This window comes from Pseudomonas syringae pv. tomato str. DC3000, from assembly GCF_000007805.1.
Taxonomy (GTDB): domain Bacteria; phylum Pseudomonadota; class Gammaproteobacteria; order Pseudomonadales; family Pseudomonadaceae; genus Aquipseudomonas; species Aquipseudomonas avellanae.
The window spans coordinates 2,566,022-2,621,226 of the sequence record NC_004578.1 but is presented as its reverse complement, the minus strand read 5'-3'; the positions used below and the strand labels follow the sequence as shown (position 1 = coordinate 2,621,226).

Here is a 55,205-nt window from a genome sequence, read left to right as displayed (position 1 = left end):
GACACGATGAACGAGGGGATGCGCCACGCCACGGTAATGGAGCCGGTGATCGTACCGGCCAGGGTCGCACAGGCGATGCCGAGCAAGGCGGCAGGAAACACGCTCCAGCCCCAACCCAGAATGGCCACGCTCACCGCCGAGGCCGCCAGTGCCAGTACCGACCCCACCGACAGGTCGATCCCCCCGATGATGAGGATCAGCGTCATGCCGACCGACAGCACCATCAGGTCAGGAATCTGGTTGGCCAGCATGCTGAACGTCTGGTAGGACAGAAAGTGATCGCTGAGCAGCGAAAACAGCACAACCATGACCAGCAACGCGCCCGCCAGCCCGATGTAGGTGCCGAGACCAAAATAGTTACCGCCACGACGGGCCGGCACGGTCAGTGTCGGGGAAGGAGTATTTTTCATGAGTCGTTCCTGGGCGCTGCGTCGTTGAGCAGCGCGTTACGTTTCTGATAACCGGCGAAGGCTGCGGCAAGCAATTGGTCCTGAGTCCAGCTGTCACGCTCGAACGTATCGATCAGGCGACCGGCAGACAGCACGCCGATACGGTCACAGATCAGCATCAGTTCGCGCAGATCACTGGACACCACCACCAGCGCCCTGCCCTGACGGGTCAACTCGGCCAGCAGCGTGTAGATATCGAACTTGGCTCCGACGTCAATGCCTCGAGTAGGCTCATCGAATAGCATCACCGGGCAATCACGTTCCAGCCAGCGACCGATCACGACCTTCTGTTGATTGCCGCCGGACAGCTCGGACACCAGTTGGGTGGGACTTGAACTGCGAATGCGCATGGCGGCCACTTGCCGTTGCGCCAGCTTCAACTCCTCGTCGGCATTGACCATGCCAGCGCGGGAGATGGAATGCATGTTGCCCAATGCGATGTTGGCGCTGATGGATTGCGACATCAGCAGACCTTCGCTTTTGCGGTCTTCGGTGATCAGCGCAATGCCATGCGCCACAGCGTCGGCCGGCGAGCGAATGGTGACGGCCTGCAATGGCTGGCCCACTTCGATTGCGCCGCTGTCGGCGATGTCCGCGCCGTAGATCAGGCGCAGCAATTCGGTTCGTCCGGCACCAATCAGCCCGGAGATGCCAAAGATTTCACCCCGTCGCACATCGAACGAAACATCCTGAACCTTGCCGGTACGACTGAGCCCCTTGACCGACAGGGCCACTTCGCCAATCTGCCGAGCGCCCATGTCCATGTGCTCGCCCAGTTCGCGGCCAACCATCAGCGTCACCAGTTGCTCGCTGTTGTAGCGGGCAATCGGCTCGACACAGACCAGCTTGCCATCGCGCAGCACTGCGATGCGCTGGGAAACTCTGGCAAGCTCTTCAAGCCGGTGCGAGATGTAGATGATCGAAACGCCACGCGCCTGCAGGCGCGTGATCTGCTCGAACAGCATTTCTACTTCGCGAGAGGTGAGCATGGCGGTAGGTTCGTCGAGGATCAGCACGTGGCAGTCGCCGACCAGATTGCGGGCTATTTCAACCATCTGCTGATGGCCAATACCCAGCTCGCCCACCAGTGTGTCAGGGTCGATGGCATCCAGCCCGACTTGGGCCATGGCTTTGATTGCGTTTTCACGCAGACGCTTGCGATCGATCCAGCCCGCGCGACGCGGCAGATCGTCAAGAAACAGGTTTTCGGCGACGGTCAGGGTCGGCAGCAGGTTGAGTTCCTGCATGACCATGCGAATCCCGAGCTTTTCAGCCTGGGTGCGGCTCGCAGGTTCATAAGGCTGCCCCTGAAACTCCATGCGCCCGGTAGTCGGCGTGACCAGGCCGCCAATGATTTTCGACAAGGTGCTTTTACCGGCACCGTTTTCCCCGGTCAGGGCCAGCACTTCGCCACGCATCAACGTCAGGTCGACGTCACCGAGCACGGGTTGAGCGTAGGTTTTGCCGATGCCACTGACCGAAAGAACAGCTGTCTGAGCAGACGCTGACATACATTTCTCCCAGTGCCCGTCCTGCAAGGACGGGCACCTTTACGCGGCGTGGATCAAGGTTTGGTAACGAGTTCTACTGGCGTTTCGATGACGCCTTTTTCGTTGGTGTCGACCTTCTCGCCTTTGACCAGCTTCAACGCAGCTTCAATACCAAAGACCGCTTGTTTGGCTGCAAACTGGTCAGCGGTGGCCAGCACCCGGCCATCCTTGAGCATCGGTTTGATCGCGTTGATGTTGTCGTAACCGACCACCATGACCTTGCCTGCCTTGCCTGCTGCACGCACGGCAGACACTGCACCCAGCGCCATGCTGTCGTTGCCGGCCAGCAGCGCTTTCAGGTTCGGGTATTCATTGAGCATCGCCGAGGCCACTGCGTTGCCCTTGTCGATTTCCCAATTGCCGGACTGCGTGGACACCACTTTCATTTGCGCCTTGTCCATAGCGTCTTTGAAACCGGCGCTACGCTGCTGCGCATTGGTGGTGGTGGACACACCTTCTATAATGCCGACTTCGTCACCGCTTTTCAGTTGCCTGGCCAGGTAGTCGCCCACCAGCTCGGCACCTTTGCGGTTGTCCGGGCCCACGAACGGGATCATCAGGCTTTTGCTCTTGAGCACATCAGGGTCAAGCTGGTTGTCGATGTTGACGACCTTGATTCCAGCGTCGGTGGCTTTCTTGAGCACCGGCACCAGGGCCTTGGAGTCGGCAGGCGCGATAACCAGCGCATCGACTCTGGAAACGATCATCTGCTCGACGATGCGGATCTGAGCCGAAGTATCGGACTCGTCCTTTATGCCGTTGGAGATCAGGTCGAAGTCGTTGGCGTGTTCTTTCTGGTAGGCCTTGGCGCCATCTTCCATGGTCAGGAAGAATTCGTTGGCCAGCGATTTCATGACCAGTGCGACCTTGGGCTTTTCAGGCGTCTGGGCGTATGCAGCAGAAAGGGGCATGACTGCCGTGACGGCAGCAAACATGGCGACAGCGAGAAGGCGTCCAGCAAATGGCAGCTTCATGAGTTCATCTCCGATCTTGTGATTATTGTTCGGGCGAACGACGCAGGGTCGATGCAGTGCATCGACACGCAAACGTTTGCGAGGAGCGAACTATGAAAAAAGCCGCAGGATTTGTCAATCCGTCAGAAATGAAATCTGTGGGTGCTGATCGCTTTTTACCGCGCGCAAGCGATCAGCCCTCACTCACTCCTCAGGCTTGACCGTGGCCACTTCGTCGGCCTTGATTCGGATGGTCTTGCCGGACAGGTCTTCGAACTCGTAAAAACCATCACGGCTTTTGGTTTTGGGCATGTCTTTGGTGATGTATTGTGTGCCGTTTTGCAGGGTCACCACCGAGGGCGTGGAACAGCCCGCCAACAGCACAAAGGCCGAGGCCAGTACCGGGAATGCCAGAGACTTGATATTCATGCGCTACTCCAGAAGCAATACGTGTTTTTTCGAGACGACATTGTGCCACTTCCAGGGCTTTGTCTTACATAGGTGTTGCGAAAGATCCGACACTGAAATACTGTATGCCCGTACAGCTCACTCAGGGAACTTTTCCGTGGCAAAACAAACCGCAGCGACCCCCTCCATTCCCGGCCCTTACGAGCGTATGGGCATGCGGGTACAGAAAATCATCAACTCGCCTACCGCACAGAAATCCAGGGCCGCCCTGCTTTTTCGTCTGCCGGACGAGTCGGAGGACGACTGGGCGCAGCTCCTTGAAGAGATAGCCGAAAACGATAATGTCACCCTCGCCTGGCGCGACGACGGTGGCGTACAAATATTCTGGACGTTGCCGAAGGAAGACTGACGGCATGACGTTTCGATTTTTTGCATTGTTTTGCACCACCCTGCTCATCACCGCTTCACTCCCGGCCCAGGCCCAAGCCCCGCGTACATTCAGTGAAGCGAAGAAAGTCGCCTGGGGTTTGTATGCGCCGCAGTCGACCGAGTTTTACTGCGGCTGCAAATACACCGGCAAGCGGGTCGATCTCGCCGGCTGCGGCTATGTACCGCGCAAAAGCGCCAAGCGCGCCAGCCGCATCGAATGGGAACACATCGTCCCGGCCTGGCAGATCGGCCATCTGCGTCAGTGCTGGCAGAACGGCGGTCGCAAGAACTGCACGAAGTCTGACCCCGTTTACAAACGCGCCGAAGCAGACCTGCACAATCTGGTGCCCAGCATCGGTGAGGTGAACGGTGACCGCAGCAACTTCAGTTTTGGCTGGGTTCCCGAGCAAAAAGGCCAGTACGGCTCATGCCTGACTCAAGTGGACTTCAAGGCCAAAAAGGTCATGCCGCGCCCATCGATACGCGGCATGATCGCGCGCACTTATTTCTACATGAGCAAGCAATACAACTTGCGCCTGTCGCGTCAGGATCAACAGCTTTATCAGGCCTGGGACAAGACCTACCCTCCCCAGATCTGGGAGCGCCAGCGTAACCAGCAGGTTGCCTGCGTAATGGGGCGCGGTAATGAGTTTGTCGGCCCGGTGGACTTGAAAGCGTGTAAATAGCCCTCGCCTATGGGCGCAAAAACACTCGTTTGAAGGGTCTTTTCCGAGGGGTTTTATGCATTCGAGTGCCCCGCAAAACCACTCATCGGACAACCGTTAACTCAGGCGTAGAACGAAATAATTTCGCTCTACGCTGTGCAGACAGCGGCTTGATTGAAGGAGGCTTTCCCGTGCGTGCGCTGAATAATAATCACAGGCAGGGATCATGAATCATCAAACGGAATTTGAAATTCATTATGAATTCAATGGCGAGCTTCGCTGTTTTCTGCATCGGACAATGCAGCTGTGTCAACGCGAAGCGCTGCACTGTGCAACGCTGCACGCAGGCGTCGGGACCATCAGTGGCAATATGTCCACGGGGCCGATACGCCTGGCGACCTTGCACGCCGAACGGTGCGGCATAACGCAGGTGCATTGGAAAAGAGCGATGCTGCTGGAAGCGTGAGAGACCGTCCCTTCACCAAAAATAATGGCCTTTAAGCAAGGCCATTATTCATGCGCACGCGAATCTTAAAACCGCCTCAAATGGCCGGGTAGTCGCCCGTACCGTCAGGCCACGGTGTCAGCAGCTCGAACCCGGTCGCGGTCACGGCCACCATGTGCTCCCACTGCGCAGACAGCGAAAGATCGCTGGTCAGAACAGTCCAGCCATCCGGCAGTGTCCGGGTACCGGCCTTGCCTGCGTTGATCATCGGTTCAATGGTAAATACCATGCCCTGCTTCAACTTGAGGCCCTTGCCCTGAGTGCCGTAATGCAGGACCTGCGGCTCTTCGTGGTACTTGCGGCCGATGCCGTGCCCGCAATATTCACGTACCACGCTAAAGCCTTCACGGTGCGCGACACTTTGTATCGCATAACCGATATCACCCAGCGTTGCACCGGGGCGCACCGCGTGAATACCGGCGCGGGTGGCCTCGTACGTTGTCTCGACCAGGCGCCTGGCCAGAGGGCTGACCTCACCGACCAGGTACATACGGCTGGTGTCGCCGTACCAGCCATCCTTGATGACCGCGACGTCGATATTGACGATGTCGCCCTCTTTCAAGATGTCTTTGGACGAGGGTATGCCGTGGCAGACCACCGCATTGGGAGAGATGCAGGTGGTTTTGGTGAAACCGTGATAACCCACGTTCGCGGGGATCACTTTCAGCTCTTTGACGATGTATTCATTGCAGAGATCATCGAGCGCTTCGGTGCTGACGCCTGCTTTAACGTACGGCGTGATCATCGCGAGCACATCGGCAGCCAGCCTGCCGGCTATGCGCAATTGCACCAGGTCCTGTTCGGTCTTGATACCGATGGCGCTGCTCATGAGGCTGCCTTCGACAGGCTGGCCGCAGACAGATCCGACACATTGAAATTCGACGCGGTCAACACGGTGTCACCGGCGTTCTCGAGGCGGATCAGCATCTGGCAGATCTCGCTGTAATCCAGCGCCGGGTGCAACTCGGCAAGCATGCCGATGCGCATCCAGTGCTCGGCCTGGGCATTGATGGAGCGGCTGAGCGCAACACTGGCGGAGCGCAGATTGGCGTGCATGTTTTCGGAAATTTTTACCAGACCCATGTTTCACCTCACATTGAATATACGAAGCATATACGCTTCGTATACTCACAATCAAGATGAGGCATGCAGGCTGACGGCAGGCGAGCTATTCCACCGCGCTGGCCTGGCGATACTCGCCACCGGCACGCGCCGCCGCAATGGCAATGGACACATCTGGCTGGTAAGCGTTGAACTGGCGCAGCGCAGCCGCCAGCCTGAGAAAATCTTCACGCTGCATTTCATGGGTAGCAGAGAGCGTGCGATGTTGTTGAGCAATCGGGCTTTGCGCTGACTTCAGGGACATGACAGACCTCATTCGTTCGTACTGTTCATGCATACAGTATTTATATCCGGTCCCGGACACAAGACTGATCACGACGAATGGTCAGCGAACATGTAAATAGCTCAGTGGCCTGCCAGCTCTTGCAAACGCTCAAGGTCGGCCTGGGCAATGACTATTCCGTGCGCCATCGAGCGTGCCCGCTCCAGGTAACGCCTGTCGCCGGGCAATCGTTCCTGACCGACCCCGTGAAGCTGGCGCACCAGTTCCTCGCTGCGCTGCGCAAAGTGCTGACCGGCACCTTTGTCGGGATCAATGACGATCAGCAACTGGCCGGTCCAGGGCGTCTGTGCGCCGGGATGCTTCGACCAGTCGAACTCGAACGAGAAATTGCCACCGGTCAGCCCTGCCGCCAGCAACTCGACCATCATCGACAAGGCCGAGCCCTTGTGCCCGCCGAACGGCAACAGCGCCCCGCCGTCGAGAATGGCGCGAGGCTCCTGCGTCGGCAGCCCGTCACGATCAACACCCATGCCCGCCGGCAGCAACCGCCCTTCACGCGCAGCAATCTGCACGTCACCGTGGGCAATGGCGCTGGTGGCCAGGTCAAAAACGATGGGCTCGCCACCTGCGCGCGGCGCACCGAAGGCGATCGGGTTGGTGCCGAACAAGGGCTGCCGAGCACCGTGGGGTACAACGCAGGTCATGCTGTTGACCATGCTCAGCGCAACCAGCCCCTGCTCGGCAAACGGTTCGACATCTGGCCACAGCGCGGCGAAATGATGCGAGCCCCGAATGGCCAGAATCGCGACCCCGGCACTGAGCGCCTTGTCGATCAACAGTGACCTGGCCGCCGCCAGTGCCGGCTGGGCAAAGCCGTTGCAAGCATCGACCCTGACAAATGCCGCGCCGACATCCTCGACCACCGGCACCGCCTTGCCATCCACCCAACCGCTGGCCAACGAAGACAGATAGCCGGGAATGCGAAAGATGCCATGACTGTGCGAACCGTCGCGCTGGGCACTGGCGCAGTTTTCAGCGAGTACATCGGCGACCTCCGGTGAGGTGCCGTGGGCCACGAAAATCCGGCGCAGCAGGTCGATCAGTTGCGTGTAAGAAACGGCTTGAGTGGGCTGGTCAGCGTGGCTGGCGGACATTTGAAACTCCTGTGCGTGGCAACGGGGCGGGAGACTTCAGAAGCGAGAATCAGATGCCCAGCGTAGCGCCGCAGGCCCTGCAAGAACAGCCACGGTCACGGCCTTATCAATGAGAGCAGCTTGCATTCACAAGGAAATAAGCAACCCATTGATGGGTAATAGCCAGCGAATGTTCTCTCTGCTTGAAATCAGAGGGTAGAATGCGCCAACGGCATTGACCGGAGCGCCCATGAGCGACCCTCTTTTCAGCAAGGCAGAACACGATGCAATCACCGATGCAGCCGCGCATTGGTGCATGCGGCTGCATGCTGACGACTGCACGACCGCTGAAAAGAAGGCGTTCGATCAATGGCTGAAGGCCCACCCTCTGCATGCGGCTGAATATCAGGCCATGGCAGAAATCTGGGACATCACCGGGCAGATCGAACCGCTCAATCCGCCTCCCCTCCTGCCGAGCGTGGCATTACAGGCCAGTCCGGTATTACCACGCCGCCAGCGCCGCTGGGCACCGCTGGCTGCTGCCGCAGCCATCATCGCATTGGCGGTGCCGGTGGCAGGTGTCGTTGGCTGGAATCAGGGCTGGTTGCCGAACGCCTATGAGTCGTACAGCGCCGACACCGACACACGTCTGGTGGTGCTCTCCGACGGCAGCCGCGCAGAGCTGAACCTGGGCACCGAACTGACGTACGCCAATTACAAGGATCGACGCAGCGTCACGCTGAGCAAGGGCGAGGCGTTCTTTGAGGTCAGCCACGACAGCACTCATCCGTTTGTGGTCGATGCTGGCCAGGGCAGCATCAGGGTCACCGGCACGCGCTTCAATGTGTGGACGTATCAGGATCAGGTGCGCGTACTGCTGGTAGAGGGCTCGGTGCTGGTCAATAGCGACCGCACGCACCCGGAGGGCGGCCATCATCTGGACCCAGGCATGCAGGCCAGCTTCAAGACCGGCGACGACAGCCCGCTGATCAGACAAACCAAAGCGCGCGACACCAGCCTGGCGTGGCGTAACGGCAAGCTGATTTTTGACGACCTGCCGCTCAGTCAGGCACTGCCGCTGATCAATCGCTACCTGCCAACGCCTATTCTACTGGCCGACAGCGCGACCGGTGCCATGCGCCTGGGCGGCAGTTACAACACCCGCGACCTGTCCAGCCTGCTGACCTCCCTGCCCAAGGTACTGCCGGTCTATGTGACGCAGAACCAGAACGGCAACCCGGTGCTCAACCGCAAAGTGCCTGACGCACCGAAAGGCTGACACTGCCCGCGTCGCCTGTAAATCTTCATCTACCCTGAACCCCACAACAGTGCGGCGAACCCATGTGCGTGGGAAATTTCTGTTTTTTTTCATCCATGACTGAGGTTTTGCGGCGCTCGTTCGTCTTAGTACTGAGATTATTTAAAATGCATGGTTATTTAAAAAGCATGATGTGCTTAAAAGCCTGAAAAGGAGTTTGTGGATGTTCAATCGCCAAGGAATCACGACTCGCACCCTGCTGCGGCAGACGGCGCTGGCTGCGCAGGCACAGTCGCCCGCTCTGGAAACCGAGCGGCCCGGCAACGAACACATCCGGTTGCTGCTGAAAAGTTTTGGCCTGCGCACCAGCCTGGTTCGGCTCAAGGTGCTGGACGCGCTGCTGGTATCGAGCGACGAAGGTCAGCCATTGGGCGTGCGCGGTGTGCACAGCCAGCTGTTGAGGCTGGATGTGCCGCTGTCGTTTCTGAGCGTGCGCGAAGTACTCAAGCGCTTGTGCGATGAAGGGGTAATCAACCTCAATGACGACAAGACCTACAGCCTGCACCCTCGTGCCCGTGAGTGGCTCGGCGAAGCGAAACATCACGCGCAGTGAGTTGCGCCTGAGCTTTGTCAGCAAAGCGCCTAGCGCTTGACCTTGCGACGCATGATCCCGTTGAGTATCACGACCAGTACGGCCACGCTGATGGCAATGTACTGAAAGGTCTTTTCAGTGATGACGCCGCTGTTTTGCAGATGCGACAAGCCGAGCATGATCGCCAGAACGCCGAGGGCGATCAGAAGCGAGTAAATCAAACGCTGTTTGTTGGTCATAACGATTTCCTGAAAGCTCATGACGGGCAGTTGGCGCTGCCTGTTTGCGCGCATAGCTTACGCCGATGCGCGGCGATTCGCATCGTCAGGCTGCCCTGCCCCTCTCCTGCCTGCACCCCTCACAGACGCTTTATCAATCGCGTTGATGACTGTCATGCTGCGATGAACGTTGCCGTGTAAAACTCACATGCTTTAATGGCGCCCTGTTTCAACAGTGTGTTCAATGTTTACCAAGGAGTTTTACATGCCCCATGAAGGCAGCCTGTTGCAGGCCGCGGTGGTGTTCTTACTCGCGGCGGTGCTGACCGTGCCGCTGGCCAAGCGCCTGAAGCTGGGCGCTGTCATCGGTTATTTGTTCGCGGGCGTGATCATCGGCCCCTCGGTGCTGGGGTTGATTGGCGATACGGAGAGTGTCAGCCATATTTCCGAACTCGGCGTGGTGCTGCTGTTGTTCATCATTGGCCTGGAGCTGTCACCGAAGCGCTTGTGGGTGATGCGCAAAGCGGTGTTTGGCGTGGGCATGGCGCAAGTGATGCTGACCGGGCTGGTGATCGGCGCAATCGCGCTGTTTGCCTTCGGCCAGTCACTGAACACCGCGGTCATTCTCGGGCTGGGCCTGGCGCTGTCGTCCACCGCTTTCGGCCTGCAAAGCCTGGCAGAGCGCAAGCAGCTGAATAGCCCGCATGGGCGGATGGCGTTCGCGATTCTGCTGTTTCAGGACATTGCCGCGATTCCGCTGATTGCCATGGTGCCGTTTCTGGCCGGCGCTGATCACGCCATGAACACGGGTGAAAGCGTGAATCATGGCCTGCGCGTGCTCGGCAGTATTGCCATCGTGGTGATCGGCGGGCGCTACCTGCTGCGCCCGGTGTTCCGGATTGTCGCCAAGACCAAAATCCAGGAAGTCTCGACTGCCACCGCCTTGCTGGTGGTAATTGGTACGGCGTGGCTAATGGAGCTGGTCGGCGTGTCGATGGCGCTCGGCGCGTTTCTCGCGGGCCTGTTGCTGGCCGATTCCGAATACCGTCACGAGCTGGAAGCCCAGATCGAGCCGTTCAAGGGTCTGCTGCTGGGGCTGTTCTTTATCAGCGTCGGCATGGGCGCCAACGTCGGCCTGTTGCTCAGCTCGCCGCTGGCGGTGCTGGGCCTGACCCTGCTGCTGATCGCCATCAAGCTGCCGATGCTGTTCATCATCGGTCGCACCGCGGGCGGCCTCAATAACCGCAGCGCATTGCAGTTGGGCCTGGTGCTGGCCGCCGGGGGCGAGTTTGCCTTTGTGGTGTTCAAGATCGGCAGCACGCAAGGGCTGTTCGAGGCCGGGCTGTACGACATGCTGGTGTTGACCATTACCTTGTCGATGGCCATTACCCCGTTGCTGTTCATTGCGCTGGCACGCTGGATCAAGCCCAAGGCCAAGGTGGTGAATGTGCCGGACGAGTACCGCGACATTCAAACCGACAAACCCCGAGTAGTGATTGCCGGCATGGGCCGTATGGGGCAGATCGTCGCGCGGATCCTGCGAGCGCAGAAAGTCCCTTTCATCGCCCTGGATACCGCCGTGGAGTCGATTGAATTCTCACGCAGTTTTGGCAACGTGCCAGTGTTCTATGGCGACCCGTTGCGCCCGGAAATACTGCGTGCCGCCAAGGTCGATGAAGCGCAATACTTTGTCATCGCGACGGATGATCCGGACACCAACATCAAGACTGCCGAGTTGATCCGCAAGCTGTATCCGCACATGAAAATCATCGCCCGCGCACGTAACCGCCAGCACGTTCACCGGCTGATGGACATCGGCGCGCATGCTGTGCGCGAGACGTTCTATTCAAGCCTGGAAATGAGCCGTCAGACCTTGATGGGCCTGGGCCTGACCGAGGCGCAGGCCGATGCCCGCATCAGCCGCTTCAAGCGTCACGACGAACAGGTGCTGGCTGCCCAGCACGAAGTGTATGACGACGACGCCAAGGTGCTGCAGACCGCCCGCGAAGCACGCGCCGATCTTGCGCAACTGTTCGAGGCGGACCGTCTGGACGAAGAAGCGGCCAAAGGCTGATTAGCCAGCGCACCGGGCCGCCTGGCCGCCCGGTGCACTGGCCAGCTTCACGCGTAAGGGCTGTCCCAGTAGCGCTTGTACATCCCGAGCTTTTTCTTCAAACCACGGGGCAAGCGTTTCTCCTGTTTGCTCAGCTTGTAGGCCAGCAGTTTCAGCGCATTGCGCACAAACGACATGGGCCACCAGAGGAGGCGCCGCGGGCCGAGGAATTTCAGCTCGGATTTCACGTAGCGCATGCCCTCGCCGCCAATCCCGCCGAACGTCTCGTAGATCCAAGCTTCTCGGGACTGAAACACGCCAATGTCGAAGTAGCGGCAGAACTCTTCGCGCAGGCTGTAGTTGTGAGAATGACGGCACACGGCAGAGCCTTCGTAGGCCACTTTCCAGCCATCGATGAGCATTTTCGCCGTGACGTACATGTCTTCGGAGAGGATCACATGCCGAGGAAAGCCACCGATCGCCCGCAGCGCCTCGCCACGATAGGCCGCGAAGGAATTGGACATGAACGGCGTCTTGATGCCCAGGGTGCCAGCGTCTGCCAGGGTCTTGATCTGCGAAGTCGGCGGGTAGTTGAACAGCCGTGCATGCTGGGCCAGCAGGTTAGCGTTCTTGTGCGGCAATTGACGGCCACACACGGCACCGACTTTCGGGTCAGCGAAGGGCAGCAGAATATTGGCGATGGCGTCGATGTCTTCGACGTAGGCGTCCTGGGTCATGTAGACGTAGACGTCGTAGTCCGGGTGCACATCGACCATCATCTGCCGGGTGCCGCCGTGGTTGAAATCCTTGCTGTCAATGCGCAGCACATTGGCGCAGCGGGCTTGCGCCAGTTCCAGCGTGCCGTCCGAAGAACTGGAATCCACGATCAGCGTGTCGAAGCTCGCCGTCTGCGTGGCCAGTGAATCCAGCAGCCGCTCCAGGTCCTTGCGGCCGTTGTAGGTCGGGATGACACAAGCCACTCTCAATGACGCCATAACAATACTCCAGGGCGAAGTCCGGTTGCCCACTTTGTCAGCGTTGTTGAGGGTAGCTCATGTGCATCGGGCCCACCATTTGAATACATTCAACCGAGCACTTCACTCAGTGGAATGAAGCTCACCCAGTCGCCCTCGGCCACTGTCGTGCCCTCACGCACTTCGATCAGACCGTCAGCCCACGCAGCACTGCGCAGCACGCCAGAACTCTGGTTGCGATAGACAACGGCCCGGCCCTGTTCCAGACGACCGCGCAGGTACTCGCGACGATTGCCGGGACGCGTCCAGACAAACCCCGCCGGCACGGGAAACTGCATCGGCGCGACCTCCATCACCCCCTGACGACGCAGCAGGTAAGCGCGCGCCAGCAAGGCGAACGTGACCAGCGTCGAGGCCGGATTACCGGGCAGGCCAATCACCGGCACACCACGGAAATGCCCGAAGGTCAGCGGCTTGCCAGGTTTTATCGCCAGCTTCCACAGCGTCAGTTCGCCCTCTTCGCGCAAAGCATGGCCGAGAAAATCCGCTTCACCGACCGAGACGCCACCGGTTGAGAGGATCAGATCGACGTCGTGCAGGTTTGCCAGTGCCGCGCGGGTCTGTAGCAGGTCGTCCGGCAGAATGCCCGCGTCCACCACGTCACAGTGCAATCGCTTAAGCCAACTGCACAGCAACACCCGATTGCTGTTGTAGATCTGCCCCGGCCCCAGTGGCTGGCCGGGCTCGATCAATTCATCACCGGTGGACAGCACCGCCACGCGCACGCGACGAATCACCTCCAGCTCGGCAAGGCCCAAAGAAGCGGCCAGGCCCAGTTCGATAGGACCCAGGCGCGTGCCGGCTGCCAGTACGCTGTCGCCGATACGGGTTTCCTGGCCCTGCGGGCGAATGTTCTGCCCGACGCTCAGCGGCTCGCCGAAGCGCACACGCTGGTCTGCCATCACGTCGGCGTTTTCCTGCATCTCGACGCAATCAGCACCCTCGGGCATCGGCGCACCGGTGAAGATCCGTGCGCAGGTGCCGGGGGCCAGTGGCTCGGGTGCCTGGCCGGTAAAAATGCGCTGGCTGACGGTCAGCGGCTCGCCGGTCCAGTCCGTATGGCGCAAGGCATAACCGTCCATGGCGCTGTTCGGCCAGGGCGGCAGGTCCAGCGTGGAAACCAGATCCACCGCCAGCACACGGCCTTCGGCATCGGCCAGCGAGACGCGCTGGCGTTCGGTGATTGGCGTGGCCTCGGCCATTGCCAGCAGTCGGGCAATGGCCTCTTCAACCGGCAACAGGGTTTTTGGCTCGTTGTTCATCAGCACTCAACCGCGGGTCGCGCAGGGCTCGGCCTGCTTGAGGTGCGGCACGAAGTTGCAGGGCCGGAAGCGCGAGTCCAGTTGCTCGGCGAGAATCCCGTCCCATGCGGTGCGCACGGCATTGGTCGAACCCGGCAGGCAGCAAACCAGCGTGCCATTGGACAAACCGGCCAGCGCGCGGGACTGAATGGTCGAGGTGCCGATGTCCGGCACGGATATCTGCCGGAACAGCTCGCCAAACCCGTCGACCTGCTTGTCCAGCAGGCACGCCACGGCTTCGGGGGTGCTGTCACGGCCGGTAAAGCCGGTGCCGCCGGTGATCAGCACGACCTGCACCTGATCGTCGGCAATCCAGGTGGCGACCTGAGCACGGATTTTGTACAAATCATCCTTGAGCAGGACGCGTTCGATCAGGCCATGACCGGCGTCGGTCAGGCGGTCAACGAACATCTGCCCCGAGGTGTCGGTTTCGCGGGTGCGGGTATCGCTGACGGTCAGTACGGCGATATTCAGGGGTACGAAAGGTGTGTCAGCCTTGGCTTTCATGGCCTCATCCAGTTGTGAAGGAAACAGGCCGGTGTTATATCACAGCACTCCTTTTGCCTGCCCGCCGAGTGTTTGATGAATGTCCGTGCCGCACTGCCCCCCTGCTCTATCCTGCTGCTGGCCGGAGGTCGCGGGCAGCGTATGGGCGGGCGCGACAAGGGCCTGATCGAGTGGCAAGGCAAGGCGCTGATCGAGCACTTGCACGCCTTGACCCGGCCCCTGACCGACGACCTGATCATTTCCTGCAACCGCAACATCGAGCGCTATGCGCAATACGCCGATCAGCTGGTCAAGGATGACGACACCGACTTCAACGGCCCCCTGGCCGGGATTCGCGCCGCACTGCCGCGCGCTCGTCATCAGTGGTTGCTGGTGCTGCCCTGCGACGGGCCTCTGGTCGATGAGCCATTGCTGCGGGCGATGCGCGAAAAAGCGTTTGAATATCCGCAACGACCCGTCATGGTGCGCGAAGGTCAGCACTGGCAGCCACTTTTATGTATGATCCCGGTCGCTTGTGCCGCAACGCTGGAAGCCGCATGGCTGGCCGGCGAACGCAGCCCGCGGCGGGCCATGGAGCCACTGCAACCAGTCGCTGTACAGCTGGAAGCCAATGATCCACGCCTGGCCAACCTGAACACACCCTGTCTACTGGCAGGGATCAATGAAAATGACCGTAAGTAAGTGGTTATTGAACTTGCGCACGGTGTATACGGAACTTGCGGACGGCGAATACGTCTGAGAGTTCAGTAATCAAGAATCCATCTGGAGACACAGTAATGAAACAACGGACCCTTCCCGCTGCCTTTCTGCTTGCACTGAGCATCGCCTCCCTCGCCGGTTGCGCATCGCCCACTGTGATCACTCTGAACGATGGTCGTGAAATCCAGGCCGTCGATACTCCCAAGTACGATGAAGACTCGGGTTTCTATGAGTTCAAACAGCTCGATGGCAAGCAGACCCGCATCAACAAGGACCAGGTACGTACCGTCAAGGATCTGTGATCCGGGCGTCGCGTGACTGATTCGAAAAAACCCGCCGAGTGCGGGTTTTTTTTGGCCTGCCATTGAGCTTGATGCCTTACCACTCCAGCGTGAGCAGGCTCTCGAACTGACGCGGTTCGCCGCTGAGCGGATCGGTGAAGCGCAGGCTTTTGGCGAGCAATTTCAATGGGTGCCGGTAGTCGTCCACCGGATCCTTCAGGGCATCAGGGTAGAACGGGTCATTGCAGATCGCAGCGCCCAGCGCCGCCATGTGCACGCGCAACTGATGCTTCTTGCCCGTCACCGGGTGCAGCCCGTAACGCCATAATGGCCCGTGCCGCTCCAGCACTTCGATGCGCGTCTGCGTGTTGCTGACGCCCGGCCCTTCCTGCATGCGAAAAAACGGCTCGCCCTCCACCAGACGGCTCTCGTGCAGGCGCGGAAACTCAAGTCCAGGCAGCGCTGGTGCAATGGCTTCGTAGCATTTGTCGATACGCCGGGTGGGGAACAGTGTCTGATAAGCCGAGCGGGTCTGCCGGTTGGCTGAAAACAGCACCAGCCCTGCGGTGTGCCGGTCGATACGGTGCAACGGCACCAGATCGGGGTTGTCGAGGCGATGGATCAGGCGGCGTAACAAGGTCTGTTCGACGTATTCGCCAGCCGGTGTCACGGGAAGAAAGTGCGGCTTGTCGGCGACGACAAGGTGTTCGTCGGCATAGAGAATGGTCTCGACCACCGGGATCGGCGTTTCATTGGGCACTTCACGAAAGTAATGAATCTTCAGCCCTTCGCGATAGGCCATGTCCGGCGTAATGGTTTTTCCGTCGGCATCCAGCACCCGGTCACGGGCGATACGGTCCAGCCACTGTTCACGGCTGATGGCCGTGAATTTCGCGCACAGGCAATCGAGCACAGTCGCCCACGGACCCGGCGGCAGGTACAAGGTGCTGGCTTGTTGCTGTGCGGCACTGAAAACGGACTCGGACATACGTGGGCTCGGACTCTGGTTTGCCTGAGGCGGCTGGCCGGGGATTATCGCTGATCAGGGCGATCACCGCACAACATCGCTGCATGGCAATCGCCGGCTACCTGCGGCACTATTAACCATCTGGTACATTCGGTTCAACTCCTGCTCGTCACCGGGCAGCGTCACAAAAACAAGAGACATATTTTATGACCCATGCTGAACACACCTCCGTACTCGCCGGCCTGATCGGCTCCGGCATCCAGGCTTCGCGAACGCCCGCCATGCATGAGCACGAAGGCGATGCACAGGGCCTGCGCTACCTGTACCGGCTGATCGATATCGACGCGCTGCAACTGGACATCAACGCCCTGCCCCGGCTTGTCGAAAGCGCGCAGAACTGCGGTTTTACCGGCCTGAATATCACCTTTCCCTGCAAACAGGCGGTCATCCCGTTGCTGGACGAACTGTCCGACGAAGCGCGCGGCATCGGTGCGGTCAACACCGTGGTTTTCAAGGACGGAAAACGCATCGGGCATAACACCGACTGTCTGGGTTTTGCCGAAGGTTTCCAGCGCGGGCTGGACAAAGCGCCACGTCAGCATGTGGTGCAAATGGGCGCAGGTGGTGCGGGCGCTGCCGTGGCTCATGCGCTGCTGAGCGCAGGCGTCGAGCGCCTCACCGTGTTCGAGGTCGAGCCGCAGCGTGCGCAAGGCCTGGTGGACAACCTCAATGAGCATTTCGGTGCCGGACGCGCGCAGGTCGGTCTTGACTTGCCTGCGGCAATGGCCGAAGCCGACGGGCTGGTCAATACCACGCCGGTGGGCATGGCCAAGCTGCCGGGCACGCCGTTGCCGGTTGAACTGCTGCGGCCCGCGCTGTGGGTGGCTGAAATCATTTACTTCCCGCTGGAAACCGAGCTGCTCAAGCACGCCCGCACACTGGGCTGCCGTACGCTGGATGGCAGCACTATGGCGGTGTTTCAGGCGGTCAAGGCGTTCGAGCTGTTCAGTGGCCGGTCCGCTGATGCGCAACGGATGATGGCGCACTTCCACACCCTGTAAGCCTCAGCGCTTGAGGTAACGCAGCACAGCGTCGCAGATCATCGCCTTGTGACGCTGCTTGACCTCCTCGCTCCACAGCTCGATCTGGAAGATCTCGCTGAACGTGTGGCGGTTGGAGATGCGGTAGAAGCAGAACGAGCTGATCATCAGGTGCAGGTCCACCGGATGAACGCCGTCGCGGAACAGGCCGCTGGCTTCACCGCGACGCAGGATGCCGTCGAGCGCCCTGATGATGTTCTGGCTCTTGGCCTGGATCGTATCGGACTGCTTGACGTTCTCGCCGTTATGAATGTTTTCGATGCACACGATGCGCACGAAATCGACATTGCTGTCGTGGTGATCGAAGGTGAACTCGACCACCCGATGGATCGCCTCCACAGGCTCCAGCTCGCCCAGATTAAGCTCGCTTTCGGTGTTGCGAATCGCCCCGTAGAGCTTTTCCAGCACTTCGACGTACAACTGCTCCTTGCTGCCGAAGTAGTAATAGATCATCCGTTTCGAGGTCTTGGTGCGTTCGGCAATGGCATCGACGCGCGCGCCCGTCAGGCCGTGCGCGACAAACTCGGCGACAGCGGCCTTGAGGATATCTTCACGGGTTTTTTCCGGGTTGTTCTTGCGGCCCTTGGGCACTGTGGCGGCAGGTTCAACGGCAACAGCGGAGTCGATTTTTTTCATTGTTGGCTCATGACCACGGGTAATGCGCGGAGTATGAAGCTGACCGTGAATGGAGGGAAGCTGCGAGGGCTCCGAACCCTCGCAACATTTGCATCAAGCGTTTTCTACAAACGTGCCTGACGCGCCGCCACGTTACGCGCCTTGGCCATTGCGGCCAGACGCACCGGCACGTTGGCGGCGCCGTAGCCCACATAGCCATTCTTGCGCTGCAGGATCTCGAAGAAGAAACGCCCGTCAAATGCATCGGTGTAGACGTGAAACAGTTCGCCACCCTGCGCATCGCGGTCATAAAGCACGTTGTAATACGCCAGTTCGCTGAGAAACTCTTCGTCGAAATCGAAGCGCGCTGCCAGGTCGTCGTAGTAATTGAGCGGGATGTCCAGCAACGGCACACCGGCTTCCTTGGCGCGGCTGACCTCGGCAAAGATGTCCTCGCAGGAAAACGCAATGTGGTGCACACCAGAACCGCGATAACTCGACAGCGCGTGGGAAATGGCCGTGTTGCGGTTCTCGGAAATATTCAGCGGCAGGCGAACGGTGCTGCAACGACTGCGCAGCGCTCGGCTTTTGACCAGGCCATAAGGGTCGGGCAGCACCACTTCGTCATCAGCTTCGAAATCCAGAATGCTTTTGTAGAACAGCACCCAGCTGTCCAGGCTGTCGGCGGGCAGCGCCATGGCCATGTGGTCGATACGCTGCAAACCGCCCTTGGCGACCGCTTGGGTGTCGACGACAAAATCACTGTCGTAGATCGAGTCGCCCGGCGAGGCGTTGTCGACCAGGTAGATCAGGCTGCCGTCCGGCGCACGCACCGACGGAATCTCCCGCTCATTGGGGCCGACCAGACCGCGATAAGGCTGCCCTTTGAACGCACGCGCACGCTCCAGCGACTGATGACCGTCATCGACACGCAGGGCGGTGGCGCACAGCGAAGGCCCGTGCGCCTCGAAAAAACTGTGGGCAAACGAATACGGCTCGGCGTTGAGCACAATCTTGATATCACCCTGCCCTAACAAGCTGACAGCCTTGGAACGGTGCTGGCCCAGTTTGGCGAAACCGAGCCGCTGCAGCCAACCTGACAGGCGAGCCGCGTGGCTCTCATCGACTGCGAATTCAAGAAACTCGACACCGTTATAGCTGCTGGCAGGCGGCGGATTGAAGAGCACCTCGGGAACCGCCACCGGCTCGTCACGCGCCAGCAACTGGCGGGTTTTTTCTTCCAGGTACAGCAACGAACGCAAGCCGTCTGCTGCGTTGGCGCGGGTCGGGGCGGCACGGAAGCCATCATTGAATACTTCCAGCGACAACGGGCCGGTGTAACCGCTGCGCAGAATCGGCGCAAGGAACCCGGCCAGATCGAACTCGCCTTGCCCTGGGAAACAGCGGAAATGGCGGCTCCATTCCAGCACGTCCATCGCCAGAATCGGCGCATCGGCCATCTGCACGAAGAAGATCTTGTCGCCGGGGATCTGCGCAATCGCGCTCGGGTCGCCCTTGAGCGACAACGTGTGGAAGCTGTCGAGCAACACACCCAGCGCAGGATGATCAACCTGACGCACCAGGTTCCAGACCTGTTGCCAGGTATTGACGTGCTTGCCCCACGCCAGCGCTTCATAACCGACACGCAGGTTGCGGGCGCCAGCACGCTCGGCCAGCAAACTCAGGTCATCAAGAAGAATGTTTTCATCGCCCACCGAGTCGGCAGACGCATTGCTGCAGACCAGCACCAGATCGGTGCCCAGTTCCTGCATCAGGTCGAATTTGCGTTCGGCGCGATCCACATTGCGTTGCAGTCGGTCGCGACGGCAGCCTTCAAAATCGCGGAATGGCTGGAACAGGGTGATGGCGATACCCAGGTCGGCGCATAGCTGCCTGACGTTGCGTGGGCTACCGTCGTAATACAACAAGTCGTTTTCGAAAATCTCGACGCCGTCAAAGCCGGCTGCGGCGATGGCTTCGAGCTTTTCGGGCAGAGTACCGCTCAAGGATACGGTAGCAATTGAACGCTGCATGCTTTTCAGCTCCTGGATGAACGCGACCTGTACGGGTCGCGACTGGACAGCACCGCATTCCGGCCTTTCCCGGCCTTATTCAGAGGTGCGAGTAAAGTATTTGCCTGTCAAAATACTACAGCAACATAAAGTGTACGAACCGGTTAGTTTTACGTTCGATTATCGAACAAAAGCCGTTTTACTCAATTGACGCTGTATCGCGTAATGCTCACCATCAGCATCACATTGCAGGATAGCCCCGGCAGTCGAACGTACGACATTTATGCTTCATCAGCAGCAACCCATAACAATCAAAAAAACAGGAACATTGCTCATGCGCACCCTTCTCGCTTTGCTCACCCGCTCGCCCGCCCGTCCTACCAGACGTCATGCCCGACGAACCGAACAGGCCAAAAGCCCGATTCAGGTTCGCGTCGCCTGAAACATTCCAACGCACTTGCGCGGCCCAACCTGTAAATTGTCGGCCCGACGGACCGTCTCGATGAAAGCCTGAGTCAATCGGCCAGTCGATTCACGGTACTACGACTTCACTTTACCTGCACAACGCCTGCATCGAGTGGACTTCTCAGTCCGACTGTTGCCAGCAGCACAGTCCTGGAACGGATGGTTAGATCATCATGCTCAATACCCAGAACAACCCTGTTACCCGTGCCGGGATGGGCGAAAAGATTCGCGGCGCTCTTGCCGTGGGCAAGACCCGCTGGGGCATGCTTGCCCTGGTGTTCTTCGCGACTACGCTGAACTACATCGACCGGGCGGCGCTCGGGGTCATGCAGCCGATACTGGCCAAGGAGATGAGCTGGACGGCGATGGATTACGCCAACATCAACTTCTGGTTTCAGGTCGGCTACGCCGTCGGCTTCGTGCTGCAAGGCCGCTTCATCGACAAGGTCGGCGTCAAGCGCGCGTTCTTCCTCGCCGTGCTGTTGTGGAGCCTGGCGACCGGCGCGCATGGCCTGGCGACGTCTGCGGTCGGCTTCATGGTCTGCCGCTTCATTCTCGGCCTGACCGAGGCGGCCAACTACCCGGCCTGCGTGAAAACCACGCGCCTGTGGTTCCCGGCCGGTGAGCGTGCGGTGGCGACTGGCATCTTCAACGCTGGCACCAACGTCGGTGCGATGCTGACGCCAGCGTTGCTGCCGCTGATCCTCACTGTCTGGGGCTGGCAGGCAGCGTTCGTGGCGATGGGTTCGCTGGGGCTGATCTGGGTGATCATGTGGCGCTTGAAGTACTACAACCCTGAAGAGCACCCGACCGTCAGCAAAACCGAACTGGACTACATCAATCAGGAGGTCGAGCCTGCGCCGGTCAAGGTGCCTTTCACCGGCATTCTGAAGATGCGCGGCACCTGGGCATTCGCGCTGGCTTACGCGATCACCGCGCCAGTGTTCTGGTTCTACCTGTACTGGTTGCCGCCGTTTCTCAATCAGCAATACAACCTGGGCATCAGCGTGACGCAGATGGGCATCCCGCTGATCCTGATCTGGCTGACCGCCGACTTCGGCAGCGTGGGTGGCGGTATCCTGTCATCGTGGCTGATCGGGCGCGGCATGCGGGCGACCAAAGCGCGTCTGCTGTCAATGCTGATATTCGCCATCACCATCTGCAGCGTGGTGTTCGCCGCCAACGCCAGCGGCTTGTGGGTCGCGGTGCTGGCCATCTCTGTGGCAGTCGGCGCGCATCAGGCCTGGACCGCGAACATCTGGAGCCTGGTGATGGACTACACGCCCAAGCACATGATGAGCACGGTGTTCGGCTTCGGCGGCATGTGCGCAGCCATCGGCGGCATGTTCATGACCCAGATCGTCGGTGCGGTGCTGACCGCGACCAACAACAATTACAACGTGTTGTTCACCATGATCCCGGCGATGTACTTCATCGCGCTGATCTGGCTGTACTTCATGGCTCCGCGCAAGGTGCCTACGCTGAGCGAGTAATCGTCTGACGGCATCAGAAAGGCCCGGCTCACTCAGTGACCGGGCCTTTTTGCTATGGGTGTCCGCGAGGTCAGTGAGATCGGTGCCACAGGTTTCAGCGCCAGACGCTATCCACCCTTGCGCCGCTGTTGCCATGCCGCCGCCAGGCCACTCAGGCAGATAATCGCGATGCCGGCCTGCGCGGTCGGTGATGGCATGTGGTCGAACACCAGAAATCCCAACAGCCCGGCGAAGACGATCTGACAGTAACTGAACGGTGCGAGCATGGCCGGGGCGGCGAAGCGGAAGGCCTGGGTCAGCAGCAGGTGCGCGGACATGCCGCACGCACCCAGTGCGAGCAGAAACGGCAGATGCTTGAGCGCCGGTACCTCCCAGAAAAATGGCACCAGCGCGCTCATCATCAGCGTGTTGAACAGCCCGGCGAAAAAATTGCTGGTGGTCGGGCTGTCGAACGGGCTGACCAGCCGCGTCAGCAGTTGATAAAGCGCAAAGCACAAGGCCGACGACAACGGCAGCAGAATCGCCGGCGTGAACAACTCGCCGCCCGGATGAATGATGATCATCACCCCGACAAACCCGACTACCACTGCAATCCACTGCCCACGCGTCACTCGTTCATGCAGCAGCGGCACCGACAATGCGGTGACCAGCAGCGGCGCAAGAAAGTTGACCGCCGTGGCTTCTGCCTGCGGAATGAACATCAGGCTGCTGGTGAACAACAGACTGGTGCCCAGCAAGGCCAGCGCGCGCAGTGCCTGTAAGCCGGGGCGTTTGGTGCGCAGCACGCGCAAACCCGCCGATGGCATGAAGATGCAGGCCATGAGCAACGTGTGCACCAGATAACGCGCCCAGACCACCAGAATGATCGGGTAGAAACCGGACAGGTATTTGGACAGCGTGTCGTGACTGGCAAACAGAAAGGTCGCCAGAAGAATGAAGCCAATTCCTTTCAACGGTTGATTGACGCCGGACAACGGCGTGCTGGCAGGGCTCATCGGGCTTCCTTGTTCAAGTTTCAGGCTGTATACGCCGCCTGTATCTACAGATCAGTGAGCATCGCACACGCTTTTGCAACGTCCTGCACAAAATGTTCGGACCAGTACATTAACGTTCGGTAATCGCCCGAAACAGATGTTTCACAATTGCACACCGCGCCCCGGCATTTCACTATCGCAGCCAGCTACAACGACTCAATAACTACAAAAAAGGTCTGTTCCATGCGCTCGAACGTCTCTTGCAAAATCGCTTGCGGCCTCTCTGCGGCCATCGCCTCCACCCTCGCCCCTGCATTGAGTCACGCCGCCGGGTTCGTCGAAGACGCCAAGGTCAATCTGAACCTACGCAATTTCTACATCAACCGCAACTTCGTCGACCCGGCCAACGCGCAGAATTACGCCGAGGAATGGACGCAGAACTTCATTCTCGACGCACGCTCCGGTTTTACCCAAGGCACCGTGGGCTTTGGTGTCGATGCGCTGGGGCTTTACTCGCTCAAACTGGACGGCGGCAAAGGCACGGGCGGCACACAGCTGCTGCCGATTCACAGTGATGGACGCCCGGCCGACGACTTCGGGCGTCTGGCCGTGGCAGGCAAGGCGCGTTTCTCGAAAACCGAATTGAAGGTCGGCGAATGGATGCCGGTGTTGCCGATCCTGCGCTCCGATGACGGCCGCTCGCTGCCGCAAACCTTTCAGGGCGGGCAGATCACCTCCAAAGAGATCGACGGGCTGACCTTGTACGGTGGCCAGTTCCGCGCCAACAGCCCGCGCAACGACGCCAGCATGCAAGACATGTCCATGACTGGCCGCGCCGCGTTCACCTTCGACCGCTTCAACTTCGGCGGCGGCGAGTATGTGTTCAACGAAAAACGCACTCAGGTTGGCGTGTGGTACGCCCAGCTTGAAGACATCTACCATCAGCAGTATTTCAACCTGCTACACAGTCAGCCGCTGGGCAGCTGGACGCTGGGAGCCAACCTCGGCTACTTCCAGGGCAAGGATGATGGCCAGTCGCTGGCGGGTGATCTGGACAACAAGACCTGGTCCGCCCTGCTCTCGGCACGACACGGCGGCAACACTTTTTACGTGGGCCTGCAGAAGGTCAGCGGCGACAGCGCGTGGATGCGCGTCAACGGCACCAGCGGTGGCACACTGGCCAACGACAGTTACAACTCCAGCTTCGACAATGCCAGAGAGAAATCCTGGCAGTTGCGTCACGATTACGACTTCGCAGCCCTCGGCGCGCCTGGCCTGACCCTGATGAACCGCTACATCAGCGGCGACAACGTGCACACCGGCGCTATCACCGATGGCGAAGAATGGGCACGGGAAACCGAGTTGGCCTATGTGTTTCAGAGTGGTGCGTTCAAAAGCCTGTCGCTCAAGTGGCGCAACTCGACCATGCGTCGTGATTACAGCACTAACCAGTTCGACGAAAACCGTGTGATCGTCAGCTACCCGCTGTCGCTGCTCTGAAAACCTGAAAAATAGCCGCCACGGCTGAGTAACGTGGCGGCGTTGACTATCGTGCCGACGCTCCCGCGTCGCATGCCGCTCTGGACGCTCTGCGTCCGATCTTGAGTATGCGGCGCGGCTCAGATCTATGACGCTCCGCGTCACACTGCGGTTCTGCGATGTCAGCTGGATGTGTTTAAGGCTCAAGTCACCTTTTCGCCCCTCGGCGACTGACTTTGAAGGATCAAAGTAATCAAAATCCCCGCTCCGTTTCCGGCCCGACGTCGTCGGGTTCCTTCGCCCTGTCACTTACGTCGCACTCTGCGTCGTCAGTGCCGTAGCGGTAAAAAAGCGCTTTGATTATCAACTACCATGCGACGCTCCGCGTCGCATGCCGTTCTGGACGCTCTGCGTCATCTTTGTGGCGCTACGCGCAGCATGTTGGTTCTGCGAGTCAGTGAGATTCGGGCTAGGCATGGCGTTGCGCTGCAGCATTCACCGCTATGCGACTTTTCATTCCTCCTTCAACGACTCAACACCCATCTCGTCCCACACCGCTTCGGCGAGGTGAAACGTCGCGTTGGCCGCCGGAATGCCGCAGTAGATCGCGCTCTGCATCAGCACTTCCTTGATTTCTTCGCGGGTCACGCCGTTGTTTTTTGCAGCTTTGAGGTGCAGACGCAATTCGCCCTCACGATTCATGCCGATCAGCATGGCGATGGTGATCAGGCTGCGTGTGTGGCGGGGCAAGCCTGGGCGGGTCCAGATATCACCCCAGGCGTGCCGGGTGATCATTTCCTGAAATTCTTCGTTGAAGGGCGTCAGTTTGCTCAGGCTGTTATCGACATGTGTGTCGCCCAGCACAGCGCGGCGCACCTGCATGCCAGCTTCGTAACGTTCGTCTTCGGTCATCGGGAAATCCTTGTGTGTTCAGCCACGGCACGTTCGACCCACAGGCGGGCCTGGCCAAGGTAATGGGCCGGATCGAGCAGGCGATCCAGCTCGGCGCAAGTAAGTTGCTCGCTGACCTGCGGGTTGTCGCCGAGCACCTGACGCAGATGCGCGCCCTGCTCCACCGCACGCCGACAGCATTGTTCGATCAGATGATGGGCCGCGTCACGGCCGATACGCTGGGCCAGCGCAATACTCACAGCTTCGGCCAGCACCAGGCCTTGGGTAGATTCCAGATTGACCCGCATGCGCTCGGCGTCTACTTGCAGACCGGGTATCACCTGCAATGCCTGTTGCAGCGAACCGGACACCAGGCAGCACAGCTCAGGCAGGGTTTCCCACTCGGCGTGCCACAGGCCCAGGCTGCGCTCGTGCTCCTGTGGCATGGCCGACAGCATCGTCGCAACCAGCCCCGGTGCCCGAGTGGCTGCGCCGATCATCACCGCTGCACCCACCGGGTTGCGCTTGTGCGGCATGGTCGAAGAGCCACCTTTGCCCGGTGCGGAAGGCTCGAATACCTCGCCCACTTCGGTCTGCATCAACAGGCTGACGTCACGCCCAAGCTTGCCGAGGCTGCCGGCGATCAGGCCCAGGACGCTGGCAAACTCCACCAGACGATCACGCTGGGTGTGCCAGGGCTGCTCGGGCAGTTCCAGCTGTAATTCACCCGCCAGTGCTTGCGCCACCGGGAAGGCCCGGTCGCCCAGCGCCGCAAGGCTGCCGGACGCGCCGCCGAATTGCAGGCACAGCAGGCGCGGTTTGATCTCGTTCAGGCGCTGGCGATGGCGAGTGATGGCGCCCAGCCAACCGGCGATTTTCATCCCCAGCGTGACCGGCGTGGCCTGCTGCAACCAGGTGCGCCCGGCCAGCGGCGTAGCAGCATGGCGCTGCGCCTGTTCAGCCAGTGCCTTGGCCAGTTGCGCAAGGTCACGCTCCAGCAAGACGATCGCCCGGCGTATTTGCAGCACCAGCCCGCTGTCCATCACGTCCTGACTGGTCGCGCCCATGTGCACGTAACGCTCGGCTTGCGGGTTGCGCGCAGCAATCTGCCTGCCGAGCGCCTTGACCAACGGGATCGCCGAATTGCCGGCGCTGCCTATGGCAATGGCCAGTTCGTCGAAATCGAACAGCTCGGCGCGGCAGCTCTGCTCGATATCAGCCACGACCTGTTGCGGGATCAGGCCGACTCGCGCCTGCGCCCGAGCCAGCGCAGCCTCGAAATCGAGCATGCCCTGCACCCGGCCTTCGTCCGAGAAAATGTCGCGCATATCGGACTGCGTGAAATAGGCATCAAACAGTTGATTGCTCGGTCTGTTCACATCAACGCTCCAGATTGAACGGTTTCAAGTGGCATCGGAATGACTGACCCACCCCTTGATCAGGATCGCCAGCGCCGCCAGTGCCGCCGGGATCACCAACGCAGTCAGTACCTGCTCGAAATTCCAGCCCAGGCCCAGCAACGTGGCACCGGCCCACGCGCCCAGAATGGCACCGAAACGGCCGATCCCGAGCATCCACGATACGCCCGTGGCGCGGCCCTGCGTGGGGTAGAAACGTGCCGCCAGCGACGGCATCGCCGACTGCGCGCCATTGATGCACATACCCGCGAGCAGTACCAGTGTGGCCAGTACCGCGACATTGCCCAGACTCTGCCCGACCAGGTACGCAAACACCCCAGCCAGCGCATAGGCGAAGCCGATGACTTTATGCGGGTTGTAACGGTCCATCGCCCAGCCGACACCCACGGCGCTCAACACGCCGCCAAACTGAAACAACGCCCCGATGAACGCCGACTGCTCCATGCTCGCGCCGCTGTCACGCATCAATGTGGGCAGCCAACTGGTCAGCAGATAGACGATCACCAGCCCCATGAAATAGGTCAGCCACAACAGCAAGGTGCCAGCGCTGTACGTACCGGAAAAAATCACTTTCAGAACGTTGCGGCTGCTGACGGTTTTCTGTTCGGGAACCGTAAACGCAGTCACCCCCGCCACTGCTTTGGGCGCAATCGGCGCAAGCACCTTGCGGATCTGCTCGGCCCCGCGATTGCGCACCACCAGAAAGCGCGCCGACTCCGGCAGCCAGACCATCAGCACCACCGCCAGTACCAACGGCAGGATACCGCCGAGCATCAGCAGGCTGTGCCAGCCCATGCTGGGGATCAGCTTGGCCGACACAAAACCGCCGCAGGCCATGCCCAGATTGAACCCGCAGAACATGCTCGTCACCAGCAAGGATTTGAGCCGCTCCGGGGTGTATTCCGAGAGCAGCGTGGTGGCATTGGGCATCGCAGCGCCCAGCCCGAGGCCGGTTAGCAAGCGCAGCACCAGCAACTGGTCGATGTTGCTGCTGTAGGCTGACGCCAGGCTGAAAATCCCGAACAGGAACACCGCCACCACCAGCACCACCTTGCGCCCGAAACGGTCAGCCAGCGGGCCGGAACCCAGCGCACCGAAGACCATGCCGATCAGCGCGGCGCTCATTACCGGGCCGAGGCTGGCCCGATCAATGCCCCAATCCTGACTGAGCGCCGGCGCGATAAAGCCCATCGCCGCGGTGTCCAGGCCGTCGAGAAACACGATCAGAAAGCACAGCGCAACGATCCGCCACTGATACCCGGATAACGGCTGCGCGTTGATGAAAGCCTGTACGTCGAGCGTGCCGGTTGCAGGGCCGCTGGCTGTAAGCGTCATGAAGGTGTCCTTTTATTTTTATAAGGGCGCCTGCCGATGCAGGCGCCGTGAAACGCACGCACATGCTTCAGAAATCGAAAAACACCGTTTCGCCTTCACCCTGCACGCGGATGTCGAAACGATAGGCCGATTGGCCCTCGTGCGTACAACGACGCGCAATCAGGGTTTCGCGACGCGGCGGCTGCTCGATCAGGTTCAGCACCGGGTCGATGGCATTGGCCTGCGCTTCGTCATCGAAATACAACCGCGTCTGCAGATGAATATTGATGCCACGGGCAAACAGCGACACATTAATATGCGCAGCCATCGGCACACCCGCCGCATTGCGCACCGAGCCCGGTTTTACGGCCTTCAACAGCCACTGACCGTCATCGGTGGTTGCGGTGCGGCCAAAGCCGTTGAACGGCCGGTCGGGATGAAATTCGTGGTCATAAACGCCCTGATGATCGGCCTGCCAGAACTCCAGATAGGCATCGCGAATCAGGTGGCCGTTGCCATCGAAGACATTGCCCAGCAGCACGATGTGCTCACCCGGCGCTTCGGGCCTGGCCATCTCGTTCCAGATTTCCAGCTCGCGGGTCGGGTTGCCGGCCACTTGCGGGGCCAAGCCAATGTGCACGTAAGGGCCAGCGGTTTGCGAAGGGGTTTCCTGCAGCAATTGAACGGGCATGTCGGGCCTCCTCAGCAGTTTTCGAAGTGCGTCTTGCGCTGACCGCGCAACACGATGTCAAAGCGATACGCCAGGCAGTCCATCGGGTTGCCCAGTGCCAGATCAAGCCGGGCGATCAGGCTCTGCACCGCATCCGGGTTGGTGATCGACTTGACGATCGGGCAGGTCGGAATCAACGGATCGCCTTCGAAATACAGCTGGGTGATCAATCGCGTGGCAATCGACGGGCCGCTGATCGACACGTGAATGTGCGCCGGACGCCAGTCGTTGGGGCCGTTGCGCCACGGGTACGGACCCGGCTTGACGGTGCGAAAGCTGTAATTGCCTTCGCTGTCGGTCAAGGTGCGGCCGACACCGCCGAAATTGGGGTCGATCGGGGCCAGGTACGCATCACGTTTGTGACGGTAACGCCCGCCGGCATTGGCCTGCCAGATCTCTACCAGGGTGTGCGGAATCGGTTTGCCGTACTGATCACAGACCCGACCGGCGAGCAAAATGCGTTCGCCGATGGGCAGCCCGCCGTTGTTGAAGTTGAGCAGCAGGTCGTTGTCGTGCTGGCCAAACTGCAAATGCGAGAAATCCGGCCCGGTGGTTTCGGAAATGGATTGCGGAATACTGACCAGCGCCTGACGCGGCGAACGGAGGATAGAGGTCTTGTAATCAGGCGTCAGGGCTTTGGGGTGCCAGTTTCGATCACGAATGACAAAGCGGCTATTGTCCACGGCGGACATGGCGTTCTCCTTGTTTTTCTTATGGACGCGCAGGCGTCGATCACTTGCGCTACAGGCTGCGGCAAAGTGTCGCGCTATTTATGCTTACAGAGAACTGAAATAAAACCATGCATCCATAACCAATTGGTTATGCATACTGCCCTTCCCGGTACGCCGCACCGACGGTTCGCAACTCATCCACGCACCACTGCGCTGCGCGCGTCAGTGGCAAGGCCGGGTTGCTGCACAGGCCAACCGAGCCGCCCGGCTCGCGAATTCCCATATCCAGTTCGACCAGAGTGCCGCCTTTCAACTCCAGCAACACAGCGTCCAGCGGTGCAATCCAGATCGCATTGCTGCACTGCACGTAACGGCGGCTCAGGGTCAGTGAAAGGGTTTCCAGGCGCTGGCGCGGCATCTGAATACCGCACTGCACGAACAGGCTGTCGGCAAACTTGCGGATGGTGGTGCCCGCCAGCGGCAGCACCAGCGGGAACTGCTCCAGGCTTTCACGCTTGAGCGGCGCAGCCAGCAGCGGATGGTCATTGCGCACCACCAGCGTCATTGACTCGTGGTACAAGTGCTCGAAAGTAAGCCCCTGAATCTGCGGGCTGTCGGTCATGCGCCCGACCACCAGGTCCAGCTCGCCGACACGCAATTGCGAGAGCAGATAGGCGCTGGGGCCAGTCATCACACTGACGATCAACGCCGGGTGGCGCGTGTGCAGGCGCTTGACGACCTCTGGCACCAGCAGGCTTTCGGCGGTGGACAGCACGCCCAGCCGCGCCGTAACGGTTTCATGCTCGCCGGAGCGTAGGCTGCTGACCCCGTCGCGCAACGCCTGGACGCTAGGCCCGGCGAAACGCATGAACGCCACGCCCGCGTCGGTCAGCGCCGCACCGCTCTTGCTGCGCACGAACAAGGTCGTGGCCAGCAGGGTTTCCAGCTCCTTGAGGCTTTTGGACAAGGCAGGCTGACTGATCGCCAGCGCATCGGAGGCCCGCGCCAGACTGCCCTGCCGTGCCACTTCCAGAAAGCACACCAGATGGCGAAATTTGATGCGGGTGTCGATATTCAAGGCGCGTCGGGTCCGGGAATGGTGGAGAAAAATGCCGTTCAACGGCTGAGAAAAGAAACCACTTGAGGCGCTTCAAAGGGCCACTCCAGTTCCTCGCCCGTGTCAATGCGGCGCAGCACTGGAACGCGCAGTTCATAACGCTCTAACAGTTGCTCATGCTCGCCGATGTCGATCAGCTCGACCATCAGGCCATGCTCGATTGCAAACGGCAGCAGCACCGCTTCGGCGACCTCGCACAACGGGCACCCCAAGGTGCTGAACAGCTGGCATTCGGGTGGCATGAGCATAATTGACCCTCGGCGGCTACGTGACAAGCCTCTACGTGACAACCAAAACCTGATTCTAGGCCTGACGCCATATCACGTCGACACCCGAAAATGCGTCTTGCTGAACGCGTTGGCGCGGTCCAGCACAGGCTTCTCGAAACAGCGATAGCCGACCCAGCCGTAACACACCGCCGCCGCCATCATCAGCACGGCGAAAAACAGGTTGTCCAGGTAACTCTCGGGCCAGGCCCCCACCAGGCTCCAGACCCGCCCGATCACGCCGAGCACCAGCAGATGTGACAGGTAAATGGTGTAGGACATGTCACCTGTAGCGACCAGAAAACCCGGCACGACGAGCCGTCGGCGCCGCTCCAGCAAGGCCAGCGTCAGCACCAGTGTGCCGAACGTCCCGCCAACCATCAGCATGCGCAACAACCCCTGACTGTCGTAAAGCCGGTAAACACCTATCAGCGGCACCGCCACCAACAGCGCGACCGCCAGCAAGGCGCAGACGGCAACCGATGGCAACCTTGCACTGTGGCGACCATAGAAGAACAGCGCCAGCGCAGCGCCGAGGATGAACTCCAGCGAATAAGGATGCAGGATGATTTTTAGAGCGGAAGAATAGTCCTGCCAGTCTGCCAGTGCGTTGAAAACGACAATGATCAATGCCCAGCCGCCGAGCAGCGGCGGCAGGCTGCGTTCACGAAACAGTAGAAAGCCGGAGAACACCACGTAGAACCACAGCTCGAAAAGCAGTGACCAGGCGACCATCACCAGCAACACCTTGTCATTGGGCAGCAACAGGAAGGACATGAGCAGGTTGGACCCACCGTGCCCACTGTTGACCATCCCCGGCTGTACCAGAAACACCGCCAGGGTGATGAAAAAATACAGCCAGTACGTGGGATAGATCCGCGACACCCGATTGAACAGAAAGCGCCGGGCCTCTGCGCCACTCTGGAAGCGGCCACGACTGACAATCACCATCACGAAACCGCTGATGACAAAAAACAGATCCACACCCAACTGAAAAAAATCGAGCAGCGGCGGCAGAAGAATATCACCCCCGGAAAACTTGCTCTCGACCGACATCATGTGAAACAAAACCACGCCCAGGACTGCAACGCCTCTGAGCCCCTGCAGGGAATACAGCCGCTCCATGCCTCTCTCCGTTCGGCTCGATGCGCCCATCTTCAGTGCCTTCTCAATTACCGTGCACAGGCTCGCGCGTTTCAAGCATAGCCAAAGGCCAGAAATACGGAACCCTCAACGTGTGGTTTTTCCTGGCGGGTGCTTTTGGAGTAAGGTGCAGCGGCCCAGACTGTGTAAAAACTACTGCGCTCGGCAATACTGCGTTAAAAACAGGCGAAAAATGCTCATTTAGAACACCTAGACTCCGCTTTTTCGCCTGTTTTTGCCTTGTCTTGCCTTCGCTCGTGACGTTTTTACACACTCTGAACAGCGGACGGCCTGATCGAACACGATACGGCAATCGAAGTGAACCTTCAGGAATCACCTGTACTCGAAACACCCATATGCCACCTAAACGGAGAAAACCATGGCTCGCCAAACCGCACAGAATGCTCAGGAAATCCTGAGGGCCGACTTCCAGGTACTGGTTGCAGATACCGAGAAACTGCTGGCACACACCGCCTCTCTGGCAGGTGATCAGGCCGACGAACTGCGTGCCCAGATTCGTGAAAGCCTGTTGCGTGCCAAGGAAACACTTAAAACCACCGAAGATTCGCTGCGCGAGCGCGGTGAAGCGGCGGTGGTTGCTACAGAAGACTATGTCCAGAACAACCCCTGGCAGTCCGTCGGTATCGCCGCAGGTGTCGGCTTTCTGATCGGTCTGCTGGCCACAAGGCGCTAACATCATGACTCTGGGAACGGAATCAGCACCGCCCGAGGGAACTCCGGGCTCTACACCGCGGCGCCTCGGCGCTGCCTTCCTTGGCCTGTTGCACAGCCACGTCGAACTGTTCGGCATCGAGCTGCAAGAGCAGAAGGCGCGCACTGTCAGCCTGTTGCTGTTCGCAGGGCTGGCGCTGGTTTTCGGCCTGCTGTTGCTCACGGGGCTCTCGGCGCTGCTGCTGATTGTTCTGTGGGACAGCTATCGACTGGCCGGGATCATCGGCCTGTGCACGTTCTACTTTCTGGCCGCGATCTTCTGCGGATTGCGCCTCAAAGCAGCGATTTTCGATGAGTCGTCGCCGTTTCATGCGACCCTCGAAGAACTGGCCAACGACCGTGAGCGATTGATGCCATGAGTGAACCCAAATCGCACCAGAGCAATACTCGCCGTGAACTGCGCAAGGCCTTGATACGCCTGCGCATGGAAATGCACCGTCAGGAAATACGTCACGAATCGACGCAACTGCTGCAGCCGTTGCAACGCTTTCGTGGCATCCGCCACGACTGGAAAAGCGCACTGGGCTTTCGCCACGCGCCGCTCTGGGGCGTGGGTTCGGTCGCCCTGCTGGGCTTTCTCAGTGGCAAGCGCGCCAGGACCGGGCGTACCAGCTTTCTGGGCCGCCTGTTGAAACTCGGCATCACCCTGACGCCGCTGATCAAGGTGGCCCTGCAGCGCCGCGCTATACAGAACCGCAACCACAGGCTCTGACTGCGCCCTGATATGAATCAGGCTTGAAACCGAATGCCCGTCCCGATGTTTCGCGGCGGGCATTTGTTTTTCATGCGTGCCTGTTTACCTCTCTGCATACTTAAGGCCTTGCGGTAGGCCCGTCGAACAGGGAAGCTAAGCCACTATCATTGATGGAGTGACCGCCTTGGATTGGCAGACCCTGCTTAACCGCGAACGACTCGGCAAAACCCTGCACAGCCCCGAAGAACTGGGGCGCAGCCCGTTTCACAAGGACCACGACCGGATCATCTTTTCCGGTGCCTTCCGCCGTCTGGGGCGCAAGACGCAGGTCCATCCGGTGTCCAGCAACGACCACATCCATACTCGGCTGACCCACTCACTGGAAGTCAGCTGCGTTGGCCGCTCGCTGGGCATGCGCGTCGGCGAGACCCTGCGCTCTGCCCTGCCCGACTGGTGCGACCCCAGCGACCTGGGCATGGTCGTGCAGTCGGCCTGCCTGGCCCACGACATCGGCAACCCTCCGTTCGGCCACTCCGGCGAAGATGCGATTCGCAACTGGTTCAACCTGGCGGCCGGACGAGGCTGGCTCGATGCGATGAGCGAGACCGAGCGCAACGACTTTCTCAACTTCGAGGGCAATGCGCAGGGGTTCCGGGTGCTCACGCAGCTGGAATATCACCAGTTCGACGGCGGCACACGCCTGACCTACGCCACGCTGGGTACTTACCTCAAATACCCGTGGACGGCTCGCCATGCCGATTCGCTGGGGTACAAGAAGCACAAGTTCGGCTGCTACCAGAGCGAACTGCCGATTCTTGAGCAGATCGCCAGCAAGCTTGGCCTGCCGCAACTTGAAGAGCAGCGCTGGGCACGCCATCCACTGGTCTACCTGATGGAAGCCGCCGACGACATCTGTTACGCGCTGATCGATCTGGAAGACGGTCTGGAAATGGACCTGCTGGACTACGCAGAAGTCGAGTCCCTGCTGCTCGGGCTGGTCGGCGATGACCTGCCGGAAACCTATCGGCAACTGGGCCCCGGTGATTCACGCCGACGCAAGCTGGCGATCCTGCGCGGCAAGGCCATCGAGCACCTGACCAACGCGGCCGCGCGAGCCTTTGTCGAACAACAGGACGCACTGCTGGCCGGCACCCTGCCCGGCGACCTGGTCGAGCACATGCACGGTCCGGCCAAACGCTGCGTGCTGAACGCCAAGGACATGGCTCGCAAGAAGATCTTTCAGGACAAGCGCAAGACGCTGCATGAAATCGGCGCCTACACCACGCTGGAGATCCTCCTGAACGCCTTTTGCGGGGCAGCCGTCGAACAGTTTGGTGGCCGCACGCCCTCCTTCAAGCACCGGCGTATTCTCGACCTGCTGGGCAACAGCGCGCCCGACCCCAAAGCGCCGCTGCATGCCTCGTTCCTGCGTATGATCGACTTCATCGCGGGGATGACCGACAGCTACGCAGGCGAAATGGCCCGGGAAATGACCGGACACTCCGGGCACATCTGACCGGCAGCGGCCAGCCAGCTTCCCGGACAGAACCGGGAAACTGGCCAGCCTGACTTGCTTGCAACGCAAAATTCAGACAAGCCCTACACGCATGTCAGACGAGTCCTATCGCAGGTTTTCTTGCATCCCTCAATAATTCCAGCCACTTCAACCGCCGCACCGGCACGTCATCCATCCGCCTGCGACACTTACGGGTCCGCACGCAGCCTGCCGATGCCTGAACGCCTCGCCAGGTTTTTTCCGGAAAACTCATGTCCAAACACAGCCTGCGCATCCTGCTGGTGGAGGATCACCCTTTTCAACTGATCGCCACTCAGGTGCTGCTCAACAATCAGGGCTACTTCCTGCTGACTCCCGCACTGACCGCAGCAGAGGCGATGGACGCCATGCACCGCAGCCCCGAGCCTTACGGGCTGTTACTGTGCGACCAGTGCCTGCCGGACATGGCGGGCATCGAACTGATCAGCGAAGCGGCAAGACAAGGTCTGCTGCGACAGGCCATCCTGCTCAGCGGCGTACCCGACGCGCAGCTTGAAAGCCTGCAGCAACTGGCGATGGAACGCGACCTGCCGCTGCTCGGCTGCCTGAGCAAACCCTTGAACGGCGCCGACCTTAGCCGCTTGCTGGAAAACATTCCTGCCTGAGGCCCGCCACTTGGCTTTATCCGCACCGGATTGGCCTGCCTTTGCTGCCAGCACCTGAAGCGGAACCGCAACACTCTTTTACGCGGCGATTAACAAAAGATGCAACAGACGAAACGCTGAAAGCTGTGAATTCGCGTTCAGACGTGTAGGAAAGTTTCAATAAACAGGCCTGATGATTCCAGGAAGTTATAAACAACCTGCACATCAATAACCCATCATCACACCGAAATGCGCGTTAACGTTTAAACACACTTATGTTCATCGTAGGCTTTTACGTACTCCGATACGTTAAATATTGTAGGACTTTTCCTATATATGCCTGCCGAGCAAGTCTCTTCATGTGCCTGCCCGAACATCTGAGCTAAGGTGCGCGCTTTCTTCGCTGCTTGTTATGGAATGGAATATGAACTCAGTTTTTATCATCGATGACCATCCGGTTATTCGAATGGCTGTAAGAATGCTGCTGGAAAACGAAAACTACACCGTGGTCGGCGAAACCGATAATGGTGTCGACGCTATGCAAATGGTTCGCGAATGCATGCCCGACCTGATCATCCTCGACATCAGCATTCCCAAGCTCGACGGGCTCGAGGTGCTGGCGCGGTTCAGCACCATGGGGCTGCCCTCCAAGATCCTCGTGCTGACGTCACAGACCCCCAACCTGTTTGCCATCCGCTGCATGCAATCCGGTGCTTCCGGTTATGTATGCAAACAGGAGGACCTCAGCGAGCTGCTCAGTTCGGTGAAAGCGGTATTATCCGGCTACAATTACTTTCCCAGCCAGGCATTGGCGTGCGCGGTTCGTGAAGACGGGATGACCAGCGAGCTGGAGCTGTTCAAGTTGGTCAACGACCGCGAACTGATGGTGTTGCAATTGTTTGCGCAGGGACGCTCGAACAAGGAAATAGCTAAGGAAACTCTGAAAAAGGTTTCCTGATTTGGCAAAATACCCCAACACCTTTCACCGAGCTTCCCTGATGAAACAGATGACCTTCGCCGATGCCGAGTACGCGGGTAAACGTAAGCATACCCGCCGCGAGCGCTTTCTCATCGAGATGGATCAGGTTGTGCCCTGGAAAGGCTTGATTGCCCTTATCGAACCACATTATCCAAAGGGCGAAGGTGGCCGTCCGGCTTATCCGCTGATGGCGATGCTGCGTATTCACCTGATGCAGAACTGGTTTGGTTACAGCGATCCGGCGATGGAGGAAGCACTTTACGAGACAACGATCCTGCGCCAGTTCGCAGGGTTGAGTCTGGATCGAATCGCCGATGAAACCACGATTCTCAACTTCCGGCGTCTGTTGGAAAAGCATGAGTTGGCAGGCGGGATTTTGCAGGTCATCAATGGCTATCTGGGTGATCGAGGTTTGATGCTGCGCCAAGGTACGGTGGTCGATGCGACGATCATTCATGCGCCGAGCTCGACCAAGAACAAGGACGGCAAACGCGATCCCGAAATGCATCAGACGAAGAAAGGAAACCAGTATTTCTTCGGCATGAAAGCGCATATCGGCGTCGATGCCGAGTCGGGTTTAGTCCATAGCCTGGTGGGTACTGCGGCGAATGTGGCGGACGTGACTCAGGTTGATCAATTGCTACATGGTGAGGAAACCTATGTCAGCGGTGATGCGGGCTACACCGGCGTGGACAAGCGTGCGGAGCATCAGGATCGTCAGATGATCTGGTCAATTGCGGCCCGCCCAAGCCGTTATAAAAAGCATGGCGAGAAAAGTTTGATCGCACGGGTCTATCGCAAAATCGAGTTCACGAAAGCCCAGTTACGGGCGAAGGTTGAACATCCGTTTCGCGTGATCAAGCGCCAGTTTGGTTATACGAAAGTCCGGTTTCGCGGGCTGGCTAAAAACACCGCGCAACAGGCTACTCTGTTTGCCTTGTCGAACCTTTGGATGGTGCGAAAACGGCTGCTGGCGATGGGAGAGGTGCGCCTGTAATGCGGAAAAACGCCTTGGAAAGGTGCTGTTTGAAGGAAAATCGATGAGTTAAGAGCGGAAAACGTCTAATTATCTGATCGGGCGAGCTTTTTTTGAACCTCAGGCCATGAGAGCGTCAAAAATCGATGCCTACTTCAGACCTTCCCTAAAGGCATGTTTCTCAGTAACAAGACCGTCAGCACTTACAAGACACGGCTTATGCAAAAACTGAAAACCAGAACCTTGGTAGAACTTATCGAGATGGCAAAACGCAACGCGCTAGTGTGAGAGACCGGATGCCCACGCGCTTCAGACAATTATTAATACTGGCCACAGGCCTGTGCATGAGCTGGAGCAGCGCTCAGGCCGGCCCCGGCGCGGCCGATCACTACACCCTGCTCGGCCGTTCGAGCCCGGCGCACATGGACGTGAAGCTGGACAGCAGCCAGTGGCAGTGGGTACGCGCCCAACGTGAACTGATTCTCGGCACGTCAAGCCCCGACTATCCGCCGTTCGACATCACCATTTCAGGGACTGATTACGAAGGCATCACTGCCGATTACGCGGGCATTATTTCGGATGCACTGGACCTGCCTGTCAGGGTCCAGCGCTTCGACAGCCGCGAGGCCGCCATGAAGGCGTTGATCGCAGGTCAGGTCGACCTGCTGGGCACCGCCAACGGTTTCGAGGCCGTCGAGCGCGATATCAAGCTTTCACAACCTTATTCGGTGGACCAGCCCGTGCTGGTCACCCGGGTCGGCGACACACGACCGTTGAACGAAGGCCTGCAAGGCATGCGGCTGAGCATGGTCTATCACTATCTGCCGCCTGCCGATGTCGTAACGGCCTACCCCGGCGCCATTCTCAAAACCTATCCTTCGTTTCAGAATGCCATCAATGCCGTGGCCTTCAACCAGGCCGATGTGTTTCTGGGCGATACGATTTCCACCCAATACATCATCAACAAGGGCTATCTGAACAATGTGCAAATGTCCAGTTTCGGCAAGCACGAGGCCAATGGTTTCAGTTTTGCCGTCAGCGGCCAGAACACGCAATTGCTGGGCGTCATCAACCAGACGCTGAAGGCGATTCCCGTCGATGAGCGCATCGACATTTCCAGACGCTGGAGCACCGGCAGCGACCTGATGCTCACCGACCAGAAACTGCAACTCACCCAACGTGAAGAACGCTGGATTGCCCAGCACCCGGTCGTGCGTGTGGTGGTCAACGAAGCTTACGCACCGCTGACCTTCTTCGATGCCAAGGGCAACTTTCGCGGCATCACTGCCGACTTGCTTGAACTGGTGCGCCTGCGCACCGGGCTCAAATTTGATGTCAAACGCTCGCCGAGCCTGACCGACATGCAAAACCAGGTCAGCGAGGGTCAGGCAGACATGATCGGCGCGCTGGTGTCCAGCGATGTGCGCGAAGACCGTCTGAGCTTCAGCCGGCCTTACATCGACAACTCGTTCGTACTGGTTACCCGCAAGGACAAGGGCTCACCCAGCTACCTGGAACAGATGGACGGCAAACGCCTGGCCATCACTCAAGGCAGCCCGATGCTCGACTGGCTGCGCCGCAAGTACCCGAGAGTCGTGCCACTGGAAATCGACAACCCGTTTCAGGCGCTGGACATGCTGGCAGTGGGCAGAACGGAAGGTGCCGTCGTCTCGTTGCTGAGCGCGGATTACTTCCTGTCTTCCGGGATCTTCGAGGAACGCTTGCAGATGACGGCCACGGTCGGCGAGGACCCGGCATTGATCTCCATGGCCACGTCGCGCAACGCTCTGGAACTCAGCTCGATTCTCGACAAGGCGCTGGCGAGCATCGCGCCGCAGGATCTGGCTGCGATCAACAACCGCTGGCGCGCCTACACCCCCTCAAGCGCCAGCTGGCACGACTACCAGCGGCTGATCTATCAGATTGTGATTGGTGCGGGCCTGTTGCTGCTGGGCCTGCTGGTATGGAATGCCTGGATGCGCCGGCAGATACGCCAGCGCGAAGCCGCAGAGCGTGCCCTCAGCGATCAGTACGAGTTCATGAGGGCGCTGGTCGACGGCACGCCTCATCCGATCTACGTGCGCGATCGCGATGGTTTGCTGCAAATGTGCAATGACAGTTACCTCAGGGCCTTTTCCGCGCAGCGCGAAGACATCATCGGCAAGAGTGCTACCGAAAGGGTGCTGGGCAATGCTTTCGAGGCACGCGAATACGCTGCCGATTATCAACGGGTCATGGCCAGCAACACCGCGCTGATTCTTGACCGCCCGCTGCACATCGGCGACCGCCAACTGACCATCTACCACTGGATCCTGCCCTTTCGTGACTCGCTGGGCGAGGTACAGGGCATCATTGGTGGCTGGATCGACATCAGCGATCGTCGCCAACTGATCGAAGACCTGCAGGCGGCCAAGGAACAGGCCGACGCCGCCAGCCGTGCCAAGAGTACTTTCCTGGCGACCATGAGCCATGAAATCCGCACGCCTATGAACGCAAAGAAATCTGCAGCTTGGGGAATTGGTAGAATTGCGGACAGGTGCAGAATCGTGTGATTCACCAACAAAACGAAACTCACAAATATTCGAATAAGTCAATATTTATGTGAATATTCTATTGACAGGCAAGGGTTAATAGTTTATAATCACAGTAGAAAAGGTGATTTGTATTCTCTTTGTTCTTAGCCGAGATTTTGAATCTAAACCACCTATTCTCGGCAGGGATGTAACAACATCGCGTTCAGCCTTCTCTCAGTAAGGTGCCAGACACTGAGACAAATACTTGTTAAGTTCTTTTGTCCTCCCTCAGGAACTTGCAAAAAAGTCGCATGGCTCTATTGGTTGAGCCTTTCAACAGTGCGGCAGCCACTGGCGACAAAAAGCTGCCACCCTCTCTTATTCATCCTTTTTGCAGGAAGTCCTTACGGGCTTGATGATTGGTTTGGCCAGTAACCACTGCAACCACTGGCAACTAATTTTGTAGCATCCTCAGTTATACAGACTGTATGTCACTTTTTAAGATGGCCAGTGTAAAAGCTGGTCTTTGTTTTACCCGCATAAAAGAATCCTCACAACACAATTCCAAGGAGAAACACTATGTCCCAATCCGTGCTGGTTAGCTGTGCTTGTTGTAACAAGCCAGTAGTTACAAAACACAAGTCCAAAGAGCGTACATGCAGCCATCGTTGCTATATAACTCTTTGGAGAAAAAAGAAGGCCGCCGCCGAGCAACTGCAGCTACTTGAAGATCAGTGCAAAGAGCTGTAACCAATCAACACTTACCAACAAACTCCAACATCATTCATAGGAGAAACACGTATGACAAAAGTAACAATCAACATCGAAACTCTGCACAGTGCCACTGTGCAGAATCAATTAATGCGTGGACACCGTGCCCCAATCGAAAACGAGCTGCTCAAAGCGGCCATTGTCACAGCCCAAGCTGAAGCAAAAGCCCGAATCCAACAAGTCTTAATCAGAAAGCAACAGGCCAAGTTCAGACTTGCTGCTAAAATCGAACAAATGTTTGGTATAGATGCGGCAACCATATTCCTGGCAGGAGGTGCGCATTGCTCTTAGTCTTCTGTATGTTCGGTGGGGCTGCATCTATCGCATGTCTTTGCCAAGCCACTGAAATAGTTATTAAACAATATCACTCTCAATCCCCATCATCGGAGAAATTAAAATGACCTACACCCCAGACCAGACTCGCCGCATACTGAAAACGGAACAATCTGAATATGTTAAACAGGCTATTGAAAAAGCCCGGGCAGCTCCAGCCAGCCACGAAGGAAGTTTGAATCCTTCTCAACGTACGTTTTTTGTATTCACAAACATGCATGCCGCACTGGAGCGCTTTGCAGCTCTGTCGTTAGAAGGTTGGACACTTGACCACAGTGCACCAGCTTTGGCAGTTGGTAAATTTACTCCATTGGGCTTCACGGCAGTCGCGCCCGAAGAAGTGTTCGAAACATACATGCCTGTTATCGCTGCCCGTGCCGAGAGGGATTATGCAAAAGAAGTCGAAGACCACAATAAGCAGGCCGTTAGAATTAAAGAGCGTGACACCTTCATTGAGTTTGAGTTCCAACGTCTTGAGCAGGAACGACTTGCTGCCTTGCGGGCTGAGATCGCAAGTAGATATGACTCGCCTACAGCTTTCCATAACACTAATGGTGATGCTGTCAAGCTGCACGCTTAATCATGATAGGGGTTGCCAAAGTAGTAACCCCAGCAACCACTAAGTATGACGAGGAAAGTAAATGACTACAATGACCGAAGAGGTTGCCAAGCTAACAGGCAGTCTCAAGTTTAATGTTGACCTGAGGGGGTTACGCCGCTTCGAACAGGGCATGAGAAATGCGGGCAAGCATATGCAGCAGTTTCAGAACCAGTACTCAAAGCTTGCTGCCCAGGTCGCTAAGGGGTTGAAGCTAAAAATCGATGTATCGGCTCTCGACAATGCTAAGTCAAAACTGGATACGGCTATCAAAAGACAGCAACGTGCTGAGGCAGCTCTCGCCAACCAACGCCGTTCCACATTCAATAATGAGATTAGTCAACAGAAACTTAAGTTTGCACAGTCTCAAGCTCAAGACCAGACACGTGCTGCGAGTGCAGCGGCTCAGAGCCTGCGGGCACGTACTGCCGCTGCTGCAATCCGTAGCCAACAATCAAGAACCGAAAGCGCATCACTTCAGAGTCAGCGTGCTGCCGCAATCGTAGCTGCCAAGGCCGTTGCTGCCCAAGCCCGAGCGGCTGGATTGAGCGCCTCCCAGTTGGCCAGCCAGAACGCCCTAAGGAAACTCTGAAAAAGGTTTCCTGATTTGGCAAAATACCCCAACACCTTTCACCGAGCTTCCCTGATGAAACAGATGACCTTCGCCGATGCCGAGTACGCGGGTAAACGTAAGCATACCCGCCGCGAGCGCTTTCTCATCGAGATGGATCAGGTTGTGCCCTGGAAAGGCTTGATTGCCCTTATCGAACCACATTATCCAAAGGGCGAAGGTGGCCGTCCGGCTTATCCGCTGATGGCGATGCTGCGTATTCACCTGATGCAGAACTGGTTTGGTTACAGCGATCCGGCGATGGAGGAAGCACTTTACGAGACAACGATCCTGCGCCAGTTCGCAGGGTTGAGTCTGGATCGAATCGCCGATGAAACCACGATTCTCAACTTCCGGCGTCTGTTGGAAAAGCATGAGTTGGCAGGCGGGATTTTGCAGGTCATCAATGGCTATCTGGGTGATCGAGGTTTGATGCTGCGCCAAGGTACGGTGGTCGATGCGACGATCATTCATGCGCCGAGCTCGACCAAGAACAAGGACGGCAAACGCGATCCCGAAATGCATCAGACGAAGAAAGGAAACCAGTATTTCTTCGGCATGAAAGCGCATATCGGCGTCGATGCCGAGTCGGGTTTAGTCCATAGCCTGGTGGGTACTGCGGCGAATGTGGCGGACGTGACTCAGGTTGATCAATTGCTACATGGTGAGGAAACCTATGTCAGCGGTGATGCGGGCTACACCGGCGTGGACAAGCGTGCGGAGCATCAGGATCGTCAGATGATCTGGTCAATTGCGGCCCGCCCAAGCCGTTATAAAAAGCATGGCGAGAAAAGTTTGATCGCACGGGTCTATCGCAAAATCGAGTTCACGAAAGCCCAGTTACGGGCGAAGGTTGAACATCCGTTTCGCGTGATCAAGCGCCAGTTTGGTTATACGAAAGTCCGGTTTCGCGGGCTGGCTAAAAACACCGCGCAACAGGCTACTCTGTTTGCCTTGTCGAACCTTTGGATGGTGCGAAAACGGCTGCTGGCGATGGGAGAGGTGCGCCTGTAATGCGGAAAAACGCCTTGGAAAGGTGCTGTTTGAAGGAAAATCGATGAGTTAAGAGCGGAAAACGTCTAATTATCTGATCGGGCGAGCTTTTTTTGAACCTCAGGCCATGAGAGCGTCAAAAATCGATGCCTACTTCAGACCTTCCCTAACAGCATCACTTGCTCGACAGGCTAAACTCCAAGCGATTCTTCAAAGGACCGCTGCTGCCACCCAACGGGCCAGTAACGCGCACCTCGCATCACAAGGTCGCCTCCAGCGCATGCAGCAGCAGATGAACCACGCACAGCAACAGGCTCACCTGCGCGCTCGGGACCATGCTGCCCGTATGGCTGCTGCTCAACAGACCGCTGCTGATAGAACAACATCAGCCAACCAGCGTGCTGCACGCCTTCAAATGGCACAGGAACGCCATGCAGCATGGCAGGCAAGGCAGAACGCTCCTCGCCCAGCGCCGGGCGCTGGCCTAAACGGCATGATGGCTTTTGGTGCTTTGAGTTTCGGTTTGGCAGGCTTAGCCGCCGCAGTGTCCAAGATCGGTGCAAGAATTGAGGAGCGTAAAAAGAACGTTGTAGACGCGGAACGTTTCGAAGCTGCTTTCGTGCCACTGGGTAAGACTAAAGAAACCCGCGACTCTTGGAAAAAGACTTATACCGACCTCTCTACCGATTCCGGTGCAGAGATTTCCAATGAGACCGCTGAAGACTTCCGCACCTTCGTCGCGATGCAGCAGGCATTCGGCAAGAAGACTGACGAAATCGTCAAAGAGTACAAGCTACGCCAACAAGCTTTTACTATTTCTGGACTTACCAAGGACTCAGCACGTGAAGTCAACCGGCAGTTTAATCAGGTTGCAACAGATGGCCTCGGAGATAAATCGGATTGGAACGTAATCTCTGAACGAATGCCAGCACTTGTCCCGTATGTGGGCCGTGCTTTTGGTCGAGAGGAAAAGATTGCTGATCCTAAGAAGGCCATGGCAGCCTTCAACAAGCGGATGAAAAAGGGTGGGGGCGTCAAGCTTGAGTGGATTAATGAGGCCATGGAGACCATGGTTGGAGAACAGCAGGACGTTTTCTCCAATAAGAAGAAGACGGTTGCATTTGCACAGACGCTTGGTGATAACCAAGCATTCTTGAACCAAGTTAATACCAATCTCACGCCAGAATTGAACGCTGTTATGCGGGATAACATCGAAGCTCACCGAGAGCTGAACACGGCATTACAACCCGCTGCTGCTCTGTTTCGTGATCTCGACGCCGCTATGACCAAAGCCCAGTCTGCCATGATTAGGTTCTCAATCGGCCTTAACCTTGACGGTACTAAAAAGACCGAACAAGAGCAGATGCAAGATCGTATGTCCACCCAAGACCTGCCACTGTCTACGGGCATGGTGGGAACACCAGACTATTCTAATATTGACTCAGGTAGACGCCGCCAAACCGGTCCAATCGGAGAGTTTTGGAACTGGGCATTGGGTATTAAAGACAAAGCTAAGAATGTGGGGCCTGTGCTGGGCGAGCCAGTTCTACCGGATATCAATCTCGGCTCCCAGACCTTCAATAGCCATAGTGACAAGAATCTAAACTATCAAGCGATGGCATCCCGCATGCCAACCCTGTTTGACACGTTGAGTTCTATGCAGGGTTTAGTGGGAGACAGCAGCCAGATGCATCAAGCCGTCCAAGCCACTCAGACTATCAATACTCCTATTACAGTAGAGGGTGCGAACGTCAATGTCACTATCAACGGTAGTGCGACTGAGAAGGATCGCAATGACATGATGGACTTTATCAACAACTCTATGCGTGAGCAGCAATTAAAGGTTCCGGGCATTGCCAAAGATGCTATTCGTGACGCTTTAGGTCAAGTCAGATCACAGCAAGCTGAACGCATGTAAGGACTGATAAGACCAATAACCATGGCATACATTAAAAATCTAATAAGGGCTGTTGTTGTGGCGCTGGCCCTTTTCATCCCACTCTATACACTGAAATCTGAATATGCTTTTGAAACAAGGGTAGAGACAATACTTTTACAAAATCGCAAAAATACTAACGCTCAAATCCTTGAGTCACAGGCCAAAGTACTCAGCACAGTTAACGAAGTGTCTAAAGCTACTCGAATGCTCGCTATCATCCTGTGCCAACAGCAGGCTGACCCCAGTATATGTATCAATCCAGATGGAGAACCTCACAAATGAAAATACGGTACAACCAGATTCTTAATCAGTACGACCGTTATGAAGCTGCATACAAATACCTTGAGGATCACTACGGCGCTCATGTTCCTTATATGCACCATGTGTCAACGCCAACTAAAAAGTGACCCCCTTCCGTGCTAAATCGCCAACTTAGTTTTGACCCCCCTCGGGTTCATATTTTCGAGCCGGTTCGGCCCGAGAAGATTTGGTTCCTGCTTTGCGCTTGTCCTTGAGTCGATAGCTTTCACCTGTCATCTGCACGATATGGGCATGATGTAACAGCCTGTCCAGCATGGCCGCTGTCAGTGTTTGATCATCCGCAAAGGTTCCGGCCCACTGGGTAAACGGCAAGTTACTCGTGAGGATCAGGCTGCCTTGCTCGTAGCGCTTGGCGACAACATTGAAGAACAGGTTGGCTTCATCACGACCAAACGGCAGGTAGCCGATTTCATCGATGACCAACAACCCAGGGGCCATCACCACACGACTGAAGTATTCCTTGAGCCGTTCCTGGCGGTGCGCAGCGGTCAGTTGCAGCATCAAGTCAGCCGCCGTGACGAAGCGGGTTTTGATACCGGCCATCACTGCCCGGTAGGCCAGGGCGATAGCCAGGTGGCTCTTGCCTACACCACTAGGCCCCAGGAACACGATGTTCTCGGCACGTCCAACAAAACTCAGTGCTGCCAGCTCCTGGAGCTGTGCCCGGGGGACGCCGGTGGCAAACGCGAAGTCGTATTGCTCCAGCGTTTTCACAGCGGGCAGCGCGGCAGTTTTCAGCAGGGCCTGTCGAGAGCGTTCACTTCGGGCATCGGTCTCGGCAGCCAGCAGCTTTTCGAGGAAGTCGGCAAAGCTGTCTTCGCCGCTTGCTGCTTGTTGGGCCAGGTGCGGCCAGTCCACCCCGACGCGCTCAAGCTTTAGCCCCTTGCATAGTTCTGTCAGGCGAGCATGTTGAAGGTTCATGCTCTCACCTCCAGCAGTTGCTCATAAACCGACAGCGGATGCTGCAAGCTCTCGTACGGCAGGACCCGTCCCAGGCGTAGGCCTTGGGCGGGTTGTGGGCGCAGGCTCTGTGTTGGCAGTGGTAATAGTACCTGCTGCTCTTGGGCCAGACGTACCGCCGGTTGAACACCCGTCGTGCCGTGAATCCGCTGATGAGCGACTTCGTCGAGCCATTGGCCGATATGTGCGTTGGCCGTCACCACATCCAGCGTCAGACCCGCACTCTTGAGCGTAGCGGCCAACGGGGTAATGAAACTGCCCTTCAGATACCCGTTGAAGCGCTCAACCTTGCCCTTGGTCTGGGCACGGTAAGGGCGGCAGACCTTGGGAATAAAACCAAACTCATCGGCCAGCGCAGCCAATCGGGGATGCCAACGGTGCTGGCCCTCCCCAAAAGCATCTCGCTCGGTGATGATGGTTCCGGCGTTATCAAACAATGCCTGCTCGGGCACGCCGCCAAAGTAAGCGAACGCCTCCCGAAGCCCTGTCAGCCAGGCTTCGCTGTCCTCTCGCTCGGAGAAACGGACAAAGCTTGCTCGACTAAAACCAAGTGTCGCCACGAACGCCTTAAGCGGCTGACGGCCTCGTCGAATGGTGGTGAAGTCCACCTGTATCTGCTTGCCGGGCAGTGTCTCGAAACGTACCACCGGCTCTTCTGCCTTACGTTTGAAGGGGCGAATATAAGCCTTCAGACGACTGACGCCGCCGCTGTACCCCAATGCCGTGATCTCACGCAGCAGGACGGTCGCCGGAATCCAGTGTGGGCGCGCCGCCTCAATACGCTCGTGCAGGTAGTCCTTGAAGGGGTCGATTTTGCACGGACGTGCGGGTCTCACCTTGTCACTGGGTAGCGACCGGGCCTTTCGCAGGTACTTGCGCACGGTGTTACGCGAAATACCCAGCTCACGGGCGATGAATTTGATGCCATGGCCCTGACGGGCCAACACTTTAATTTCCACAGACTGCTCCTGGGTCAACATATTGGCAGCTCAAAGCCGCCAGTTTTACCCAGGGGGGTCAATTCTAGGTTGGCGTTAGGGGGTCATTTTTACAGTGGCGGTGACAACCATGAGTTAGTGTCCCATTTGGTGCGTTGTTTAGAGGGTGGCGTATCCGAGCAACAGTTCCAGCGTGATGCTCGCCACATGTATAACATATGACACCCCAGTCAGCTTGTAATGCTCTGTGAGCCTCTCTAACGGCTTTTGCTTATCCCTGCCTACCGTGCCCCCGCTCTTAGCTTACAGACCTACAGGCCACCGATTAGGGGCATTTAACACCCAAGTTTCAATAAGGCACAGCCTGCATTAAGTCATCAATACAAACATTATCCATTGGAGAACCCAAAATGAAACTCAACACCTGCAAACACTGCAGCAAAGTGTTCTACGCAACGAAGGTCAAGCCTTTCTGCTCTGGCCCTTGCCGCATAGCACACCCTCGCCCTAAGGCACACCAAACACCTGAAGCTAACCTTGTCGGAGCACAAACTAATGACCACAGCAGCAACCCTAAAGAAAGTATCTAAGCATCGCCGCACTTGCAAGAACCCCACCTGCAAAACTAAGTTCTCTACCACTGATAGCCGTAAGCTCTTCTGTAGGCCAGAGTGCAAGATCCTTAAATCTAATGGCAGCCGTAAGCGTAAATCAACTTACGACATCCCTAAGACAAACCATTTCCTGATCTACATTGCTAAAGAAGTGGAGAGAGCAGGAACCTTGCAAGTTCTTGACCATCTGGTGGGAAGTATCGAAGCCTTGAAAGCTCTTTACAGTGTTGTTCGCAATCGATTGGTTGCCAATGTCTTAACAGGCTCGAAAGTGTCGAAAGACGGTAAACGCTCTGACCCTTTCCACGTTGCCCATATTGCCCCAACAAGGCACCAGCAAGTTCTTGGGATGCTCTGTGCTGATAATCTGATTGTGATCCCAGCAGCACTTAACCGCTTTCATTCCAATACCCATACTAACAAGGCCGGCGTGTTCATGTACCGTACCGAGCTAAAACTTTGCAATACTGTCCTTAGTACAGACAAGGACATCCTTGAGCGTGCAATCGCCTATATCGGGCTTGACGTAATTACAGAGTTCTGCCGTGAAGTTAAGCTAACCCCGTCCCAGCGTGCAGCCGCCCTCAAGAAGCTGGGAAGTGTTGTTGATCACGAAGATGAAAGCCATGCACCGTTCATCACCCTGCTGAACGACCCAAAGGCAACTACTCCACAACTCAACGCCGCAATCGAAACCATCCAGTGCAAAGCCCAATTCAAGCCTTTGATGCGTGGAACAAAGTTGTCCGAGTCGGCCATGTTGATTCAAGAGCTTATCCGTCACGCCGCTTTTCGACCTGAGCTGGAAGACTACGCCACCATTGCCAAGTCATACACTAAAGATGGGTTACACCACAATACTCTGTCGCAAGATTCCCAAGCCACTTTAAGCAAGTTGTTACATGGATACCTTGAAGGTGAAATTCTTGAAGAAGTTGAAGAGCTACTTTACGACCTTCGTTTACCTGTACGTGCAGCAGACGCCAGAGCGGAACATCTGGCTAAGATTCGTGCAGCAGAGGCAGCACAAGACCACGCTCGTACCCTTGCCAACCAACGAGCGGCTATCGACTTCTTAGCTTGGAGCGAGGGTACAGGCACCCTGAACTCCGGCGCTGCAACCGCACTTGCCAAGATTGTCCGCATAGTCCCTGAGTCAGGTAGCATCCTTCCTAATGGCGAAGTGGCTTTCTAAGTGATGCTTAAAGCGCCATAGGTGCTGAGAGAGCAAATACTCCTTGACAAAGGTTGTCTTTTGTATGACACTGCGTGTCCACACGCGGTGTACGCTCCAACCGGAATTGCGTCTGCGAAGCAAACGATCTTCGCACCACTGCAGACCTATCTGATACCCCTCTATTAATACAATAGTGTCCATACAAAACGAAAAGCTCTTGCTTCTACTCTGTCGGGACGACAACAATTAACACCACTTCCAACTGGTAGCATCTACCAATGACTGAATAGTTATCTATTCAAGAGTTCACCTCCAGTCGTCAACGACTGAGCATTACACCTTCTCTTTGGGTAATTGGTATTCACCAATTTATGTTGCCCAACTACTCTTTCAAGCACTCCTTATCGCAAGCGATGGAGTATTGTCTCTTTGTTTGAGTGCAGATCGGCCATAAGGCCAACAATTCTCTGTCCGATAGGACAACTTACAATTACAAGGAATTCAAAAATGACTTTTCAAGCTCCAAACAATGTAACCTCTAACATCCTCTACGACGCTCTGACCCGCTTTGGCATTGATCAAGCTGCACAGATGGGCTACTTCAATAACTTAGTAGTATCTGGCTCTGACGCCACTGTCATTCCTGCCTTTCTTGCAAGTGTTAAAGCTCCAGCAGACACAGGAAGCCTGCCACCAACTTATGGTGATACGGTCATTAACCTAACCAAGTATTCGCTACCTGAAGCGTTCGTGCTTACTGGCACTGTTATGAATGGAGCTGTTGGGCTTATATACGATGTCAGTTTCCGTGATGTGACCTCGACAAGCGCAACAGTTCATGTCGCATCGTACAGTTCGGTAGGTGGTGGGGTCCCAAGCCTTGACGTCAAGGTGGCTGTTAAGATCTCTGTGTAGACCTGGGAACTGTCCGAGCACCTTCGCCTGGGAGGCAAGGAAGCTGGTAAACGTAGCAATGCCTATCTAAGTGCCTATGGTCGTACAGAATAACCCTATAAAACCAATGAAAAACCCTTGACAGCCCCTAATTACGTAGGGGCTTTCTTGTATCTGTCGCATTTTCCCTTAATAGGTCGCCACTGGACGGCGTAAAGCTCCAAGTTGGTAGCACTTACTCCAAGCCCCCGTTTTCATTGGTCCAAACCCTTGTGTGAAGATTCTTTTTCAAGGGATTGTGGCACTTGGCGAGCTTTGACAGTCCTCAGTATTACTAAGCAAATTGCTATCGCTCTCTCTCTTTTACGATAAAAGCGCAAGAACTGACAGATTTCAACAAGGATCTGCTGGTTAGTTTCAGTTTTTTGAAATCCTGTCAATCCTTTTTCACCATATATCCAAATAGGAAATATTCCTATTTTCTCATTAGTCCCAATCAATCCTATAAATTCAAAAGTCAAGAAAATTACTAAGGATTTTGTATATATCCAGTTGTCCGAGATCAACCGTATGCTTTAGGGCAGGGTCTACGGCATACGCTCCGTGCATACGCCAGAACTCACAGAATCGTGTGCATTAGGGTTGAATTTATTAATGCATACAGATAAACTGATCGCATCTAGAGTCATAAGCATACAGAGACCCTGACATGACCAACATTGCATACATCCGAGTTTCGACAGTTGATCAGAACACTGATCGTCAACTTGACGGCATGACCTTCGATAAGGTGTTCACTGACAAACTGTCTGGCTCTGACACAAATCGCCCTCAACTGCTCGCCATGATCGATTGGGCACGCGCAGGAGATGTTGTTCATGTGCATTCGATTGACCGTCTAGCACGCTCTATGGCTGACCTCCTCAAGATCGTTGCCGACTTCAACGCAAAGGGCGTACATGTCCACTTCCATAAAGAATCTATGGTGTTCACTGGTGACGACTCACCCATGCAGAAACTCATGTTGAACATGATGGGCAGCTTTGCCCAATTTGAAAGAGAGGTGATGAAGGAGCGCCAGCGGGAAGGTATCGCGAAGGCCAAGGAGAAAGGAGTTTACAAAGGTCGAGTGAAGACCGTGGATGATGCTGCGATCCTGGCCCTGCTGAGTGCTGGTAAGTCTGTCCGTGTTGTCGCCGCTGAACTCGGCGTCAACCCCTCCACAGTTCAACGTGCAAAAAATGCCTCAAAAGGTTGAGAAAGCTCCCACAGGTAGGTGTGTAGGTGATACCGAGATTAAAGAGTAGTTCATCTACAGGCCACGTCCTGTAAGGGCTTCAGCCTACACCTGAGTGCAAGTTAACCGTGTTCTACCCTCAAGGCGAGCAGCCTATGAGCATCCACCCTTCAAGAGTCCTTGCCCGCCACGGTGCGGCACTCTCTGTGCCTGAGCACAGGGCGCTATCCCTTCTAAGGTGCTCCAACAATCAACACTCCACAGTTGACTGGTCCACCCTTGAACAGACATGAGGACACAATCATCTGATTGGCTGAGCTGAGCCTCATGCCCACTTTCGTCCGGGTCAGCGACCCTGTGTCAAGTAACTCCTTGGGTTATTTTAAAATTACTAGCGAGAACTATTCTCACCCTCGCCAGCTGTTAAGAGGGTGTCTCTTTAACTCCAGCTTCAGGCGAGCCACATTATTTTTCCCTGAGCTGAATCAGAGAACACCCTCAAGTGCATGACTCTCGCGGCGCGGGGGTGGGAATTCGTCAGAAAATCGACCCTGAGTGCATATTCACTGTAGGAGCCCGGCAAGCGGGGCGTGTAGAATCAATGCCCCCCCCCCCCCCGCAAGGAGCAAATTCATGACAAGTAAGCCACGCCAAGCAACTTTTCGAGTGAACCGAACCGATATTTCACCAGATACCGACATGATGCTTCAGCGGGACCTTGCACGCTTCCAGTTCTACTACTCCATCGCCGGTTTGATCCTTGGCCTTCTATGTATGATCGGCGGGATCACTTTGTTCGTCCTTGGTGTAACAGGCGCTTCTGACTGGTATACCAACATCTGGGGGGCGGAGTCTCGAATCAGTCAAGCTGCACCCGGCGCCATCCTTTTCATTATTGGCTTATTCGTCGTGATTTTCACGCGATACAAATTCAAGCATGTCCCGTCGAATAGGTAATGGTGGTGAACTCAAAGTGAGATTCTTGATGAAAAGTGCTGGAGGTTGCTTCCTACCTTTCAGCGGGCGGGAAGCGACTGTCGTCCGTTAACCGTATGGTGGGTGTTTACCTACCCTTATTTCAGAGGTTGACCTGTCCATTTTGAAACCCCATCAGGCACTTCCTGAGCATATTCAGATTTAGGACTGTGCCTGCTTGTACGATCTTGCTCACCGAGTTTCATTGCCACTTCAGCAAGTACAGAAAGCTTGTCATGGATCGATGTGAGCAAAAACCAGAATCCAGCACTGAAGCACCCAATACCAAACCCAGCAATCGCCCCCAAAATTTCATGTCCGGACGCACTGCCCAAGCCAAAGCCCACTAATGTCGAGATTACCAGCATCAGCCATACAAAAAAGCTAACTACAGAGATTACGATACCCTTCATTCTTGTTGCTCCATGTTGTTTTGCGTCAATTTGCCACCCCCGAGGGGGCGGTGCAAGTAGCGTTGCTATACGCGATTGATTTCGCCCGTCTCAAGATTAAACCTAAACTCGTCTCGCTTAAGCTCGCCAGACTCGTAACGAGCCTCTTTCTTCAGAAATTCTGCGTACTCATCTTGCTGCACCTTAGAATCAAGATTAGGCAGGTGATGGAGCACTTCATCGTTAGCAGTCACTTTATAAGTACCAGTGACACGGTCCGCACCAATGTATCTATAAGTTTGACTTTGAAGCGTGCTGAATACGCTGGCTTCGCACACAACGATTGTACGATCATCCACAACCATCTCGTAGCCTACGCCTTGCAAAAGCGCATTCAGCTTCACGATATCATCATCAAGTAGGTCATTCTCCACGTCTATCATGTCGTCAAGCGTTGCTGGGGCTGGCACTGCCTGGAGCATTACACGCTCTTTCTCCAACCGGTCAATCTGGTCTGTGACACGATCAAGAACATCCGTGATTTCCTTCACCATCCCATAGCGCACCAAACCTTCAGCCGCATGTGATGACTGCTTACGCAACTCGATTAGCTCTCCGTCAATTTCAATCTGACGCTTTTCACTTGCTGTCAAATTCTGGCTTTGTGATGCCCTTACTAATGCGGCATGTGCCGTCTGTGACCTGATGAAGTCAAACACGGCGTAGGGGATGGATCGTTTATTCGTGCAACCACCTGCGCCAGAACCAAACCTGTGGCGGCTCACACAGAGCATCGTCAATGCTCCTTTTTGTCCGCCAACACAGTAGTTTTTACCGCACCGAGCACACTTAACCAAACCTGATAGCAAATATTTGGATGAGGCAGCTTTGGGTTTAACACCATCAGTCAGTCGCTTCTGTACACGAAACCAAAGCTCTTTACTCACCACGGCGGGCCATACGTCTTCAATGTCGTTCCAGCGTCCAACGGCCACAGGGTTTCTCAGCCAGCGGCGGAAGGTCGAAGGACTGATCGTTTCGAAGTCTGGATGTTGTCCTTTGAGCCTTCCAAGAATTCGACGCTCACCAATACCCGCCGCGTAGTCTTCAAAAACCTGAGTGACGAATGGGGCGATATCGTCACGCAACTTTCCGTCACGAATCCAAAGTGGCATACGTCTGGTAGCACCTTCCCCAGCAGCGGCTTTAGCTCGCTTGGTCTGATAGGCAGCTCTAAGGCGACGGCTTAGGGAGTCAGAATACTGGTGTGCCTGCTGTACCTTGGCGACGAGCAGGAACAAGTGATTACTGTTCACTGATGCTCTGTCATATGTGATTCCGTCGTCCAGTGTCACAAGGTCAACACCAGCGTTCACAATGCGGGAGAGTAGAGGGAGCATTTCCATTGGCTCCATACGTCCTGCACGGTCTATCTGTTCAATCAGGATGGCAGAGCCTTTAGGGATAGCGCCGTTTTCTATCGCTGCTAAAAGACGACCGAAAGCATTGTCGAGGTGCGCACCACTAAAGCCTGATTTGCCCAGGTCTTGGTAGCTAGTCTCCCCGCTTAACTTGTATTCAGGGTTTGCCAGTAGCCAATTTGCAACCATGTCCGTCTGACGCTTGAGGCTATCGCCATGGCGTTGCTTAAGACTGGAAAACCGAACGTAAGAAAAAGCCAATTTCTGCACTGACACCGCCCCCTGATAGATTTTCAAATCATAACACTGTGCCTATCATAGCCATGATCGGCATGCTGGAGCTGGCGCTCAAGCGTGCCGATCAGGGCGAGCTGGATCGCTCCGCCATCGAGGTGGCTTACAGCTCGGCCAACGACCTGCTGGACCTGATCGGCGATATTCTCGATATCGCGCGGATCGAGTCCGGAAGGCTGGCGCTGAACCCGGAACGGGCGAACCTGCGGCAACTGGTCGAGTCGGTGCTCAGGGTATTTGACGGCCTGGCGCGCCAGAAAGACCTCGACCTGGTGTTGGAGCTGGACAGCCGGATCAACACCGACGTACTGATCGACCCGCTGCGCTTCAAGCAGATACTCTCCAATCTGGTCAGCAATGCCATCAAGTTCACCCCGATGGGACGCGTCAAGATCGCCCTGCAGGCGGTCGACAATCCGGATCCGCAATTACTGCACCTGCACATCACCGTGCAGGACAGCGGCATAGGCATCAGCGTCGAAGACCAGAAGCGTCTGTTCGAGCCTTTCGCCCAGGCCGACAACACCGGACAGATGGCCCGCACCGGCGCCGGGCTGGGGCTGGTGATCTGTCGCAGCCTGTGCATGATGATGGGCGGCAACCTCTCGCTCGACAGTGAACCGGGCAACGGCACCCGGATCAGCATGAACCTGCTGCTGACCACACTCGA

At 57.1% G+C, this 55,205-nt stretch carries 56 protein-coding genes and 4 pseudogenes (2 of these 60 running past the window's edge); 31 read left to right on the top strand and 29 right to left on the bottom strand.

The features are described 5' to 3' along the window. The 4 genes from PSPTO_RS12300 to PSPTO_RS12285 all read right to left on the bottom strand — a co-directional run. Nucleotides 1-410 carry the start of an ABC transporter permease gene (locus tag PSPTO_RS12300; RefSeq protein ID WP_011103970.1) on the bottom strand. 583 nt of this gene lie to the left of the window's left edge, so 410 of the gene's 993 nt are visible here — the first part of the coding sequence; its start codon is at nt 408-410; the stop codon falls past the left edge of the window. After that, the gene (locus tag PSPTO_RS12295) at nt 407-1,960 is read right to left on the bottom strand and encodes a sugar ABC transporter ATP-binding protein (RefSeq protein ID WP_011103969.1); all 1,554 of its coding nucleotides are present in this window, start codon (nt 1,958-1,960) and stop codon (nt 407-409) included. The genes PSPTO_RS12300 and PSPTO_RS12295 overlap by 4 nt, the downstream gene beginning before the upstream one ends. A gap of 53 nt (nt 1,961-2,013) precedes the next feature. Beyond that, nucleotides 2,014-2,973: a sugar ABC transporter substrate-binding protein gene (locus PSPTO_RS12290; protein ID WP_005765644.1), complete on the bottom strand. Its 960-nt coding sequence runs from the start codon at nt 2,971-2,973 to the stop codon at nt 2,014-2,016. 183 nt (nt 2,974-3,156) lie between these two features. Beyond that, nucleotides 3,157-3,381 carry a YgdI/YgdR family lipoprotein gene (locus tag PSPTO_RS12285; protein ID WP_005765645.1) on the bottom strand — a complete coding sequence of 75 codons (225 nt, stop codon included), beginning with the start codon at nt 3,379-3,381 and terminating at the stop codon, nt 3,157-3,159. Between the two features lie 136 nt (nt 3,382-3,517). On the opposite strand from PSPTO_RS12285, the gene PSPTO_RS12280 reads away from it, so the two are divergent. From PSPTO_RS12280 to PSPTO_RS12270, 3 genes are all read left to right on the top strand, one after another. Further along, nucleotides 3,518-3,769: a DUF1654 domain-containing protein gene (locus PSPTO_RS12280; RefSeq protein WP_005765646.1), complete on the top strand. Its 252-nt coding sequence runs from the start codon at nt 3,518-3,520 to the stop codon at nt 3,767-3,769. Between the two features lie 4 nt (nt 3,770-3,773). Beyond that, nucleotides 3,774-4,475, top strand: a complete 702-nt coding sequence (locus tag PSPTO_RS12275; RefSeq protein WP_005765647.1) for an endonuclease — start codon at nt 3,774-3,776, stop codon at nt 4,473-4,475. Nucleotides 4,476-4,680: 205 nt separating this feature from the next. Next, nucleotides 4,681-4,920, top strand: coding sequence for a DUF6555 family protein (locus tag PSPTO_RS12270; protein ID WP_007246362.1), 240 nt, complete (start codon nt 4,681-4,683; stop codon nt 4,918-4,920). Nucleotides 4,921-4,996: 76 nt separating this feature from the next. Here the strand turns inward: PSPTO_RS12270 and map are convergent, their stop codons facing one another. From map to PSPTO_RS12250, 4 genes are all read right to left on the bottom strand, one after another. After that, a complete protein-coding gene (map, locus tag PSPTO_RS12265; RefSeq protein WP_005765650.1) occupies nt 4,997-5,788 on the bottom strand; it encodes a type I methionyl aminopeptidase in 792 nt (263 codons plus the stop codon). Continuing rightward, complete coding sequence (locus tag PSPTO_RS12260; RefSeq protein WP_005617470.1) at nt 5,785-6,042, bottom strand: ParD-like family protein; 258 nt, start codon at nt 6,040-6,042, stop codon at nt 5,785-5,787. Before PSPTO_RS12260 ends, map begins: the two co-directional genes overlap by 4 nt. An 85-nt stretch (nt 6,043-6,127) precedes the next feature. After that, a complete protein-coding gene (locus PSPTO_RS12255) occupies nt 6,128-6,325 on the bottom strand; it encodes a hypothetical protein (protein WP_005765651.1) in 198 nt (65 codons plus the stop codon). Between the two features lie 101 nt (nt 6,326-6,426). Next, entirely contained in the window at nt 6,427-7,458 is a 1,032-nt protein-coding gene (locus PSPTO_RS12250; RefSeq protein WP_011103966.1) for an Ldh family oxidoreductase, read from the bottom strand. Nucleotides 7,459-7,687: 229 nt separating this feature from the next. On the opposite strand from PSPTO_RS12250, the gene PSPTO_RS12245 reads away from it, so the two are divergent. Then, nucleotides 7,688-8,716, top strand: a complete 1,029-nt coding sequence (locus PSPTO_RS12245) for a FecR family protein (protein WP_011103965.1) — start codon at nt 7,688-7,690, stop codon at nt 8,714-8,716. A 202-nt stretch (nt 8,717-8,918) separates the two neighbouring features. Beyond that, complete coding sequence (locus PSPTO_RS12240; protein WP_005765654.1) at nt 8,919-9,308, top strand: hypothetical protein; 390 nt, start codon at nt 8,919-8,921, stop codon at nt 9,306-9,308. A 29-nt stretch (nt 9,309-9,337) separates the two neighbouring features. Here PSPTO_RS12240 and PSPTO_RS12235 read toward each other — a convergent pair whose 3' ends face one another. Next, complete coding sequence (locus PSPTO_RS12235; RefSeq protein WP_005765655.1) at nt 9,338-9,526, bottom strand: hypothetical protein; 189 nt, start codon at nt 9,524-9,526, stop codon at nt 9,338-9,340. A gap of 244 nt (nt 9,527-9,770) precedes the next feature. Between PSPTO_RS12235 and PSPTO_RS12230 the strand changes: the two genes are divergently transcribed. Then, complete coding sequence (locus PSPTO_RS12230) at nt 9,771-11,579, top strand: monovalent cation:proton antiporter-2 (CPA2) family protein (protein ID WP_005765656.1); 1,809 nt, start codon at nt 9,771-9,773, stop codon at nt 11,577-11,579. 47 nt (nt 11,580-11,626) lie between these two features. On the opposite strand, the gene PSPTO_RS12225 is transcribed toward PSPTO_RS12230, so the two are convergent. The 3 genes from PSPTO_RS12225 to moaB form a co-directional block, all read right to left on the bottom strand. After that, complete coding sequence (locus PSPTO_RS12225; RefSeq protein ID WP_005765657.1) at nt 11,627-12,553, bottom strand: glycosyltransferase family 2 protein; 927 nt, start codon at nt 12,551-12,553, stop codon at nt 11,627-11,629. A gap of 89 nt (nt 12,554-12,642) precedes the next feature. Continuing rightward, nucleotides 12,643-13,854: a molybdopterin molybdotransferase MoeA gene (gene glp / locus PSPTO_RS12220; RefSeq protein WP_011103964.1), complete on the bottom strand. Its 1,212-nt coding sequence runs from the start codon at nt 13,852-13,854 to the stop codon at nt 12,643-12,645. A gap of 6 nt (nt 13,855-13,860) precedes the next feature. Continuing rightward, on the bottom strand, nt 13,861-14,400 hold the full coding sequence (moaB, locus tag PSPTO_RS12215; RefSeq protein WP_005617455.1) for a molybdenum cofactor biosynthesis protein B: 540 nt from the start codon (nt 14,398-14,400) through the stop codon (nt 13,861-13,863). A gap of 75 nt (nt 14,401-14,475) precedes the next feature. On the opposite strand from moaB, the gene mobA reads away from it, so the two are divergent. Then, nucleotides 14,476-15,081 carry a molybdenum cofactor guanylyltransferase MobA gene (gene mobA, locus PSPTO_RS12210; RefSeq protein ID WP_011103963.1) on the top strand — a complete coding sequence of 202 codons (606 nt, stop codon included), beginning with the start codon at nt 14,476-14,478 and terminating at the stop codon, nt 15,079-15,081. A gap of 95 nt (nt 15,082-15,176) precedes the next feature. Continuing rightward, nucleotides 15,177-15,401 (top strand): YgdI/YgdR family lipoprotein, encoded by a 225-nt coding sequence (locus tag PSPTO_RS12205; protein ID WP_003315600.1) that lies wholly within the window; start codon nt 15,177-15,179, stop codon nt 15,399-15,401. A 76-nt stretch (nt 15,402-15,477) separates the two neighbouring features. Here the strand turns inward: PSPTO_RS12205 and PSPTO_RS12200 are convergent, their stop codons facing one another. Next, on the bottom strand, nt 15,478-16,368 hold the full coding sequence (locus PSPTO_RS12200) for a pseudouridine synthase (protein WP_011103962.1): 891 nt from the start codon (nt 16,366-16,368) through the stop codon (nt 15,478-15,480). A gap of 185 nt (nt 16,369-16,553) precedes the next feature. Between PSPTO_RS12200 and PSPTO_RS12195 the strand changes: the two genes are divergently transcribed. Further along, complete coding sequence (locus PSPTO_RS12195; RefSeq protein WP_005765662.1) at nt 16,554-17,408, top strand: shikimate dehydrogenase; 855 nt, start codon at nt 16,554-16,556, stop codon at nt 17,406-17,408. A gap of 3 nt (nt 17,409-17,411) precedes the next feature. On the opposite strand, the gene PSPTO_RS12190 is transcribed toward PSPTO_RS12195, so the two are convergent. Both PSPTO_RS12190 and quiC read right to left on the bottom strand, forming a co-directional pair. Beyond that, nucleotides 17,412-18,083 (bottom strand): TetR/AcrR family transcriptional regulator, encoded by a 672-nt coding sequence (locus tag PSPTO_RS12190; protein ID WP_007246371.1) that lies wholly within the window; start codon nt 18,081-18,083, stop codon nt 17,412-17,414. A gap of 104 nt (nt 18,084-18,187) precedes the next feature. Further along, entirely contained in the window at nt 18,188-20,095 is a 1,908-nt protein-coding gene (gene quiC / locus PSPTO_RS12185; protein ID WP_005738807.1) for a 3-dehydroshikimate dehydratase QuiC, read from the bottom strand. A gap of 617 nt (nt 20,096-20,712) precedes the next feature. Between quiC and PSPTO_RS12180 the strand changes: the two genes are divergently transcribed. Then, on the top strand, nt 20,713-22,032 hold the full coding sequence (locus PSPTO_RS12180; RefSeq protein WP_011103961.1) for an MFS transporter: 1,320 nt from the start codon (nt 20,713-20,715) through the stop codon (nt 22,030-22,032). A 107-nt stretch (nt 22,033-22,139) separates the two neighbouring features. Here the strand turns inward: PSPTO_RS12180 and PSPTO_RS12175 are convergent, their stop codons facing one another. After that, nucleotides 22,140-23,027, bottom strand: a complete 888-nt coding sequence (locus PSPTO_RS12175; protein ID WP_046464003.1) for a DMT family transporter — start codon at nt 23,025-23,027, stop codon at nt 22,140-22,142. 222 nt (nt 23,028-23,249) lie between these two features. Between PSPTO_RS12175 and PSPTO_RS12170 the strand changes: the two genes are divergently transcribed. Continuing rightward, on the top strand, nt 23,250-24,506 hold the full coding sequence (locus tag PSPTO_RS12170) for an OprD family porin (RefSeq protein ID WP_011103959.1): 1,257 nt from the start codon (nt 23,250-23,252) through the stop codon (nt 24,504-24,506). 492 nt (nt 24,507-24,998) lie between these two features. Here PSPTO_RS12170 and pcaC read toward each other — a convergent pair whose 3' ends face one another. The 8 genes from pcaC to PSPTO_RS12125 form a co-directional block, all read right to left on the bottom strand. Beyond that, nucleotides 24,999-25,397: a 4-carboxymuconolactone decarboxylase gene (gene pcaC / locus PSPTO_RS12160; protein ID WP_005737978.1), complete on the bottom strand. Its 399-nt coding sequence runs from the start codon at nt 25,395-25,397 to the stop codon at nt 24,999-25,001. After that, nucleotides 25,394-26,755, bottom strand: a complete 1,362-nt coding sequence (locus PSPTO_RS12155) for a 3-carboxy-cis,cis-muconate cycloisomerase (RefSeq protein WP_005765672.1) — start codon at nt 26,753-26,755, stop codon at nt 25,394-25,396. Before PSPTO_RS12155 ends, pcaC begins: the two co-directional genes overlap by 4 nt. Before the next feature lie 24 nt (nt 26,756-26,779). Then, entirely contained in the window at nt 26,780-28,129 is a 1,350-nt protein-coding gene (locus PSPTO_RS12150; RefSeq protein WP_007246376.1) for an MFS transporter, read from the bottom strand. 67 nt (nt 28,130-28,196) lie between these two features. Further along, nucleotides 28,197-28,799: a protocatechuate 3,4-dioxygenase subunit alpha gene (gene pcaG / locus PSPTO_RS12145; RefSeq protein WP_011103958.1), complete on the bottom strand. Its 603-nt coding sequence runs from the start codon at nt 28,797-28,799 to the stop codon at nt 28,197-28,199. Between the two features lie 11 nt (nt 28,800-28,810). Then, entirely contained in the window at nt 28,811-29,530 is a 720-nt protein-coding gene (gene pcaH, locus PSPTO_RS12140; RefSeq protein WP_011103957.1) for a protocatechuate 3,4-dioxygenase subunit beta, read from the bottom strand. Between the two features lie 127 nt (nt 29,531-29,657). After that, nucleotides 29,658-30,587, bottom strand: coding sequence for a pca operon transcription factor PcaQ (gene pcaQ, locus PSPTO_RS12135; protein ID WP_005765677.1), 930 nt, complete (start codon nt 30,585-30,587; stop codon nt 29,658-29,660). 38 nt (nt 30,588-30,625) lie between these two features. After that, nucleotides 30,626-30,874 (bottom strand): glutaredoxin family protein, encoded by a 249-nt coding sequence (locus PSPTO_RS12130; RefSeq protein WP_007246378.1) that lies wholly within the window; start codon nt 30,872-30,874, stop codon nt 30,626-30,628. A 72-nt stretch (nt 30,875-30,946) separates the two neighbouring features. Beyond that, complete coding sequence (locus PSPTO_RS12125; RefSeq protein WP_011103955.1) at nt 30,947-32,017, bottom strand: acyltransferase family protein; 1,071 nt, start codon at nt 32,015-32,017, stop codon at nt 30,947-30,949. Between the two features lie 397 nt (nt 32,018-32,414). Between PSPTO_RS12125 and PSPTO_RS12120 the strand changes: the two genes are divergently transcribed. The 15 genes and pseudogenes from PSPTO_RS12120 (at nt 32,415) to PSPTO_RS12050 (ending at nt 45,594) form a co-directional block, all read left to right on the top strand. Further along, nucleotides 32,415-32,729: a DUF883 family protein gene (locus tag PSPTO_RS12120; protein WP_003373339.1), complete on the top strand. Its 315-nt coding sequence runs from the start codon at nt 32,415-32,417 to the stop codon at nt 32,727-32,729. Between the two features lie 4 nt (nt 32,730-32,733). Then, nucleotides 32,734-33,126 (top strand): phage holin family protein, encoded by a 393-nt coding sequence (locus PSPTO_RS12115; RefSeq protein ID WP_003373338.1) that lies wholly within the window; start codon nt 32,734-32,736, stop codon nt 33,124-33,126. Then, nucleotides 33,123-33,479 (top strand): hypothetical protein, encoded by a 357-nt coding sequence (locus PSPTO_RS12110; RefSeq protein ID WP_005765681.1) that lies wholly within the window; start codon nt 33,123-33,125, stop codon nt 33,477-33,479. The genes PSPTO_RS12115 and PSPTO_RS12110 overlap by 4 nt, the downstream gene beginning before the upstream one ends. Before the next feature lie 166 nt (nt 33,480-33,645). Then, entirely contained in the window at nt 33,646-34,977 is a 1,332-nt protein-coding gene (locus tag PSPTO_RS12105; RefSeq protein ID WP_005765682.1) for a deoxyguanosinetriphosphate triphosphohydrolase, read from the top strand. Nucleotides 34,978-35,228: 251 nt separating this feature from the next. Continuing rightward, nucleotides 35,229-35,621 carry a response regulator gene (locus PSPTO_RS12100; protein WP_003373331.1) on the top strand — a complete coding sequence of 131 codons (393 nt, stop codon included), beginning with the start codon at nt 35,229-35,231 and terminating at the stop codon, nt 35,619-35,621. Nucleotides 35,622-36,024: 403 nt separating this feature from the next. Beyond that, nucleotides 36,025-36,555 (top strand): annotated as a pseudogene (locus tag PSPTO_RS12095) (response regulator); the annotation flags it as partial. A gap of 43 nt (nt 36,556-36,598) precedes the next feature. After that, nucleotides 36,599-37,576, top strand: coding sequence for an IS5-like element ISPssy family transposase (locus tag PSPTO_RS12090; RefSeq protein ID WP_007247571.1), 978 nt, complete (start codon nt 36,599-36,601; stop codon nt 37,574-37,576). Between the two features lie 147 nt (nt 37,577-37,723). Further along, a pseudogene (locus tag PSPTO_RS12085) lies at nt 37,724-37,843 on the top strand (LuxR C-terminal-related transcriptional regulator); the annotation flags it as partial. A gap of 56 nt (nt 37,844-37,899) precedes the next feature. Continuing rightward, nucleotides 37,900-40,050 (top strand): annotated as a pseudogene (locus PSPTO_RS12080) (transporter substrate-binding domain-containing protein); the annotation flags it as partial. Nucleotides 40,051-40,869: 819 nt separating this feature from the next. Then, the gene (locus PSPTO_RS12075) at nt 40,870-41,130 is read left to right on the top strand and encodes a hypothetical protein (RefSeq protein ID WP_011103952.1); all 261 of its coding nucleotides are present in this window, start codon (nt 40,870-40,872) and stop codon (nt 41,128-41,130) included. 106 nt (nt 41,131-41,236) lie between these two features. Then, entirely contained in the window at nt 41,237-41,752 is a 516-nt protein-coding gene (locus PSPTO_RS12070; RefSeq protein ID WP_057443266.1) for a hypothetical protein, read from the top strand. 61 nt (nt 41,753-41,813) lie between these two features. Continuing rightward, nucleotides 41,814-42,362 carry a hypothetical protein gene (locus tag PSPTO_RS12065; RefSeq protein ID WP_057443268.1) on the top strand — a complete coding sequence of 183 codons (549 nt, stop codon included), beginning with the start codon at nt 41,814-41,816 and terminating at the stop codon, nt 42,360-42,362. A 54-nt stretch (nt 42,363-42,416) separates the two neighbouring features. Then, nucleotides 42,417-43,394 (top strand): IS5-like element ISPssy family transposase, encoded by a 978-nt coding sequence (locus PSPTO_RS12060; protein ID WP_007247571.1) that lies wholly within the window; start codon nt 42,417-42,419, stop codon nt 43,392-43,394. Nucleotides 43,395-43,653: 259 nt separating this feature from the next. Next, a complete protein-coding gene (locus tag PSPTO_RS12055) occupies nt 43,654-45,291 on the top strand; it encodes a hypothetical protein (protein ID WP_162491835.1) in 1,638 nt (545 codons plus the stop codon). Between the two features lie 21 nt (nt 45,292-45,312). Then, nucleotides 45,313-45,594 (top strand): hypothetical protein, encoded by a 282-nt coding sequence (locus PSPTO_RS12050; RefSeq protein WP_053486450.1) that lies wholly within the window; start codon nt 45,313-45,315, stop codon nt 45,592-45,594. Nucleotides 45,595-45,744: 150 nt separating this feature from the next. Here the strand turns inward: PSPTO_RS12050 and istB are convergent, their stop codons facing one another. Then, complete coding sequence (gene istB, locus PSPTO_RS12045) at nt 45,745-46,554, bottom strand: IS21-like element ISPsy4 family helper ATPase IstB (RefSeq protein WP_005741073.1); 810 nt, start codon at nt 46,552-46,554, stop codon at nt 45,745-45,747. Then, entirely contained in the window at nt 46,551-47,573 is a 1,023-nt protein-coding gene (gene istA, locus PSPTO_RS12040; RefSeq protein WP_002551322.1) for an IS21-like element ISPsy4 family transposase, read from the bottom strand. The genes istB and istA overlap by 4 nt, the downstream gene beginning before the upstream one ends. A gap of 513 nt (nt 47,574-48,086) precedes the next feature. Between istA and PSPTO_RS12035 the strand changes: the two genes are divergently transcribed. Together PSPTO_RS12035 and PSPTO_RS12030 are read left to right on the top strand one after the other, a co-directional pair. Then, entirely contained in the window at nt 48,087-49,340 is a 1,254-nt protein-coding gene (locus PSPTO_RS12035) for a hypothetical protein (protein WP_011103950.1), read from the top strand. Nucleotides 49,341-49,829: 489 nt separating this feature from the next. After that, on the top strand, nt 49,830-50,237 hold the full coding sequence (locus PSPTO_RS12030; RefSeq protein ID WP_057443149.1) for a hypothetical protein: 408 nt from the start codon (nt 49,830-49,832) through the stop codon (nt 50,235-50,237). Nucleotides 50,238-50,470: 233 nt separating this feature from the next. Here the strand turns inward: PSPTO_RS12030 and PSPTO_RS12025 are convergent, their stop codons facing one another. Then, nucleotides 50,471-50,737 (bottom strand): hypothetical protein, encoded by a 267-nt coding sequence (locus PSPTO_RS12025; RefSeq protein ID WP_149032144.1) that lies wholly within the window; start codon nt 50,735-50,737, stop codon nt 50,471-50,473. Between the two features lie 188 nt (nt 50,738-50,925). On the opposite strand from PSPTO_RS12025, the gene PSPTO_RS12020 reads away from it, so the two are divergent. Together PSPTO_RS12020 and PSPTO_RS12015 are read left to right on the top strand one after the other, a co-directional pair. Next, a complete protein-coding gene (locus tag PSPTO_RS12020; RefSeq protein WP_053486452.1) occupies nt 50,926-51,474 on the top strand; it encodes a recombinase family protein in 549 nt (182 codons plus the stop codon). A 612-nt stretch (nt 51,475-52,086) separates the two neighbouring features. Then, the gene (locus PSPTO_RS12015; RefSeq protein WP_057443251.1) at nt 52,087-52,410 is read left to right on the top strand and encodes a hypothetical protein; all 324 of its coding nucleotides are present in this window, start codon (nt 52,087-52,089) and stop codon (nt 52,408-52,410) included. Nucleotides 52,411-52,526: 116 nt separating this feature from the next. Here PSPTO_RS12015 and PSPTO_RS12010 read toward each other — a convergent pair whose 3' ends face one another. Both PSPTO_RS12010 and PSPTO_RS12005 read right to left on the bottom strand, forming a co-directional pair. After that, complete coding sequence (locus tag PSPTO_RS12010) at nt 52,527-52,841, bottom strand: hypothetical protein (protein ID WP_011103948.1); 315 nt, start codon at nt 52,839-52,841, stop codon at nt 52,527-52,529. A gap of 65 nt (nt 52,842-52,906) precedes the next feature. After that, the gene (locus tag PSPTO_RS12005; protein ID WP_226992692.1) at nt 52,907-54,538 is read right to left on the bottom strand and encodes a recombinase family protein; all 1,632 of its coding nucleotides are present in this window, start codon (nt 54,536-54,538) and stop codon (nt 52,907-52,909) included. A gap of 14 nt (nt 54,539-54,552) precedes the next feature. Here PSPTO_RS12005 and PSPTO_RS12000 point away from each other — a divergent pair. Beyond that, nucleotides 54,553-55,205: pseudogene (locus PSPTO_RS12000) on the top strand (ATP-binding protein) (its annotated part continues 778 nt past the right edge of the window); the annotation flags it as partial.

What these genes read in the sequence shown, in the direction of transcription:
- moaB (WP_005617455.1), bottom strand. Translation starts at nt 14,400, where the DNA reads ATGAAAGCCAAGGCTGACACACCTTTCGTACCCCTGAATATCGCCGTA.
- PSPTO_RS12125 (WP_011103955.1), bottom strand. Translation starts at nt 32,017, where the DNA reads ATGGAGCGGCTGTATTCCCTGCAGGGGCTCAGAGGCGTTGCAGTCCTG.
- mobA (WP_011103963.1), top strand. Translation starts at nt 14,476, where the DNA reads ATGAATGTCCGTGCCGCACTGCCCCCCTGCTCTATCCTGCTGCTGGCC.
- PSPTO_RS12175 (WP_046464003.1), bottom strand. Translation starts at nt 23,027, where the DNA reads ATGAGCCCTGCCAGCACGCCGTTGTCCGGCGTCAATCAACCGTTGAAA.
- istA (WP_002551322.1), bottom strand. Translation starts at nt 47,573, where the DNA reads ATGTTGACCCAGGAGCAGTCTGTGGAAATTAAAGTGTTGGCCCGTCAG.
- PSPTO_RS12150 (WP_007246376.1), bottom strand. Translation starts at nt 28,129, where the DNA reads ATGACGCTTACAGCCAGCGGCCCTGCAACCGGCACGCTCGACGTACAG.
- PSPTO_RS12230 (WP_005765656.1), top strand. Translation starts at nt 9,771, where the DNA reads ATGCCCCATGAAGGCAGCCTGTTGCAGGCCGCGGTGGTGTTCTTACTC.
- PSPTO_RS12260 (WP_005617470.1), bottom strand. Translation starts at nt 6,042, where the DNA reads ATGGGTCTGGTAAAAATTTCCGAAAACATGCACGCCAATCTGCGCTCC.
- PSPTO_RS12010 (WP_011103948.1), bottom strand. Translation starts at nt 52,841, where the DNA reads ATGAAGGGTATCGTAATCTCTGTAGTTAGCTTTTTTGTATGGCTGATG.
- PSPTO_RS12100 (WP_003373331.1), top strand. Translation starts at nt 35,229, where the DNA reads ATGTCCAAACACAGCCTGCGCATCCTGCTGGTGGAGGATCACCCTTTT.
- pcaG (WP_011103958.1), bottom strand. Translation starts at nt 28,799, where the DNA reads ATGCCCGTTCAATTGCTGCAGGAAACCCCTTCGCAAACCGCTGGCCCT.
- PSPTO_RS12015 (WP_057443251.1), top strand. Translation starts at nt 52,087, where the DNA reads ATGACAAGTAAGCCACGCCAAGCAACTTTTCGAGTGAACCGAACCGAT.
- PSPTO_RS12170 (WP_011103959.1), top strand. Translation starts at nt 23,250, where the DNA reads ATGCGCTCGAACGTCTCTTGCAAAATCGCTTGCGGCCTCTCTGCGGCC.
- PSPTO_RS12075 (WP_011103952.1), top strand. Translation starts at nt 40,870, where the DNA reads ATGACAAAAGTAACAATCAACATCGAAACTCTGCACAGTGCCACTGTG.
- PSPTO_RS12035 (WP_011103950.1), top strand. Translation starts at nt 48,087, where the DNA reads ATGACCACAGCAGCAACCCTAAAGAAAGTATCTAAGCATCGCCGCACT.
- PSPTO_RS12030 (WP_057443149.1), top strand. Translation starts at nt 49,830, where the DNA reads ATGACTTTTCAAGCTCCAAACAATGTAACCTCTAACATCCTCTACGAC.
- PSPTO_RS12120 (WP_003373339.1), top strand. Translation starts at nt 32,415, where the DNA reads ATGGCTCGCCAAACCGCACAGAATGCTCAGGAAATCCTGAGGGCCGAC.
- PSPTO_RS12200 (WP_011103962.1), bottom strand. Translation starts at nt 16,368, where the DNA reads ATGTCCGAGTCCGTTTTCAGTGCCGCACAGCAACAAGCCAGCACCTTG.
- PSPTO_RS12235 (WP_005765655.1), bottom strand. Translation starts at nt 9,526, where the DNA reads ATGACCAACAAACAGCGTTTGATTTACTCGCTTCTGATCGCCCTCGGC.
- PSPTO_RS12060 (WP_007247571.1), top strand. Translation starts at nt 42,417, where the DNA reads ATGAAACAGATGACCTTCGCCGATGCCGAGTACGCGGGTAAACGTAAG.
- PSPTO_RS12285 (WP_005765645.1), bottom strand. Translation starts at nt 3,381, where the DNA reads ATGAATATCAAGTCTCTGGCATTCCCGGTACTGGCCTCGGCCTTTGTG.
- quiC (WP_005738807.1), bottom strand. Translation starts at nt 20,095, where the DNA reads ATGCAGCGTTCAATTGCTACCGTATCCTTGAGCGGTACTCTGCCCGAA.
- PSPTO_RS12070 (WP_057443266.1), top strand. Translation starts at nt 41,237, where the DNA reads ATGACCTACACCCCAGACCAGACTCGCCGCATACTGAAAACGGAACAA.
- PSPTO_RS12245 (WP_011103965.1), top strand. Translation starts at nt 7,688, where the DNA reads ATGAGCGACCCTCTTTTCAGCAAGGCAGAACACGATGCAATCACCGAT.
- PSPTO_RS12020 (WP_053486452.1), top strand. Translation starts at nt 50,926, where the DNA reads ATGACCAACATTGCATACATCCGAGTTTCGACAGTTGATCAGAACACT.
- PSPTO_RS12205 (WP_003315600.1), top strand. Translation starts at nt 15,177, where the DNA reads ATGAAACAACGGACCCTTCCCGCTGCCTTTCTGCTTGCACTGAGCATC.
- PSPTO_RS12115 (WP_003373338.1), top strand. Translation starts at nt 32,734, where the DNA reads ATGACTCTGGGAACGGAATCAGCACCGCCCGAGGGAACTCCGGGCTCT.
- PSPTO_RS12190 (WP_007246371.1), bottom strand. Translation starts at nt 18,083, where the DNA reads ATGAAAAAAATCGACTCCGCTGTTGCCGTTGAACCTGCCGCCACAGTG.
- pcaH (WP_011103957.1), bottom strand. Translation starts at nt 29,530, where the DNA reads ATGTCCGCCGTGGACAATAGCCGCTTTGTCATTCGTGATCGAAACTGG.
- PSPTO_RS12290 (WP_005765644.1), bottom strand. Translation starts at nt 2,973, where the DNA reads ATGAAGCTGCCATTTGCTGGACGCCTTCTCGCTGTCGCCATGTTTGCT.
- PSPTO_RS12130 (WP_007246378.1), bottom strand. Translation starts at nt 30,874, where the DNA reads ATGCTCATGCCACCCGAATGCCAGCTGTTCAGCACCTTGGGGTGCCCG.
- map (WP_005765650.1), bottom strand. Translation starts at nt 5,788, where the DNA reads ATGAGCAGCGCCATCGGTATCAAGACCGAACAGGACCTGGTGCAATTG.
- PSPTO_RS12295 (WP_011103969.1), bottom strand. Translation starts at nt 1,960, where the DNA reads ATGTCAGCGTCTGCTCAGACAGCTGTTCTTTCGGTCAGTGGCATCGGC.
- glp (WP_011103964.1), bottom strand. Translation starts at nt 13,854, where the DNA reads ATGAACAACGAGCCAAAAACCCTGTTGCCGGTTGAAGAGGCCATTGCC.
- PSPTO_RS12275 (WP_005765647.1), top strand. Translation starts at nt 3,774, where the DNA reads ATGACGTTTCGATTTTTTGCATTGTTTTGCACCACCCTGCTCATCACC.
- PSPTO_RS12240 (WP_005765654.1), top strand. Translation starts at nt 8,919, where the DNA reads ATGTTCAATCGCCAAGGAATCACGACTCGCACCCTGCTGCGGCAGACG.
- PSPTO_RS12250 (WP_011103966.1), bottom strand. Translation starts at nt 7,458, where the DNA reads ATGTCCGCCAGCCACGCTGACCAGCCCACTCAAGCCGTTTCTTACACG.
- pcaC (WP_005737978.1), bottom strand. Translation starts at nt 25,397, where the DNA reads ATGACCGAAGACGAACGTTACGAAGCTGGCATGCAGGTGCGCCGCGCT.
- PSPTO_RS12090 (WP_007247571.1), top strand. Translation starts at nt 36,599, where the DNA reads ATGAAACAGATGACCTTCGCCGATGCCGAGTACGCGGGTAAACGTAAG.
- PSPTO_RS12255 (WP_005765651.1), bottom strand. Translation starts at nt 6,325, where the DNA reads ATGTCCCTGAAGTCAGCGCAAAGCCCGATTGCTCAACAACATCGCACG.
- PSPTO_RS12065 (WP_057443268.1), top strand. Translation starts at nt 41,814, where the DNA reads ATGACTACAATGACCGAAGAGGTTGCCAAGCTAACAGGCAGTCTCAAG.
- PSPTO_RS12270 (WP_007246362.1), top strand. Translation starts at nt 4,681, where the DNA reads ATGAATCATCAAACGGAATTTGAAATTCATTATGAATTCAATGGCGAG.
- istB (WP_005741073.1), bottom strand. Translation starts at nt 46,554, where the DNA reads ATGAACCTTCAACATGCTCGCCTGACAGAACTATGCAAGGGGCTAAAG.
- PSPTO_RS12225 (WP_005765657.1), bottom strand. Translation starts at nt 12,553, where the DNA reads ATGGCGTCATTGAGAGTGGCTTGTGTCATCCCGACCTACAACGGCCGC.
- PSPTO_RS12195 (WP_005765662.1), top strand. Translation starts at nt 16,554, where the DNA reads ATGACCCATGCTGAACACACCTCCGTACTCGCCGGCCTGATCGGCTCC.
- PSPTO_RS12110 (WP_005765681.1), top strand. Translation starts at nt 33,123, where the DNA reads ATGAGTGAACCCAAATCGCACCAGAGCAATACTCGCCGTGAACTGCGC.
- PSPTO_RS12055 (WP_162491835.1), top strand. Translation starts at nt 43,654, where the DNA reads ATGCAGCAGCAGATGAACCACGCACAGCAACAGGCTCACCTGCGCGCT.
- PSPTO_RS12050 (WP_053486450.1), top strand. Translation starts at nt 45,313, where the DNA reads ATGGCATACATTAAAAATCTAATAAGGGCTGTTGTTGTGGCGCTGGCC.
- PSPTO_RS12180 (WP_011103961.1), top strand. Translation starts at nt 20,713, where the DNA reads ATGCTCAATACCCAGAACAACCCTGTTACCCGTGCCGGGATGGGCGAA.